53 protein-coding genes (1 of these 53 running past the window's edge) are annotated in these 57,671 nt (G+C 65.3%); 33 read left to right on the top strand and 20 right to left on the bottom strand.

All coding sequences use genetic code 11. The annotated features are described in order from the left end of the window. The 4 genes in view from VIQ49_RS24025 to VIQ49_RS24010 are tightly spaced (each overlapping or abutting the next) and all read left to right on the top strand, a layout consistent with a single transcriptional unit that may run on beyond the window. Nucleotides 1–292, top strand: partial view of a thiamine pyrophosphate-binding protein gene (locus VIQ49_RS24025; protein WP_331889104.1) — the 3' end only. 1,388 nt of this gene lie to the left of the window's left edge; 292 of the gene's 1,680 nt are visible here — the last part of the coding sequence; its start codon lies beyond the left edge, outside the window; it ends in the stop codon at nt 290–292. Further along, complete coding sequence (locus tag VIQ49_RS24020; RefSeq protein WP_331889103.1) at nt 289–954, top strand: SRPBCC family protein; 666 nt, start codon at nt 289–291, stop codon at nt 952–954. The genes VIQ49_RS24025 and VIQ49_RS24020 overlap by 4 nt, the downstream gene beginning before the upstream one ends. After that, nucleotides 951–1,967: a 3-oxoacyl-ACP synthase III family protein gene (locus VIQ49_RS24015; protein ID WP_331889102.1), complete on the top strand. Its 1,017-nt coding sequence runs from the start codon at nt 951–953 to the stop codon at nt 1,965–1,967. Before VIQ49_RS24020 ends, VIQ49_RS24015 begins: the two co-directional genes overlap by 4 nt. Beyond that, nucleotides 1,964–2,968 carry a pyridoxal phosphate-dependent aminotransferase gene (locus VIQ49_RS24010; protein WP_331889101.1) on the top strand — a complete coding sequence of 335 codons (1,005 nt, stop codon included), beginning with the start codon at nt 1,964–1,966 and terminating at the stop codon, nt 2,966–2,968. Before VIQ49_RS24015 ends, VIQ49_RS24010 begins: the two co-directional genes overlap by 4 nt. A 28-nt stretch (nt 2,969–2,996) precedes the next feature. Here VIQ49_RS24010 and VIQ49_RS24005 read toward each other — a convergent pair whose 3' ends face one another. The 3 genes from VIQ49_RS24005 to pgi all read right to left on the bottom strand — a co-directional run bounded on the left by VIQ49_RS24005 (nt 2,997) and on the right by pgi (nt 7,133). Beyond that, the gene (locus VIQ49_RS24005; RefSeq protein WP_331889100.1) at nt 2,997–3,983 is read right to left on the bottom strand and encodes a mechanosensitive ion channel family protein; all 987 of its coding nucleotides are present in this window, start codon (nt 3,981–3,983) and stop codon (nt 2,997–2,999) included. A gap of 62 nt (nt 3,984–4,045) precedes the next feature. Next, nucleotides 4,046–5,437, bottom strand: a complete 1,392-nt coding sequence (locus tag VIQ49_RS24000; protein WP_331889099.1) for a hypothetical protein — start codon at nt 5,435–5,437, stop codon at nt 4,046–4,048. 13 nt (nt 5,438–5,450) lie between these two features. Beyond that, on the bottom strand, nt 5,451–7,133 hold the full coding sequence (pgi, locus tag VIQ49_RS23995) for a glucose-6-phosphate isomerase (protein WP_331889120.1): 1,683 nt from the start codon (nt 7,131–7,133) through the stop codon (nt 5,451–5,453). Nucleotides 7,134–7,266: 133 nt separating this feature from the next. Here pgi and VIQ49_RS23990 point away from each other — a divergent pair, with 133 nt between their 5' ends. Then, a complete protein-coding gene (locus tag VIQ49_RS23990; RefSeq protein WP_331889098.1) occupies nt 7,267–8,223 on the top strand; it encodes a formylglycine-generating enzyme family protein in 957 nt (318 codons plus the stop codon). Here VIQ49_RS23990 and VIQ49_RS23985 read toward each other — a convergent pair. The 3 genes from VIQ49_RS23985 to VIQ49_RS23975 all read right to left on the bottom strand — a co-directional run bounded on the left by VIQ49_RS23985 (nt 8,205) and on the right by VIQ49_RS23975 (nt 10,129). Further along, the gene (locus tag VIQ49_RS23985) at nt 8,205–8,933 is read right to left on the bottom strand and encodes a hypothetical protein (RefSeq protein WP_331889097.1); all 729 of its coding nucleotides are present in this window, start codon (nt 8,931–8,933) and stop codon (nt 8,205–8,207) included. The genes VIQ49_RS23990 and VIQ49_RS23985 overlap by 19 nt on opposite strands. Nucleotides 8,934–9,113: 180 nt before the next feature. Further along, a complete protein-coding gene (locus VIQ49_RS23980) occupies nt 9,114–9,332 on the bottom strand; it encodes a hypothetical protein (RefSeq protein ID WP_331889096.1) in 219 nt (72 codons plus the stop codon). Between the two features lie 119 nt (nt 9,333–9,451). After that, a complete protein-coding gene (locus VIQ49_RS23975) occupies nt 9,452–10,129 on the bottom strand; it encodes a TetR/AcrR family transcriptional regulator (protein WP_331889095.1) in 678 nt (225 codons plus the stop codon). A gap of 98 nt (nt 10,130–10,227) precedes the next feature. Here VIQ49_RS23975 and VIQ49_RS23970 point away from each other — a divergent pair, with 98 nt between their 5' ends. Next, a complete protein-coding gene (locus tag VIQ49_RS23970) occupies nt 10,228–11,727 on the top strand; it encodes an MFS transporter (protein ID WP_331889094.1) in 1,500 nt (499 codons plus the stop codon). 9 nt (nt 11,728–11,736) lie between these two features. On the opposite strand, the gene VIQ49_RS23965 is transcribed toward VIQ49_RS23970, so the two are convergent. Both VIQ49_RS23965 and VIQ49_RS23960 read right to left on the bottom strand, forming a co-directional pair. After that, nucleotides 11,737–13,137, bottom strand: a complete 1,401-nt coding sequence (locus VIQ49_RS23965) for a sulfatase (protein WP_331889093.1) — start codon at nt 13,135–13,137, stop codon at nt 11,737–11,739. A 153-nt stretch (nt 13,138–13,290) separates the two neighbouring features. Then, nucleotides 13,291–13,596, bottom strand: coding sequence for a chorismate mutase (locus tag VIQ49_RS23960; RefSeq protein WP_331889092.1), 306 nt, complete (start codon nt 13,594–13,596; stop codon nt 13,291–13,293). 265 nt (nt 13,597–13,861) lie between these two features. Between VIQ49_RS23960 and VIQ49_RS23955 the strand changes: the two genes are divergently transcribed. Then, complete coding sequence (locus VIQ49_RS23955) at nt 13,862–15,574, top strand: hypothetical protein (RefSeq protein WP_331889091.1); 1,713 nt, start codon at nt 13,862–13,864, stop codon at nt 15,572–15,574. Nucleotides 15,575–15,592: 18 nt separating this feature from the next. Here the strand turns inward: VIQ49_RS23955 and VIQ49_RS23950 are convergent, their stop codons facing one another. Next, on the bottom strand, nt 15,593–17,134 hold the full coding sequence (locus VIQ49_RS23950) for a hypothetical protein (protein ID WP_331889090.1): 1,542 nt from the start codon (nt 17,132–17,134) through the stop codon (nt 15,593–15,595). A 100-nt stretch (nt 17,135–17,234) separates the two neighbouring features. Here VIQ49_RS23950 and VIQ49_RS23945 point away from each other — a divergent pair, with 100 nt between their 5' ends. Next, nucleotides 17,235–19,784 carry a UvrD-helicase domain-containing protein gene (locus VIQ49_RS23945; RefSeq protein ID WP_414731706.1) on the top strand — a complete coding sequence of 850 codons (2,550 nt, stop codon included), beginning with the start codon at nt 17,235–17,237 and terminating at the stop codon, nt 19,782–19,784. Between the two features lie 109 nt (nt 19,785–19,893). Here VIQ49_RS23945 and VIQ49_RS23940 read toward each other — a convergent pair whose 3' ends face one another. Continuing rightward, complete coding sequence (locus VIQ49_RS23940; protein ID WP_331889089.1) at nt 19,894–21,015, bottom strand: M23 family metallopeptidase; 1,122 nt, start codon at nt 21,013–21,015, stop codon at nt 19,894–19,896. Between the two features lie 367 nt (nt 21,016–21,382). Between VIQ49_RS23940 and sucC the strand changes: the two genes are divergently transcribed. The 6 genes from sucC to VIQ49_RS23910 all read left to right on the top strand — a co-directional run bounded on the left by sucC (nt 21,383) and on the right by VIQ49_RS23910 (nt 26,109). Further along, on the top strand, nt 21,383–22,546 hold the full coding sequence (gene sucC, locus VIQ49_RS23935) for an ADP-forming succinate--CoA ligase subunit beta (protein ID WP_331889088.1): 1,164 nt from the start codon (nt 21,383–21,385) through the stop codon (nt 22,544–22,546). A gap of 13 nt (nt 22,547–22,559) precedes the next feature. Beyond that, the gene (sucD, locus tag VIQ49_RS23930) at nt 22,560–23,450 is read left to right on the top strand and encodes a succinate--CoA ligase subunit alpha (RefSeq protein ID WP_020108503.1); all 891 of its coding nucleotides are present in this window, start codon (nt 22,560–22,562) and stop codon (nt 23,448–23,450) included. Between the two features lie 147 nt (nt 23,451–23,597). After that, nucleotides 23,598–23,954, top strand: coding sequence for a cupin domain-containing protein (locus VIQ49_RS23925; RefSeq protein ID WP_331889087.1), 357 nt, complete (start codon nt 23,598–23,600; stop codon nt 23,952–23,954). 133 nt (nt 23,955–24,087) lie between these two features. Beyond that, nucleotides 24,088–24,822: a hypothetical protein gene (locus VIQ49_RS23920; protein ID WP_331889086.1), complete on the top strand. Its 735-nt coding sequence runs from the start codon at nt 24,088–24,090 to the stop codon at nt 24,820–24,822. Next, nucleotides 24,819–25,301, top strand: a complete 483-nt coding sequence (locus VIQ49_RS23915; RefSeq protein WP_331889085.1) for an RDD family protein — start codon at nt 24,819–24,821, stop codon at nt 25,299–25,301. Before VIQ49_RS23920 ends, VIQ49_RS23915 begins: the two co-directional genes overlap by 4 nt. 190 nt (nt 25,302–25,491) lie before the next feature. Continuing rightward, nucleotides 25,492–26,109, top strand: coding sequence for a TetR/AcrR family transcriptional regulator (locus VIQ49_RS23910; protein ID WP_331889084.1), 618 nt, complete (start codon nt 25,492–25,494; stop codon nt 26,107–26,109). 115 nt (nt 26,110–26,224) lie between these two features. On the opposite strand, the gene VIQ49_RS23905 is transcribed toward VIQ49_RS23910, so the two are convergent. Together VIQ49_RS23905 and VIQ49_RS29040 are read right to left on the bottom strand one after the other, a co-directional pair. Then, nucleotides 26,225–29,782, bottom strand: coding sequence for an indolepyruvate ferredoxin oxidoreductase family protein (locus tag VIQ49_RS23905; protein ID WP_331889083.1), 3,558 nt, complete (start codon nt 29,780–29,782; stop codon nt 26,225–26,227). A 245-nt stretch (nt 29,783–30,027) separates the two neighbouring features. Beyond that, nucleotides 30,028–30,246, bottom strand: a complete 219-nt coding sequence (locus VIQ49_RS29040) for an alanine-zipper protein (RefSeq protein ID WP_414731705.1) — start codon at nt 30,244–30,246, stop codon at nt 30,028–30,030. A 158-nt stretch (nt 30,247–30,404) separates the two neighbouring features. Between VIQ49_RS29040 and VIQ49_RS23895 the strand changes: the two genes are divergently transcribed. The 11 genes from VIQ49_RS23895 to VIQ49_RS23845 all read left to right on the top strand — a co-directional run bounded on the left by VIQ49_RS23895 (nt 30,405) and on the right by VIQ49_RS23845 (nt 44,697). Further along, on the top strand, nt 30,405–31,928 hold the full coding sequence (locus VIQ49_RS23895) for a carboxyl transferase domain-containing protein (RefSeq protein ID WP_414731709.1): 1,524 nt from the start codon (nt 30,405–30,407) through the stop codon (nt 31,926–31,928). Nucleotides 31,929–31,939: 11 nt separating this feature from the next. Then, complete coding sequence (locus VIQ49_RS23890; RefSeq protein ID WP_331889080.1) at nt 31,940–33,955, top strand: acetyl/propionyl/methylcrotonyl-CoA carboxylase subunit alpha; 2,016 nt, start codon at nt 31,940–31,942, stop codon at nt 33,953–33,955. After that, the gene (locus tag VIQ49_RS23885) at nt 33,952–35,124 is read left to right on the top strand and encodes an acyl-CoA dehydrogenase family protein (RefSeq protein ID WP_331889079.1); all 1,173 of its coding nucleotides are present in this window, start codon (nt 33,952–33,954) and stop codon (nt 35,122–35,124) included. The genes VIQ49_RS23890 and VIQ49_RS23885 overlap by 4 nt, the downstream gene beginning before the upstream one ends. Then, complete coding sequence (locus VIQ49_RS23880) at nt 35,121–35,618, top strand: MaoC family dehydratase (RefSeq protein ID WP_331889078.1); 498 nt, start codon at nt 35,121–35,123, stop codon at nt 35,616–35,618. Before VIQ49_RS23885 ends, VIQ49_RS23880 begins: the two co-directional genes overlap by 4 nt. Continuing rightward, the gene (locus tag VIQ49_RS23875; RefSeq protein ID WP_331889077.1) at nt 35,615–36,484 is read left to right on the top strand and encodes a CoA ester lyase; all 870 of its coding nucleotides are present in this window, start codon (nt 35,615–35,617) and stop codon (nt 36,482–36,484) included. Before VIQ49_RS23880 ends, VIQ49_RS23875 begins: the two co-directional genes overlap by 4 nt. 27 nt (nt 36,485–36,511) lie before the next feature. Further along, nucleotides 36,512–38,164 carry an AMP-binding protein gene (locus tag VIQ49_RS23870; protein WP_331889076.1) on the top strand — a complete coding sequence of 551 codons (1,653 nt, stop codon included), beginning with the start codon at nt 36,512–36,514 and terminating at the stop codon, nt 38,162–38,164. Between the two features lie 501 nt (nt 38,165–38,665). Further along, the gene (locus tag VIQ49_RS23865; protein ID WP_331889075.1) at nt 38,666–39,859 is read left to right on the top strand and encodes a DUF5336 domain-containing protein; all 1,194 of its coding nucleotides are present in this window, start codon (nt 38,666–38,668) and stop codon (nt 39,857–39,859) included. Between the two features lie 164 nt (nt 39,860–40,023). Beyond that, nucleotides 40,024–41,541 carry a DUF6350 family protein gene (locus VIQ49_RS23860; protein ID WP_331889074.1) on the top strand — a complete coding sequence of 506 codons (1,518 nt, stop codon included), beginning with the start codon at nt 40,024–40,026 and terminating at the stop codon, nt 41,539–41,541. Between the two features lie 139 nt (nt 41,542–41,680). Further along, on the top strand, nt 41,681–42,289 hold the full coding sequence (gene purN, locus VIQ49_RS23855) for a phosphoribosylglycinamide formyltransferase (protein ID WP_331889073.1): 609 nt from the start codon (nt 41,681–41,683) through the stop codon (nt 42,287–42,289). Beyond that, the gene (gene purH, locus VIQ49_RS23850) at nt 42,286–43,851 is read left to right on the top strand and encodes a bifunctional phosphoribosylaminoimidazolecarboxamide formyltransferase/IMP cyclohydrolase (protein ID WP_331889072.1); all 1,566 of its coding nucleotides are present in this window, start codon (nt 42,286–42,288) and stop codon (nt 43,849–43,851) included. The genes purN and purH overlap by 4 nt, the downstream gene beginning before the upstream one ends. A gap of 99 nt (nt 43,852–43,950) precedes the next feature. Continuing rightward, on the top strand, nt 43,951–44,697 hold the full coding sequence (locus VIQ49_RS23845; RefSeq protein WP_331889071.1) for a sulfite exporter TauE/SafE family protein: 747 nt from the start codon (nt 43,951–43,953) through the stop codon (nt 44,695–44,697). Nucleotides 44,698–44,792: 95 nt separating this feature from the next. Here the strand turns inward: VIQ49_RS23845 and VIQ49_RS23840 are convergent, their stop codons facing one another. Beyond that, nucleotides 44,793–46,052, bottom strand: coding sequence for a CoA transferase (locus VIQ49_RS23840; protein WP_331889070.1), 1,260 nt, complete (start codon nt 46,050–46,052; stop codon nt 44,793–44,795). 132 nt (nt 46,053–46,184) lie between these two features. On the opposite strand from VIQ49_RS23840, the gene VIQ49_RS23835 reads away from it, so the two are divergent. Together VIQ49_RS23835 and VIQ49_RS23830 are read left to right on the top strand one after the other, a co-directional pair. Continuing rightward, on the top strand, nt 46,185–47,600 hold the full coding sequence (locus tag VIQ49_RS23835) for a sigma 54-interacting transcriptional regulator (RefSeq protein ID WP_331889069.1): 1,416 nt from the start codon (nt 46,185–46,187) through the stop codon (nt 47,598–47,600). Nucleotides 47,601–47,615: 15 nt separating this feature from the next. Beyond that, the gene (locus VIQ49_RS23830; protein WP_331889068.1) at nt 47,616–49,619 is read left to right on the top strand and encodes a VWA domain-containing protein; all 2,004 of its coding nucleotides are present in this window, start codon (nt 47,616–47,618) and stop codon (nt 49,617–49,619) included. A 31-nt stretch (nt 49,620–49,650) separates the two neighbouring features. On the opposite strand, the gene VIQ49_RS23825 is transcribed toward VIQ49_RS23830, so the two are convergent. From VIQ49_RS23825 to rpmB, 7 genes are all read right to left on the bottom strand, one after another. After that, a complete protein-coding gene (locus VIQ49_RS23825) occupies nt 49,651–50,316 on the bottom strand; it encodes a DUF1707 SHOCT-like domain-containing protein (protein WP_331889067.1) in 666 nt (221 codons plus the stop codon). Between the two features lie 29 nt (nt 50,317–50,345). Next, on the bottom strand, nt 50,346–51,296 hold the full coding sequence (locus tag VIQ49_RS23820; RefSeq protein ID WP_331889066.1) for an AEC family transporter: 951 nt from the start codon (nt 51,294–51,296) through the stop codon (nt 50,346–50,348). A gap of 9 nt (nt 51,297–51,305) precedes the next feature. Next, nucleotides 51,306–51,674 carry a hypothetical protein gene (locus VIQ49_RS23815; RefSeq protein ID WP_331889065.1) on the bottom strand — a complete coding sequence of 123 codons (369 nt, stop codon included), beginning with the start codon at nt 51,672–51,674 and terminating at the stop codon, nt 51,306–51,308. Between the two features lie 97 nt (nt 51,675–51,771). Beyond that, a complete protein-coding gene (gene rpsR, locus VIQ49_RS23810) occupies nt 51,772–52,011 on the bottom strand; it encodes a 30S ribosomal protein S18 (protein WP_331889064.1) in 240 nt (79 codons plus the stop codon). Between the two features lie 39 nt (nt 52,012–52,050). Continuing rightward, nucleotides 52,051–52,356 (bottom strand): 30S ribosomal protein S14, encoded by a 306-nt coding sequence (gene rpsN / locus VIQ49_RS23805; protein ID WP_331889063.1) that lies wholly within the window; start codon nt 52,354–52,356, stop codon nt 52,051–52,053. After that, on the bottom strand, nt 52,356–52,520 hold the full coding sequence (gene rpmG, locus VIQ49_RS23800; protein ID WP_331889062.1) for a 50S ribosomal protein L33: 165 nt from the start codon (nt 52,518–52,520) through the stop codon (nt 52,356–52,358). Before rpmG ends, rpsN begins: the two co-directional genes overlap by 1 nt. Then, the gene (gene rpmB, locus VIQ49_RS23795) at nt 52,521–52,757 is read right to left on the bottom strand and encodes a 50S ribosomal protein L28 (RefSeq protein WP_331889061.1); all 237 of its coding nucleotides are present in this window, start codon (nt 52,755–52,757) and stop codon (nt 52,521–52,523) included. Between the two features lie 113 nt (nt 52,758–52,870). Here rpmB and mrf point away from each other — a divergent pair, with 113 nt between their 5' ends. The 6 genes from mrf to VIQ49_RS23765 all read left to right on the top strand — a co-directional run bounded on the left by mrf (nt 52,871) and on the right by VIQ49_RS23765 (nt 57,636). Beyond that, a complete protein-coding gene (gene mrf / locus VIQ49_RS23790; RefSeq protein ID WP_414731704.1) occupies nt 52,871–54,202 on the top strand; it encodes a ribosome hibernation factor-recruiting GTPase MRF in 1,332 nt (443 codons plus the stop codon). Next, a complete protein-coding gene (locus tag VIQ49_RS23785; protein ID WP_331889059.1) occupies nt 54,199–54,465 on the top strand; it encodes a type B 50S ribosomal protein L31 in 267 nt (88 codons plus the stop codon). Before mrf ends, VIQ49_RS23785 begins: the two co-directional genes overlap by 4 nt. A 22-nt stretch (nt 54,466–54,487) precedes the next feature. Next, nucleotides 54,488–54,661 carry a 50S ribosomal protein L32 gene (rpmF, locus tag VIQ49_RS23780; protein WP_331889058.1) on the top strand — a complete coding sequence of 58 codons (174 nt, stop codon included), beginning with the start codon at nt 54,488–54,490 and terminating at the stop codon, nt 54,659–54,661. Nucleotides 54,662–54,752: 91 nt separating this feature from the next. Further along, nucleotides 54,753–55,367 (top strand): trimeric intracellular cation channel family protein, encoded by a 615-nt coding sequence (locus tag VIQ49_RS23775; protein WP_331889057.1) that lies wholly within the window; start codon nt 54,753–54,755, stop codon nt 55,365–55,367. A gap of 68 nt (nt 55,368–55,435) precedes the next feature. Continuing rightward, nucleotides 55,436–56,122: a response regulator transcription factor gene (locus VIQ49_RS23770; protein ID WP_331889056.1), complete on the top strand. Its 687-nt coding sequence runs from the start codon at nt 55,436–55,438 to the stop codon at nt 56,120–56,122. A 56-nt stretch (nt 56,123–56,178) separates the two neighbouring features. Next, a complete protein-coding gene (locus tag VIQ49_RS23765; RefSeq protein WP_331889118.1) occupies nt 56,179–57,636 on the top strand; it encodes a HAMP domain-containing sensor histidine kinase in 1,458 nt (485 codons plus the stop codon). Nucleotides 57,637–57,671 lie beyond the last annotated feature (35 nt).

Here is a 57,671-nt window from a genome sequence, read left to right as displayed (position 1 = left end):
CCTGTTCAACAACAACGCACACGGTATGTGTGTGACCCGCGAGCAACTCTTCTTCCCGGGTAGCCCGAGTATCAATCGGTTCCAGCCCACCGATTTCGAGGGCGGACTGTCGATGATGTTCCCCGGACTGGCCGTCAGCGGCGCAGGGACGCGGACCGCACTCGTTGCCGCCGCCGACCGGGCGTTCGACGGATACGGTCCGCATTGCCTTGTGGTGCAAACCGATCCGGATGAATTCCCGTCCTTTGGCCCATTCCTTACCGCCCGTACATCACTCGAGGAGAACCGATGACAGTCACCCTGCCCGCGCTGGAAGACCTCGGACACCGCGCCGACGACCTCCCGGGACTCGTCCGGATCGAGACCCACGATCGGAAGAAGGCGACACCGATCATCCTCGACATGCTGAGATCGGTGTATCCACACGACCAGGTGTTCGGCGAGTTCTGTCCGGTGCAGGCCTACGTGGATGCACCGCCGCGCGAGTTGTTCGACTGGTTGTCCGACACCAGATCCCTGGAGGAATGGACCTACAGTCTGCGTGGGTTCACCCCCACCGACGAACCCGGTCTGTGGGTCTCGAAGGATCGACTCGGCGACAACACCAAGTGCTTCACCCGCACGGTCTCCAACGCCGAGGCGATGACCGTCGACTATCACTGCGCCTGGGATCAGGGTAAGCACCTGTGGATGATCTACCTGATGCGGGTGGTGGACGCGCAGGTGGTGCTGAACAAGCCGGGGTCAGTGGTGTTGTGGAACAACTGTAAACACCCGTTCTACGACAACAATGGCTACCCCGAGACCGCACCACCGGAGCGTCCGGTGTGGGTGGGCGACTTCTGGGAGATGTTCTCGGCCGGCCATCAGCTCGAGATGGACAACCTCAAGGCAATTGCCGAATACCGCAGCCACCATGACCTGCCGATCAAACCAGAATGGATGACCCGATGAATGCGCCGACGATCTCCCTGGTCGATGTGGCCAGTTACCTGCCCGAGAACAGGGTTCCCGCATCCTATTTCGCTCAATTCGCCGAATCCGACGACCTGGCAGACAATCTCATGTTCCGGGCACCCGCATACCGTCACCATGCGGCGCCGGACGAGACGTCAGCCGAGATGATCGAACGTGCGATGTCCGGGATCCTGGACCGGCACGGCTCTGACGTTCTCGACGACGTCGACATCCTCATCACACACAGCCAACTACCGGAACTACCCGTGGTGGGGTGCGGTGGTGAGGTGTCGCACCGCCTCGGCATCAAGCCGGAGTGGGTGATCGACGTCCACAACGGCGGATGCGCATCCTTCATCCACATGATGAAGATGGCCCAGCAACTGATGATCGCATCGGGTGCGCGAAAGGCCTTGATAGCCAACGCACAGAACAGTGCCGGGCAGGTGTTCGTGCAGGACCAGGTGCGAGGCAAGCCGCAGGCCTCGATACCCGGCGACGGTTCGAGTGTGGGCCTGCTCGAAATGAGTGAGGCTTCACCGATCCTGGCCACCACGTGCCGGTCCTACGGTGAGTTCGCCGGCGACATGACGTCGGTGGCCTACCCGCAACGCAAATACTGGGAGGCCGGGCCAGGCCAGGTTCACGTCGGTTTCACAGAGGCGAAGATCTCGAAGGTGTTGGCGCGAGGCAATCGGCTCGTTCCCGAGGTCGCGTACGACGTGGCCGACAAGATCGGTGTCGCCGCCCGTGACATCGACTGGTTCATCACCAACCAGCCCAACCGGATCTTCCTTCGCAATTGGCGCGATGCGATGGAACTGCCGCCGGAGCGCCATCCGGACACATTCGAAGAATGCGGCAACCTGTTCGGCGTCGGTGTGCCCCTGACCCTCGACACCGCGATCACCGATGGGCGGGTCGGTGCCGGCGACATCGTGCTGATGGCGGCGTTCGCTCACGCCGGAGACTATGCGGGCGCCGCAGCGATCCGATGGGGTGGGCGATGACCGCGCTGATCCCGCTGAACCTCAACGAGAGTCCCTACCCGCCGCTCCCCGTCGTGGCAGCGGCCCTGCACGAGTGGGTTCGAAACGCCAACCGGTACCCGGAGTTCGTCCCCGACACCCTGCGCACCCGCGTCGCGGACCATCTGGGTGTGCCCGGCGAATGGGTCAGCATCGGTGCCGGTGCCACCGGGTTGGCATACCAGGTGTTGCAGGCGTTTTGCCCGCCGGGTGGCCGGATGCTCACCGCGGTGCCCACCTTCGACGGATATCCGATTCTCGCGGACCTGGCCGGCGTGCCCGTGGACGCGGTACCCCTGCGACCCGATGGCGGAGCAGACCTCGTCTCCATGGCTGCGGCCATCCGCACCGAGACCCGGGTGGTGGTGTTGTGTTCGCCGCACAACCCGACCGGGTCGGTCATCAACGAGCCTGATCTGCACCGCTTTCTGGCGCGGGTGCCCCGAGATGTGGTGGTGATCCTCGACCAGGCCTACTTCGAGTTCGCCGACTACACACCCGATTTGCATCTGCTGCTGTTGCATCATCCGAATCTCGTGGTCCTGCGCACCTTTTCGAAGGCGCATGGGCTGGCTGCGCTCCGCGTCGGCTATGCGGTCGGTGGGGTGCACGTGATCTCGAAGGTGCGCAGATTCGAGGTGCCGTTCGCGGTCGGGTCTGCCGCCTCCATCGCCGTCCCGGCGGCATTGGAGGCCACCGATGCGCTCCGCCAGCGGGTGCGGGCCGTCCGAGCTGAGCGGAATCGATTGCAGACGAACCTGGCCGACATCGGGATCACGAGCCTGCCCAGCCAGGCCAACCACGTGTTCGTTCCGACAGACCGGCCCGCGCAACTCGCCACCGACCTCGTCGACGGGGGTGTCGCGGCCAAGGTGTGCGCGGCGCCCGGTGCGCTACGAGGAGTCCGGATCACGGTCGGTGACACGGACGCCACGGACTCCGTCATCGCCGCGTTGATCGAGGACCAGTCGGTCAGTGCCTGAGGTCGGCGTAGTTCGGGTGACGGTGCCGTTATTCGGCAGTCTGTTGTCCGCCGCCGATCAGGGCGGATGAGGGGCCGAACTCTCTGCCGCTGGGGTAGGGCAGCCGAATGTTGTTGGCCTCATACGCTGCCAGGATCGCCTTCCGGATGCGCCGCTGGAGCGACCATTGGGCATTGGGACGGGTCTTCAGCAGAATCCGGAGAGTGACCATGTCGGCCGAGACGTCCTGCACGCCCAGCATTTCCGGGGCGCCGAGTACGTCGCCGGCGACCGAATCGTCGGAGACCACCGCTTGTGCAGCCTCCAAGGCGACTTCCTGCGCACGTTCGAGATCGACATTGTGCGCGACGGGGATCTCGATGCGCGCCACGGCGTAGTCCTGGCTCATGTTGCCGACGCGGATGATCTCACCGTTGCGGACGTACCAGAGGGTTCCGTCGATGTCTCGAACGGTGGTGACCCGCAGACCCACTGATTCGACCTCACCGATCGCCTCACCGAGGTCGACCACATCACCCACGCCGTACTGGTCCTCGAGCAGCATGAACACGCCGGACACGAAGTCCTTCACCAGGTTCTGGGCACCGAAACCGATGGCCAGGCCGACCAGTCCGGCGGAGGCCAGGAACGGCGCGATGTTCACCTGCAGAACGCTCAGACAGGTCAGAAGGACCCAGACGAGGATCAGGATCGAGACCGTCGACTTGAGCACGGAACCGATGGTCTCCGCGCGTTGCTGTCGTCGTTCGACCACTTTCGGATCACGCAGCGACTTCGGTGTCCGGTCGCGCAGGTGCTTGAGCAGTGCCGGTTGGGCACGCGCGTTGTCCGCGCCCGCCGGCGGACGCCGGGTGGCACGATCGATCATGCGGTGCAGAATCCATCGAGCGGTCAGTCCGGCCGCGACGTAGATCACAATCCGGATGGGGTTCTCGATGAGCCAAAGACTGTTGGTCTCAGTCCATTCGAATGCGGAGGCTGAACTCGCCAGAGTGCTCAGGGGTTGGGCAGTCATGATCCCGACCGTACGTACTTTGTGTCAGCTGTCCACCGCCGTGCCGCAAACGTCGAGGTCGCCTACCAGTGTCTTGCCGACAGATCCCAGTGGCCGAGAGTTTTGTTGATGAGTTCATGTAGATCTTCACTACTTGCAACTGCCGGATCGGGGATCGCGAGTGAGATGGTCATCACTCCGGCCGACTCGGCGGCCCAGGCTGCGACACTGGTGCGCGTCGCACCGGTATCCCGGGCCAACAGTCCCGGATGCACGGAACGGGCGGCGATCGCACTGCCGCGATGGCCGGCGAGGATCGACAGCACTCCGTCGAGTTCACCGAGGTTGGAGGCCAATCCGTCTCGCGAACCGGGGTCCGGGACCAGGGCGTGCGCGGCGCGGGGTCCGATGACCTGCAGGAGTTCCGCGGGCATGCCGGCCGGTGGCCCCAAACCGGAACCGGACCCTGCCTCGGCGTAGCCGTCGCGGGCGCGCTGCCGAAGCAACGACAGGTCCTGGCACTCGTCGACCGAGCCGATGCCGATCGCGGCGGCGGTCAGAGAGTTCGCCTCGTCACCGCCGCGGGCCACCGGAAGTGCGATCTCGACCGGCCCGGACCCGCGAATCTGCAGTACGAGCTCACTGACCAGCGACGTGAACAGCGTGTTCGACGTGCCGCCGTGCGCCGCGGCGGCGCTGGTCCAGTCTCCGGAGTCGACGGAGAAGATGGCGGTCGGCTCCCGCCACCCGTGCGGCCCGGAGGATTTGACCAACCCCGTTCCGGAATGCTGTGCCGCAGCGAACAACTCGGCGCGGTGCCCGCGATCGCGGCAACCCATCCACAAACTTCGGGCCACACCGCCGGCCACGATCCGGAGCTGTGACGCGGCATCCCGGAGATCGTCGACGAGCGTGGGCGGTCCGGTGGTCACCTCGGGAGTCCTTGCCTGCGCACTCTTTTCGCTTGCGGCCAATCCGGCGGCCACCACCAGGGCGCGGGCATCGGCAACGACGTGCGAGCAGACCAGCGACACCACGCTGCCGCCACCCTCGAGCCGGGCCAGCGACAGTTCCCACACGGGACCGGAATCGATGTCGAGGTGGCGGGCGCCGCGGGTGTCGGCCCAGGCGGTGATGGTTCCGGGGCCGAGTGGTTCCGGCTCGACATGGATCGGTGCCACCGCGGCGTCGGATGCAAAAGCGTTGCGGGCCGGCCAGATCCGGCGGCGGACCACCCGGCGGGTGAGCGGACCGAGTGTCAGCGCGCGATGAGCCGGTTCGAGGTCGGCGACGGTGAGGGTGGCGTCGAACCGCCAGAGTCCTTGCATGGAGAGGGGAAGGCCCATGCCCTGGTGACTTCTCCAGAACATGTCATCGGTGACTCCGAGTCGCTCGCTCCGGACACCGAGTCGCTCGCTCCGGACACCGAGTCGCCGGGCGCGGACCGTTCCGCGCGGCCTTCCCCTCCGCTTCATGCGTTCGGCCCGCCTACGCTTCGCGGCCGCGGTGGGTCCGGTACCAGCGCAGGAGGGAATCGGTGGACGAATCGTCCTGAGTCTGTGGTGATCCGGATTCGGTGATCACCTTCAACAGCTCGGAGGCCTGCGTCTTGCCGAGCTCCACGCCCCACTGGTCGAAGCTGTTGATGTCCCAGATCGCGCCCTCGACGAACACCTGATGTTCGTACAGGGCGATCAGCTGACCCACCACCGACGGTGTCAGCTTGGGGGCCAGAATGGACGTCGACGGGCGGTTGCCCGGCATCACCTTGTGCGCGACCACATGTGGGTCGACACCCTCCGCGGCAACCTCGTCCGCGGTCTTACCGAACGCCAGCACCTTGGTCTGCGCGAAGAGGTTGCTCATCAGTAGGTCATGCATGCTGCCCGTACCGTTGGCCGTGGGTAGGTCATCGGTCGGCTCGGCGAACCCGATGAAGTCGGCCGGAACCATCCGGGTGCCCTGGTGCAGCAATTGGTAGAAGGCGTGCTGACCGTTGGTTCCGGGCTCACCCCAGAAGATCTCACCGGTATCGGTCGAGACGTGGTGGCCATCGACGTCGACGGATTTGCCGTTCGACTCCATCGTCAGCTGTTGCAGGTAGGCGGGGAACCGCGACAGGTCATTGGAATACGGCAGGACCACGCGCGAAGCGGTATCCCAGAAGTTCGAGTACCACAGCCCGATCAGGGCGAGGATGACCGGCGCGTTCTGATGCAGTGGGGCGGTGAGGAAGTGGTGATCGACGACGTTGAATCCGTGCAGGAACTCGGCGAAGGACTCCTTTCCGATCGCGGCCATCACGGAGAGTCCGATGGCCGAATCCACGGAGTAGCGGCCTCCCACCCAGTCCCAGAAGCCGAACATGTTGGCGGTGTCGATCCCGAAGTCGGAGACCTTCTCCGCGTTGGTGCTCACCGCGACAAAGTGTTTGGCAACGGCCTCGGGTCCGGCGCCGAGCTCCTCGAGCAGCCACGCCCGCGCGGCCGACGCATTGGTCAGCGTCTCGAGGGTGGTGAACGTCTTCGAGGCGATGATGAACAGTGTTGTCTCGGCGTCGAGCCCGTCGAGGGCCGCCACCAGATCGGCGGGGTCCACATTCGACACGAACTCACAGCGGATGTCGGTGTCGACGTAGTGACGCAGTGCCTTGTAGACCATCACCGGTCCGAGGTCGGAGCCGCCGATTCCGATGTTCACCACGGTCTTGATGGGCATGCCGGTGTGGCCTTTCCATTCACCCGACCGCAACTTGTCGGTGAACTCGCCCATCGCGTCGAGCACCGCGTGGACATCGGCCACCACATCTTGACCGTCGACCTTCAGGGTCGCATCGCGGGGAAGTCTCAGCGCGGTGTGCAGGACGGCGCGGTCCTCGGAGGTGTTGATGTGCTCGCCCCAGAACATCGCATCACGTTTCTCGGTGACACCGGTCTGGCGGGCGAGATCCAACAACAGGTCCAGGGTTTCGCGCAGCACTCGATGCTTCGAGTAGTCGATGTGCAGGTCGCCGACGTCGATGGTGAGATCGCGTCCTCGGGTGGGATCGACGGCGAAGACCTCGCGCAGGTGCATTGCGTACACGTGGGGCTGATGCGCAGACAGCTCTTGCCAGGCCTGTGACCCGGTCAGATCGAACTTTCGGTTTGGCTCAGTCGGAACGCTGGTCATCGTGGACAGCCCTTCATCGGTGGTGCGAATCGTCATACTTCACTGCCGTACCTCGACTATCAGCCTAGTCAGACTGTTCTTCTGGCTCACGGCGAGAGCACAGACTCCTCACGCCGGACTAGCATCGGCTCCCATGACCTGCTGCACTCCCGCTGCCGGATCCGGTGATGATTTCGCAGCGCCTGCGATCGAGGTCCGGGGCCGCCACCGGGCGCCACAGGCCACCATTCCGGCTGGCAGTTTTGTGATGGGGGACCACACCGGAGACGGATTCGCCCCCGATGGCGAACTTCCGTTGCACGAGGTGTCGATGAGTGCGTTCACCATGGACGCCCACGCGGTCACCACCGCTGCCTTCGCGGAGTTCGTGGCCGCCACCGGATACCGGACCGTCGCCGAGCAGCAGGGATTCTCGGCGGTGTTCCATCTGCTGGTGGCCGATCCCGGCGACGTGATCGAGCCGTACCCCGACGCGCACTGGTGGTTCGCCGTGTCGGGCGCGGACTGGCAGCACCCGTTCGGACGGGCGTCGACCGCGGACGGTGTCGGTGATCATCCCGCGGTGCACATCAGTTGGATTGACGCGCAGGCCTATTGCGACTGGTCGGGGCGCGCCCTGCCCACCGAGGCGCAATGGGAATACGCGGCCCGGGGCGGCCTGTCCGGTGCGCGGTATCCATGGGGTGATGAACTGACGGCTGCCGACGGCACCTGGCTGTGCAACATCTGGCAAGGGGAGTTCCCGGCCCACAACACCGCCGACGACGGGTACGTCGGGACTGCTCCGGTACGCAGTTATGCGCCCAACGGCCACGGACTGTGGCAGATGGCCGGCAACGTCTGGGAATGGTGCGCCGATCGATTCGATCCCCGGTACTACCGCGCGTCAGAGCGTCACGACCCGCGAGGACCCGTCCGGGGCCGGGCGCGGGTTCTGCGGGGCGGTTCCTACTTGTGTCACGACTCGTACTGCAACCGCTACCGCAACTCCGCCCGCTCGCACAACACGCCGGTCTCATCGATGGGCAATGCCGGCTTTCGCACGGTGGGGATCTCCGAGGACGGACGCGGTCAGGCCGCGGACACGTGATCGGAGGTCGGCCAGGCGCCGACGGTGGTGGTCGCGTGGCGAGGACCGTCGAGTCGCGCACCCCGGACGTGTTCGCGGAGCCATTCGGACGCGATGTCGGGATGCCGATGGGCGAACATCGCCGCGGTGAACGCCAGGTCGGCGGTGTCGGCGACGACACTGACGCAGTCGAAGGTGGTCGCCGCCGCCGGGGCGGCTGTTGCCCGCAGGTCCGCTGACGTCACCCGGGCCACCGCACCACCAGGCGATGTTGTCACCGGTCCGGCCTGCACCGTCACTCCGCACCCGAGGGTGTCGGTGAGAAGCCGGCAGGCGTGGTCGGTGAGAAACGCGCGTGCGGTCGGCATCAATTCGAGTCGGACGTCGGATGGAACGGTCACGGTTCCCCGACCGAGCTGTACGCGATGCCAGGGCGGGATGGGTGACCCTGATTCGCGGCCATGCGTCACTCCGGAGGCGTCGTCGGTGAGATCGGCAAAGTAGAGGGCTTCGATGATCAGCTGGTCGAGCAGTGAGGAGACCAGGACGGGCTGCCCGCCGGCCAAGTCGACGGCTTCGATCTCCGCGTTCTCGCAGTCCCGGTTGACGGTGGCATCGAGTCGGGCGGATACGGCCCGGATGTGTTCGACGGCGAGGTCGAGTAGGGCTGGATCGTCCACCGACACGGTGATGTCGGTTGCGAGTCCTGCGATGGTGGCCGTGGCCCTCATGGGGTACACCTCGATGTGTCCGGGCTGTCTGCTGGTGAGACCTATTTTCGTCTCCGAACCTGGCAGGCGCCTGTGAGGAGGCGATGATCACCCTGACGAAATTCCGGCGCAACGCCAGATCGCCGGACACCCAGTGGGGGCCGGCGAACTGACGGGGTGAGGTGTTCTGGCGGGGAACGATCAGGCGGCGACCACCACGTCGTAATAGCCGTCGTAATCGGTGTCGGAGGCGTACTCGTCCACATAGCCGTCGTAGTTGTAGTCGATTTCGGCTTCGTCGGCGACCCCGTCACCGTTGGTGTCCCACTCGCAGACGTCGATGTAGCCGTCGCCATTGGTGTCGGAGACGATCGTGTCGACGATGCCGTCGGCGTTGGTGTCGAAGTACTGGGTTTCCATGGTGTCTCTTTTCTCCGGGCCGATTGTGTTGGGTCGCAGCTCGTTTGCTGCAGTCGGAGATAGGAGGGCGGCGCGAGCGGGATTGTTCCCGGGATCGTGACATTGCATATCGGTGGCCGTCAGTGCCGGTCGGGAAGGAGGGCGGCGCAGAGGGTCTCCCGGACCCAGTCCTCGAACTCGTCGTAGGTGAATCCGGCCGTCGCGACCAGTTGCTGATGGGTCTGCGGGCTCGCGATCACCCAGGCGGTGTCGCCGGCGGCCTCGGGGGTCAGGCCGGGCCGAAGTCGCGCCGGGTCGATGTTGGTGAGGAGGTTGCGAATACTCATCCGCCGGACCTCCATCAGCGCCTGCCAGTCCTCGGCGGCCTCCGGGTCGACCGCGGCTGCCTGCGCATAGGTCTTGAAGCCGACGGCGGCACGCTCGGCGAGGAGCCGGAACTGATGGGTCAGATGCGCGATCAGGTCACGGGGGTCGGCGGTGGTCGGATCGAAGGTCCCCAGGATGGCCAGGGGCATGTCGTCAGGGTTGACCGATCCGGGGTTGTCGCCGATCACCTGCGACTCCATCATTCCGCGCAGCAGGCCGCGTTTGCTGCCCCACGACGAGTAGAGGCTCTGCACCGACACGTCGGCACGTTCGGCGATCTTCGTGACAGTCGCAGCGGCGTAACCACTTTCGCCGAAGACCTCGATGGCCGCCGCCAGGATCCGACGGCGGGTCTCGGCTCGGGTGACGGCGCCGGCCTCCCGCTGCCGGCTGGTTCTCCGGGTTCTCGACTCTGTTTCGCTCTTGCTCATGGAACCAGTATATGCCATGCTTTAGAAGGTCGTTCTAAAACTTTGGAATGAAACTCCAAAGCACCCCCACCCGGCATTCATCCCGAGAGATCCGACGCATGACAACCACATCTCGCTCCACGCAGAAGCCGATCAACACGCGCGCCATCATGATCGTGGTGTGCATCGCCCTGGCGGCGGTCGTCGCCGCCATGTCGTCACTCAACGTCGCCCTTCCGGACATCGCCCGTGCGACCCACGCCAGTCAGACGCAGCTGTCCTGGATCATCGACGCCTATTCGCTGATCTTCGCGTCGTTCCTCCTGCTGGCCGGCGCGATCGGGGACCGTTACGGCAGGCGCAAGACCCTCATCGCCGGACTGGCGATCTTCGGCATCGGTTCGGTGGTCGCGATGACGGCCACCTCCGCCGAAGAGCTGATCATCCTGCGCGGAATCCTGGGATTCGGCGCGGCGCTGGTGATGCCGGCGACATTGTCGACGATCACGGGAACATTCCCCGCCGACAAGCGGACCCAGGCCGTCGGTGTCTGGGCCGGTGTGGCCGGGGGCAGCGCGATCCTGGGCCTGTTGTGTTCCGGTGTTCTGCTCGAATTCTGGTCGTGGCGTTCAGTTTTCGGCCTCAACGTGGCGCTGGCAGCCGCTGCCCTCATCGCGGCCTGGCGCATCGTGCCAGAGTCTGCCGACACTGATGCACCCCGCCTCGACATCGGTGGGGCGGTGTTGTCGATCGCCGGCCTCGTGGTCCTGGTGTACTCGATCATCGAAGCTCCCGAAGCCGGCTGGGCATCGGCCCGCACCCTGATCGGCATCGTCGGTGGCCTGGTGATCCTGGCCCTGTTCATCCTCTTCGAACTGCGCGTCAAAGCGCCGATGCTCGATCCGCGGATCTTTGCTCACCGGGGCCTGAGCGCCGGCAGCCTGTCGATCTTCATGCAGTTCTTCGCATTCTTCGGATTCATCTTTGTCGTGTTGCAGTACCTGCAGCTGGTGCGCGGCGGATCAGCGTTGATGTCAGCGATACAGATGCTCCCGATGGCCGCGGTGATGATGCCGTCGGCGCGTCTGTCCCCGAAGCTCGTCGACAAGTTCGGCGCCCGTCGCGTGTGCGTGACCGGGCTCGTGCTGGTCGCCGTGGGGCTGTTCGTCCTGTCCCAACTCGATGTCGGCACGTCGTACTGGCTGATGCTCGCCGGCCTCATCCCGCTGGGTATCGGAATGGGAACCGCGATGACACCGGCGACCAGCGCGATCACCGGCGCACTGCCGGCATCGCAGCAGGGTGTGGCCTCGGCGATGAACGACCTGTCCAGGGAAGTCGGCGGCGCGCTCGGAATTGCCGTGCTCGGCAGCCTGCTGACCCAGGGCTACCGCAATCATCTGGAGCTTCCCGGCCTACCCGCAGAGATCGTGGGCAGGGCCAAGGACTCGTTCGCCGGCGCGACCCACGCCGGTGGCCAGATCGCCGCTCATGCCGACACCGCATTTGTCAGTGGTCTGCAGATGGCGCTGGTCGCGGGGTCGCTGGCGGTGCTCATCGCCGCGGTGGCCGTGGGGGTGCTGCTGCCGCGCGGTGGCGTCGTCGTCGCCGCCGAGTGATCGCCGAACTCAGTGATGGTCGGCGATGGTCGACTCGATGCGGAGTTCGCGTTCGCTGGCTCGGGTTCGCCGGGACGGCAGCGACCGCTCGGCGTGTTCCTCATCGATCTTGTCGAGCTGGAGGCGGTGACGGGCCATGAACTCCAGCGCGATCCGGTTGCCGTCGGACTCCGACGGCAACTCGTCGCCGGTGTCGGAACGCCACCGGCGCAGTCGCCCACGCAGATCGGCGACCACCTCGGACAGATCGGGGTCGTCGATCAGATTGTTCAACTCGAGTGGATCTGCGTGCAGGTCGTACAGCTCCTGGGCCGCGCGCGGCAGATCTTCTGATCCGTCCAGCGCGCGAGCCGACGGGCTGTCCCGGATGTCCAGCGGCAGACTCAGCGCAGGCCGGTCTGCGTAATTCTCGATATAGCTGTACCGGTTGGTGCGAATGGCGCGGATCGGATCGAAGTTGTCGTGGTAGTTCTTTTCGGTGAACACCTCGTCGCGCACCGGGTCTGACGTTCTCCGGGTGATCGTCTCGGCGTGTGAAAAGCCCTCCACCGCATCGGGAATCTCGATACCCAGCAGATCCAGCACGGTCGGGGTGAGGTCGACGCCGCTGAACAGTTCGTCGTAGACGAACGGCGCGATGGTGCGGTCGGTGGGCGGCCGCACGATCAACGCGACGCCGGTGCCCTCCGAATACAGTGTGGATTTGGCACGGGGGAAGGCCAGACCGTGGTCGGTGATGAAAACGACCCAGGTGGAGCGGTCGAGGCCGAGGTCGGCGAGGGTGCCGAGCAGGCGTCCAACCGCGGCATCGGCCTTGGTGATCGAACCGAGTAGCCCGGCCAGGTCCTCTCGTACCGGACGTGCGTCGGGCAGAAATGCCGGGACGACAACCTTTTTCGGGTCGGCATGCACGTACTCGTCGGCCGGATATGGCCGATGGGTCTCGAAAAAACCGGCCGTCAAGAGGAAGGGCTGTTTCCGGCGTTGCGGATCGCTTCCGAGTTCACGCAACCACTCCTGCGAGCGTTCGACGACGTGGTCGCACTCCGAATCGGAGATGTCGAACTCGTCGAAGCCCAGACGATTCGGGTCGCTCGACTCGTGCTGCATCCCGAAAAGTGCGCTGTGCCAGCCGTTCTTGCCGAGCACCTGGGGCAGGGTCAGAACGTCGTCGTGGTACTCGAAGCCGTGGTGGGCCAGACCGGTCAACCCGTTCGAATGCGGGTACCGTCCGGTGAACAGCGAACCGCGGGCAGGGGAGCACAACGGTGCGGTGGCGTGGGCGTTGCTGAACCGGATGCCCGCGGCCGCGAGGGCGTCCATGGTCGGGCTGTCGACGCCGTCGGCGCCGTAACACGCGAGGTGGCGGCCCAGGTCATGCCAATGGATCAGCAGAACATTCTCAGCCATTCACCACTCCTGGGTCGGGGTTCGGGTGACCACCGGGCGACCGATCCGGTTGCGCCCGAGTCGACCAATCCTGCAGCCAATGCACCGGCGGAACCACACTTACGCTCATCGTGAGCCGAACACGCCGGTGCCCGGCGGGGGTTCGTTGCCGGGCTAGCGACCGAGTGGTCCCCGGCCCAGTCGCAGCAGCAGCATGGCAAGCGTGTGGCCTTCTTGACCGAGCTCACTGAAGCGGTTGAGGACCTTCATCTCACGGCTGTGGACAAGTCGGGTGCCACCGGATGCCATCCGGGTCTGCCCGATGCGCTTGGAGACCGCGGTGCGGCGTTTGATCGCGGCGAGGATTATCGCGTCGACACGGTCGATTTCGCGGCGCAGGTCGTCGATGTCCTCGGGGAGATCGCCCACGTCAGACCCGAGATCGAGGCCTGACAGATCAATAGGCTGGTCAGCAGTCACGGGCCCAAGTGTGCCACGCACGGTGAGGGCACTGGTAAGAGTGGTCGTTGTGCCCCACTCCGCAGCGACCGATCAGTCGACTGGTCGAACTCTGCCGTCGGCTTCGTCTCGGTCCGATGGTCGAGTTCCGCCTTCGGCTTCATCTCCGTCGAAGGATCGAGTTCCGCGGTCGGGCCCTGCGGGCGGTGTCAGGTCGCCGGGCCGGATCGCTCTGTGGATTGCCGCAGCCCTGATCCTCGGGCAACTTGCCGCGCGGATCGCGCTCGTGGCGGGGGCAGATTTCTATTGGGATGATCTGGTCTTCATCGGCCGAGCCACCGAGCGATCGACTTTTTCGTGGGACTTCCTCATGGCCGGCCACGACGGTCATCTGATGCCGGGTGCATTTCTGGTGGCGGGCCTCAGTACCGACCTGGCGCCGTTGAACTGGGCAGTCCCGGCGGTCACCCTGGTGGTGGGACAGCTGCTGGCATCGATCGCCGTGCTCAGGATGCTGATCGTCATCACGGGCCGGATGCGTCCGGCACTGCTGATCCCGCTCGCGTTCTACCTCTTCACGCCGCTGACCGTGCCGGCATACACATGGTGGGCGGCGGGCCTCAACACCCTTCCGATGCAGATCGCGATGGCGGTTGTCGTGGCCGAGGCCGTCCAATTGTGTCGTGGTCGGGCGACGAACCGCAGGAGGGTGATCGCCCGCGCGCTGATCGTGTTCGTCATCGGTCTGGCGTTCTTCGAGAAGTCGATCCTGATCGTGCCGGTGGCGATGACGGCCGCGATGTTCTGGTGCCTGATGTCGGGTCGCGGCGCCACCATCGGGCAAGCAGCGCGCACGGCCTGGACCTCGGCGCGCGAATTGTGGATCGGGCTGTGCTCGATCGCAGCGGTCTGGGTGGCGTTGTATCTGATCGTCGTTCCCCCCGACACCGAGGAACACTCGGTCGGCCAGACTCTGAAGATCGCCTGGCGTTCGGTCAACGCAGGCATCATCCCCGGGATGCTCGGCGGGCCGTGGGACTGGGAACGCTGGTTGCCGAGCCCACCGTTCGGCTCGACGTGCTGGCAGGTGAAAGTGCTCGGCTGGCTGCTGGTGTTGGGGGCCGCCGGTTACGCCCTGTACGCCCGCCGGCATGCCGGATGGGTCCTCGCCGTCGTGGCCGGGTATGTGTACTTGCTGCAGATGCCGATCATCTGGAACCGCACTGGGGCACACACCACCATCGAACTGGCACAGACGCTGCGCTACCTACCCGACACCGCACTGGTCATCACCATCGCGATGACGCTGATCCTGATGGCCCCGACCCGGAGGCGAGGTATCGGGCACAGCCACCCGCGGTGGGTGCGTCCCGTCGCGGTGGTGGCCGTGGCCGGATTCGTCGTCAGCTCACTGATCGCCACCCACAACTTCTCCAAGGAATGGCGGATCGACCCGACCGGTGAGTACCTCGCGAACGCGCGGGCGTCCCTGGCGGCGTCCCGGGACACCCCGATGTTCGACCATCAGCTCCCGATCCACGTCCTGTTGCCACTGGTCAAGCCCTACAACACGGTGAGCAAGGTGTTCGGCAGCCTGTCCGACCGTCCGGAGTTCGATGCGCCGACAGACGAGTTGCACGTGCTCGACGACTCCGGCAGATTGGTCCCCGCGGACATCACGGCGCTTCGCAGCACCAGCGCCGGTCTCGGTGACTGCGGCAACCCCGAGGTCACCGCTCCGACCGATCTCGAACTCGACGGCCCGCTGATCGTCTGGTCATGGAAGGTGGCGTTGCCGTATTGCGCCACCACCGACGGAGAGATCGAGATCGGTCTCGCCGACGGCGACCCGGTGACAGCTCCGGTCAAAGCTGGACTGAACGCCGTCTATGTCCAGGTACACGGCGGCGGGACCCAGATCAGGGTCCGACCGCTGACCCCGGGACTCGGACTCCACATCGGGCAGGTCCGGGTCGGTGAACTCGTGCGGGTGCCGTGATCCGGTCTCCGGCAACCCTCACACCGGGACGACGGTGACCACCTCGATGCCGCTGACCCCGGCATCGGCGAGTGTCTTCTCCGTTGCATCGGCGGCATCGGCCTCGGCGAACACCCACCGAACCGGTGTCTTCCCGGCGGCGCCGGTCTGCGCCTTGGCGGCGGCGATCAGGGCCTCCGTGCCATCCCGGGTGCTGCTCAATGTGCCGCCGGTGCCGATGTTCTCCGAGTAGCCGGGGCCGAATGCGCTCAGCAGGGTGCCATCGGGCGCCCGGCCGTCGAACGCCTGACCCCCGACGACGTAGGTGTACGTGGAGTTGATCCCGGTGATCTGCAGGTTGTAGTCGCGGCTCTCGGCGCTGCCCTTGAATCCGGTCCGCGTCCAGGCACCGGTCGGCTCGGCGGTCGACACCTGTTCGTTGGCGGCGAGAGCCTTGGTGAGTGCTGTCGGATCCTGGTCGAGGTACGCGGTGAACACATAGGACACGTCCCCTTTGAGGGACCCGTCCTCGTTGGGGACATTGAACGGACACCGGGTTTCACCGCGACCGTTGAGCGGGATGACCACGGTGTGGGTGCAGGTCGCGCCGACCGGTCGGTCGTTGAGGGCGAGGGTCATGTCGCCGACGATGGTGATGGAACCGGGGGAGGCCGTCCCGGGGGTGGTTGCGACATACGTGACGATGTACTCGCAGACCGGAGGACTGCAGGGCGCCGGCGCCACTGTGAGGCGGAAGCCGCTGGCGTCGAAGTTCGGGTTCAGATATGGCGCCGGGATGTGTGCGAGGGTGACGGCCTGCTCATCGATCGCGCCATAGATCCCGCCGATCTCACCCGGCTCCAGGGGCTCGACCGACAAGTCGACGTCGACCACCGAGCCGCCGGGCTGATCCAGAGGCCCGACAACGGTCGCGAGGGTGTCGGTGCCGTCGACCGTGGTGGTGCGCAATGTGCCACCGGCGACGATGGTTCCGTCGTTCTCGGCGACGATGTCGGGTGGTGCCGCCGGACCGAACCGCTCGTCGGGCGTTCCGATCAGTCCGGTGACGGTCCCCATTGCGTCCATGTCCAGCGACGAGTTGTCGTTGCCCAGCGCCAGGCCCAGTGCCGGTGGGGCCAGGAGAATGCCCAGATCGGGGAATGTCGCCGGGTCGAGAGCAGCCCAGTCGGCCGCGACCGCCTCGTAGTTCATCTTGGGCTTTTCCAGATGGCTTTTCCAGAAGCTGGCCGAGCCCTTGGCGTACGTCTGACCATTCACGCCGATGATGTCGGCGGTCTCCCCGCCGATCTTGATCGAGCCGCGCAAGTCACCGCCGGCCGTCACCTCGACCTCATCGAGGTTGATCTTGTCGGTCCCGGAGGTGACGGTGCCCGAGTACGTGGCGCCGCGCTGGTTCGCGAAGTCCAGCGCGACCGCGGTGAGCTGCTTCTGGGCCAGGATCGACGGGGGTGCCACGGCGGTCCCGTCAGCGCTGCGCGGGAGGAACATGGCCACCACGACCGCGATCAGCGCCACGACGGCGACTCCCAGTGCGATTTTTGGGATTGTGTTGCTCTTCAACGTGATGCCCCCACCCTTGAGTGGCGATGATGTTACCGAACGCGTGTGAGCGGCGGTGCAGTCGTGAGGTGTCGGTGCGAGCGGGTAACTTTGGAGGACGATGAAAAGCGCTGCTCCCCACCCGTCGTTGCCGGGCATGGCCACTGGAAACCTGCATGAGCACTCCCGCACGGAGTCGAGGCGTGCCCAAGAGTTGCTCGATGGGCTCAATCTGCAGCAGCGGGCAGCGGTCCTGCACGCCGGTTCGCCGTTGCTGATCGTTGCCGGTGCCGGTTCGGGCAAGACCGCGGTGCTGACCCGACGGATCGCCTATCTGCTTGCCGAGCGGGATGTCAGTCCAGGTCAGATCCTGGCGATCACGTTCACCAACAAGGCGGCCGCGGAGATGCGGGAACGGGTGGTCGATCTGGTGGGCCCGCGCGGGCATCGCATGTGGGTCAGTACGTTCCACTCCACCTGTGTCCGCATCTTGCGGGCCCAGGCATCTCTGCTGAGTGGGATGAACTCGAACTTCTCGATCTACGACGCCGACGACTCGCGCCGGTTGCTGGGCATGATCGTGCGTGACCTGGATCTGGATCCGAAGAAGTTCAGTCCGCGTGGTGTGGGTATCTCGATCTCCAACTTCAAGAACGAACTCGTCGATCCCGATGCGGCGACGGTCGCTGCCGAGGAGGCCGGGGAGCCTGCGGGGAAGACGATCGCGCAGATATACCGGCAGTATCAGCAGCGCCTGCGCTCGGCGAACGCGTTCGACTTCGACGACCTCATCGGCGAGACCGTGGGTCTGCTGCAGGCCTTTCCCGAGGTCGCGGAGTACTACCGGCGCCGGTTCCGGCACGTGCTGGTGGACGAATACCAGGACACGAACCACGCGCAATACGTACTCGTCCGGGAGTTGGTCGGCACCGGTGCCGTCGGCAACGTGACGCCGGCGGAACTGTGTGTTGTCGGTGACGCAGACCAGTCGATCTACGCCTTCCGCGGGGCGACGATTCGCAACATCGAGGAGTTCGAGAGAGACTTCCCGAACACCGAAACCATTCTCCTGGAACAGAATTACCGTTCCACCCAGACGATCTTGTCGGCCGCGAACGCGGTGATCTCGCGCAACGTCGGGCGTCGTGAGAAGAAGCTCTGGACCGACTCCGGTGACGGTGAACTGATCGTCGGTTACGTCGCCGACAACGAACACGACGAGGCGCAGTTCATCGCCCGGGAAATCGACGCCCTCACCGACACCGGCGACTTCACCTATTCGCAGATCGCCGCGTTCTACCGCACCAACACCGCTTCGCGAGCACTCGAAGAGGTGTTCATCCGCCTCGGCATCCCGTACAAGGTTGTCGGCGGAGTCCGCTTCTACGAGCGCAAAGAGGTCCGGGACGTCGTCGCCTATCTGCGCACGGTGGCCAATCCCGATGACACCGTGAGTTTGCGACGCATCCTGAACACGCCCCGGCGGGGCATCGGCGACCGTGCCGAGGCCTGTGTCGCGGTGCATTCGGAGAACACCGGAGCCAGCTTCTACCAGGCGTTGATCGACGGTTCCGAAGGCAAGGTCCCGCTGTTGGGAACCCGTGCGGTCAAACAGATCTCGGCCTTCGTCGAACTTATCGAAGGGCTACGCAAAGATTTTCTGTCGAGCTTTGGTGAGGCCGGATCGGATGCCGCCGACATCGCCGAGATGGACGCCGGGAACGAGGCCGGCGACATCGGTGAGCTGGTGGATGCGATCGTCGAACGCACCGGATACCGCTACGAACTCGAGGGCTCGTCTGATCCGCAAGACGGTGCTCGTCTCGACAACATCAACGAATTGATATCGGTGGCAAGGGAATTCAGTGCCGAAGCCGCGGACGCGGTGGCGACGCAGATACCGGAGACGCAGATCGACGGTGCCGGCGACGGCGTCTTGGCGCAGCCCGAGGATCCCGATCTCGAACCTGATCCGGGTGAGCCCGAACCGGGTTCGCTGGCGGCGTTTTTGGAGCGCGTGGCGTTGGTGGCGGATGCCGACCAGGTGCCTGACGACGAAGACGGTGTCGTGACGCTGATGACTCTGCACACCGCGAAGGGCCTCGAGTTCCCCGTTGTATTCGTGACCGGCTGGGAGGACGGCCAGTTCCCGCACATGCGTGCACTCGGTGATCCGGCCGAGTTGTCGGAAGAGCGCCGGCTGGCCTATGTGGGCATCACACGTGCTCGCAATCGGCTGTACCTCAGCCGCGCGATGGTCCGGTCCGCGTGGGGAACACCCATGCAGAATCCGGAATCCCGCTTCCTGCAAGAGATTCCGCAGCACCTCATCGACTGGCGCCGCACTGAACCGAAGCGCAGCATGGGCCGGGGTCTGAGCGATGGCACCCGTGACTATGGCGACAACGGCCGCGGGTTCGGCGGCGACCGCTTCGGTGGTTCGTCCCGACCGGGGACGCAGCGGCGAGAATCGTTCGGCTCACCCACCCGTGGTCGCAACAAGCAGGTCCACGTCGAGGTGGGCGATCGTGTCACCCACGCCAAGTACGGGATGGGGAAGGTGGTTGCCAAGGAAGGCGCCGGACCCACCGAACGGGTCAAGTTCGACTTCGGAAGCGCCGGACAGATCACGCTGATGTCGCTGGGTGGACTGCCCGTGGAGAAGCTCTGAGCTACTGACACGAGAAAGCCGGCACCTCATCGATGCAGGCTTTCTTGTCGTGCGGAAATCGACTTGCGGGTGCGGACGTGAGACGCTCCCCGCGGGCAGGTAGCTCGGATCAGCTGGTGTATCCGGAGAGCTGCACACCGTGTGAGGCGAGCCATGGTGTCGGGTCGGTTTTGGTGGTGCCGTTCTTCCAGACCTCGAAATGCAGGTGGGGCCCGGTGGAGAAGCCTTCGTTGCCGACCTCGGCGATCACGTCGCCTGCCGTGACGGTCTGACCCTTCTGAACGTGCACGCCACTGGACGACATGTGGCCGTACATGGTGACGGTGCCGTCGGGTGCCTGGATCTGGACCCAGTGCCCGTATCCGGACGCCGGGCCGGCCTCGATCACAACACCGTCGGTGACGGCGTGGATGGGGGTGCCCAGCGGAGCTGCCATGTCGATGCCACCGTGGAACGAACCCCACCGGCTGGCGTACGCCGAGGTGAAGTCATAGGCACCGAGAGCGATCGGGGAGGCGATCGTCGGTTTGAGGGCGGCGACGGCTTCAGCCTTCTTGGCATCTGCGATCGCCTGCCCGGTTGCGAGCTGGGCCGTGAAGGCGTCCATGTTGGCCGGTGCGGGTGCGGCGGCCAGTCCGGCGGCCGGTGCGTCGATGTTGCCGGGATAGGCCACCGGGGTGGGCGCTGCGGTCTGTGCGGGCTCGTCGGACTGCTGGGCGAATGAACCTGTTGCGGCTGCCACGGCGGCTCCGGCGGCGACCGCGAGGAGTGCGGCGCGACCTTTCAGTGCCTGCGGCGGCGCGGCGATGCGATGTTTACCGCCACTGCGGACCGGGGAACGCTGTTTCCGTGGGGACCATTCAGGAGCATCGTCGTTCGGGGCGAAGTCGTCGAACTCGGCGCCGCGGACGTCAAACGGATGTTCGTGGACGATCTCGTCGAACTCGATCTCCGCGACCACGATGTCTTGGGTGATCTCGGCGGGCCGGGGCTTGTCGTATGCGTCTCGGTCGAATCGACGGGTGCCGGTCGATCGGCGGGTTTCGGCATCCGACTCGTTACGCCACTGACTCAGTGGGCCGTCTGCGTACTGCTCCAGACCGAAGTCGTCGATGGGGATGATGCTGGTGATCTCATCGTCACGGACGCCGTCGGGGCGCTGCTCGTCCAGGGTTCCGGCCGAAGCGCGCGAACGTGCGCTGCCTCCGGTAGTCGTTCCGCGAGCGTCCAACTTTGAGCCTTCCTAGCGTGTACAGAAGCAGTTCGAGGTAGTTCCACCGACCTGCACGGGCGATTTGCTGTGACAAACCCGTTACCTTCTGACTCAGCGACGGTAACGAAATGATTGCGACGCCCGCAACCGCACATGGATTTAAGGCCCCGATTGTGAGCTGGATCACCAGATTGCGTACGCTTTGTCCGGATGCCGCGCCGCTGGTCGAGCGCGTCGAATCGCAACTGGTCGGCCGAGCGGACAGACAGCGAGTGATCTGAGGCACAAGCGGCGGTAGCAGTGGTAGGCGTCGTTTCTGACGGCGTTACAGTCGTCGTGGTTCGCAGGCACCAACTGCGGACAAACCTACGAGATGGTGAGCTGAATGGATCTCTTCGAATACCAGGCGAAGGAACTCTTCGCCAAGCACGAGGTGCCGACCTCGGCAGGACGTGTTACCGACACGGTTGCCGGCGCACGTGAAATCGCCGAAGAAATCGGCAAGCCCGTGATGGTCAAGGCCCAGGTGAAGGTCGGCGGCCGCGGCAAAGCGGGTGGCGTGAAGTACTCCGCCGATGTCGATGCCGCAGTGGCGAACGCAGAGGCCATCCTCGGCCTCGACATCAAGGGCCACGTTGTCAAGAAGCTGCTGGTCGCAGAGGCGAGTGACATCGCTGAGGAGTACTACATCTCCTTCCTGCTCGACCGCACCAACCGCACTTACCTGGCCATGTGCTCGGTGGAGGGTGGCGTCGAGATCGAAGTCACCGCCGAAGAGAACCCTGACGCACTGGCCAAGATCCCCGTCGACGCCGTCAAGGGTGTCGACCTCGCATTTGCCCGCAGCATCGCCGAAGCCGGCAAGCTGCCCGCCGAGGTGCTCGATGCCGCGGCCGTCACGATCCAGAAGCTCTGGGAGGTCTTCATCAACGAAGACGCCATCCTGGTCGAGGTCAACCCCCTCGTGCGTACGCCGACCGATGAGATCCTCGCCCTCGACGGCAAGGTCACGTTGGACGAGAACGCCGCATTCCGTCAGCCCGGCCACGAGGCCTTCGAGGACCGGGACGCGACTGACCCGCTCGAGCTCAAGGCCAAGGAGAACGACCTCAACTACGTCAAGCTCGACGGTGAGGTCGGAATCATCGGTAACGGTGCCGGTCTGGTCATGTCGACCCTGGACGTCGTTGCCTACGCAGGCGAGAAGCACGGCAACGTCAAGCCCGCCAACTTCCTCGACATCGGCGGCGGCGCCTCGGCTGCAGTCATGGCTGCCGGCCTGGACGTCATCCTGAACGATGAGCAGGTCAAGAGCGTGTTCGTGAACGTCTTCGGCGGTATCACCGCATGTGACGCGGTTGCCAACGGCATTGTCGGCGCACTGAAGACCCTGGGCGACGAGGCCAACAAGCCGCTCGTCGTTCGCCTGGACGGAAACAACGTCGACGAGGGTCGCCGCATCCTCGCAGAGGCCAACCACCCGTTGGTGACGGTCGTCGGAACCATGGATGAGGCCGCCGACAAGGCCGCCGAACTGGCGAGCAAGTAGGAGCTGTAGATCAATGTCGATTTTTCTGAACAAAGATTCCAAGGTCATCGTCCAGGGCATCACCGGCGGCGAGGGCACCAAGCACACCGCTCTGATGCTCAAGGCCGGCACCCAGGTCGTCGGCGGCGTCAACGCACGTAAGGCCGGCACCACCGTCAGCCATGACGGCGGAGTCGAGCTCCCCGTGTTCGGCACCGTTGCCGAGGCCATCGAGAAGACCGGCGCCGACGTGTCGATCGCATTCGTGCCGCCGAAGTTCGCCAAGGACGCGATCATCGAGGCCATCGACGCCGAGATCCCGCTCCTCGTTGTCATCACCGAGGGCATCCCGGTGCAGGACAGCGCATACGCGTGGGCCTACAACGTGTCCAAGGGCAACAAGACCCGCATCATCGGCCCGAACTGTCCCGGCATCATCACCCCGGGTGAGTCGCTGGTCGGCATCACCCCGGCCAACATCGCCGGCTCGGGCCCGATCGGCCTCGTGTCGAAGTCGGGCACGTTGACCTACCAGATGATGTTCGAGCTGCGTGAGATCGGCTTCTCGACCGCCATCGGCATCGGCGGCGACCCGGTCATCGGAACCACCCACATCGACGCCATCGAGGCGTTCGAGAAGGATCCCGACACCAAGATCATCGTCATGATCGGTGAGATCGGTGGAGACGCGGAAGAGCGCGCCGCCGATTACATCAAGGCCAACGTGACCAAGCCTGTTGTCGGCTACGTCGCCGGCTTCACCGCTCCCGAGGGCAAGACGATGGGCCACGCCGGCGCCATCGTGTCCGGCAGCCTGGGTACCGCGCAGGCCAAGAAGGATGCGCTCGAGGCTGCAGGTGTGAAGGTCGGCAAAACGCCGTCCGAGACCGCCGCACTGGCTCGCGAGCTGTACAAGAATCTGTAACCAGCTCACCTGAGTTGCTTCGCCGATGGCGCCTAACCCTGTGCGGGGTCGGCGCCATCGGTCGTTTGAGGACTCGGCCGATGGCGCCAGGTCTGACGAAGTAATGTTCCCGGGAGACTGCCACAATCGGGTGCGGAAGGCTGATAGATGACTGATGTGCCAGCGGAAGAACCAACGGAGCCAGCGGAATTCACCGTGATCACCGGCCTCGACGAGGTCATCGATTCCGGGACCGAGCGGCCGAAGATCGATGTGGTGGCCCGGGTTGCCGGAGCAAATGTGGTGCACCTGTCGTTGCGGGCAGGCCAGGTGATGGCCGACCATCGATCGGCGATGCCCATTCTGGTGATCGGCCAGCGGGGCCTGATCGAGTTCTCGGTGGGCGGTGAGCGCGTGGAACTCTCACCGGGAACCGCGGTCAACGTCGCTGCCGGCGTGACCCACAAACTCGTCGCAGTGGAGGACTCGGCTGCCACGCTGTTGGTTCTCAAAGATGCGCGTTGATCACCGCCCGGTGACGGGAGAACTGTCATCGCAACCGATTCTGTCGCCACAACACGGTGGTCGAGTATCGTTCAATGAGCGATAGCGGATACAAGACACCGGCTTTCAGAGCGGCGAAGAGAGCGGTAGGCCAATGGTCACTGGTGCGACGTTGACGTCGGGCGTGGTTCGCCGCGCGCGCGGCCTCTATGGTGTCGCGGTTCGTATTCCTGTTGCCGGCCCGCTGATCGAGCGGGGAGCGACCGAGGCGACCGCGTTGGGTGAGCAGGCCATCGAGACCGCGGTTGCACTGACCCGGTCCGCGCTGAAGGTCATCATCGGCGAAGTCATCACCGCCCTCGTCGAAGAGGTCGATCTGACCGAACTGGTCTTGAATCATGTCGACCTGGACAAGATCGCCACCGAGATCGATCTGGACGGAATCGCCGCGCGCATCGACATCGATGCGATCCTGGGCCGCGTCGACATCGACGGGGTGATCGAGACGGTGGATCTCAATCGTGCGGTGGGCGGTGTCGACATCGATGCGATCGCGGGCCGGATCAACATCGACGCCATTCTCGCCCGCGTCGATTTGATCGGCCTGGCCAATGAGGTCATCGACGGTGTCGACCTGGAGGCGATCGTCCGCCAGTCCACGACGACGCTCACCAACGGGGTCCTCGACGACGTCCGCGTGCAAGGTGCCCACGCCGACGACGTGGTCGCGGGCGTGTTCGGGAAACTGTTGGGCCGCAAGCCCGCTCCGCACAACGGCGGAAGGGTCATCAACGGCGTGATCGACGGGCCTTCGACCACCTCGATCACGGAAGTGGTCGTCGATGTCCACCGCCGCGAGCCCGATGAGCCACCGGCAGGTAAGCCATGACAGATGCGACACCCTTGCCGCATCACACCAACGAGCCGCGTCACACGAGCAAGGATGCCCTCGACACCAGGGCGGCAGGTATCGTGAGCCGAGGTGTGGCGGCGGCGATCGACGTGGTGGTCGTGATCGTGATCGTCGGCTCGATATATCTCTTCTTCTATCTGCTCGGATTGCTGTTCAGCACCGGAACATTCGACGCTCCGAACCCGAACATCGTGCTTTCCAGCATCGCGTCGTATTCGATCGCGGTGATCTACATGACCACGTGCTGGATGGTCTCGGGCCGGACAGTCGGCTCGGTGGCGATGGGGCTCGAAGTGGTCAGCCGCGACGGAAGTCGGCTCGGTCCCTCGCGTTCGCTGTTGCGGGCACTCTTCTACGCCTTCTTCCCGATCGGGTTGGCGTGGGTGGCAGTTCACCGTCGGCGCCTGTCGGTGCAGGACATGGTGCTGCGGAGCCGGGTCGTCTACGCCTGGTGAGCCTTCGGGGCTCGCTCGCCGGCGGTGGCCATCCGCGAATTCAACGGGGTGACAATCGATGTGGGGTGGCAGCGGCGGTCCGGTGGGGCGGTAGTGGGGGTGGTGGGTGCCGCCGAAGAATCGAACACATCACACCTACTGCGCGATTGGTTGGAGTGTTCGTGGTGGGCCTCGGTATTCTCGACAGACAATGACATCTGCAACCGAGGGTTCCCCGTCGCCGGCACCGGTGACCCGCCGTGGTCTGGCGAAGGCTGCCCGGCGGCGTGAACTGCTGGCAGCGGCGGCCCGGTTGATGGCAGAACGGGGTTTTGCCGGTGTGCGACTGGAAGACATCGGAGCCGCGGTCGGGGTCAGTGGTCCGGCGATGTATCGACATTTCACCGGCAAAGACGCAGTTCTCGCCGAAATGCTCATCACCATCTCGCAACGCCTGCATGGCGGTGGCGAGGCAGTGGTCGCCGCGTCGACCGACGATGCCGATGCACTGGAACGGCTGATCGAATTCCACGTCGACTTCGCCACCACCGAACCCGAACTGATCCGCGTACAGGACCGCGACCTGTCCTCACTGACTCCGGAAGCCAGTCGTGAGGTCCGCAGGCTGCAGCGTCAATACGTCGAATTGTGGACGGACGTACTGGTCCGGGTGGACCCGTCGATACCCAGGCAGGAGGGCCGCACCCGCGTCCACGCGGCGTTCGGCCTGATCAACTCGTCACCGCGGCTGCCGGAACTCGAGATCGACCGCCAGCAGAAGTTGTTGGCGCAGATGGCCCGGGCCGCGCTGACCGCCGCCCGCAGCTAGCTCCCACCGCCGTCCGGCCCACCACCCACCGCAAGCGCTCCGCTTGTACGAAGACGCTCCACAAATATGTGGAGCGTCTTCGTATTTCTGGAGCGTTTGCGGCGGTGGGTGGAGGTCAGATGCCGAGCGCGGCGGTCTGGTCGGTGACAGCCTCCCGGTAGCGGGCCACGTTGGCCATCTTGATGTCTTCGTACCCACGGACCATGTCGGGCAACTCGGCGACGGCAACAACGCCGTGCCGGCGGTCCGGGGTGATGGTTCCGTTCGCCAAACCGGTCAGCGCCCGCTCGATGACCTCACGGTATTCACCGATCAGCGCCCGCTCGGTGGTACGGACCTCGGCCCGTGCGAAGGGGTCGAACCGGGTGCCGCGCAGACGTTTTCCCTTCGCCAATGCAGCGAGCGCCGGTGCTGCCCGGCGGCCGAGGGCGATCTTGTTCTTCATACCCATGGCCCGCAGCGTCGGCGGATGCAGCCGGACGGCAACCTTGGCGTCATCGCCGAACTGATCGGCCACCTCGGCCGCGAACGCGGCATCGTGGGTGAGCCGGGCCACCTCGTACTCGTCCTTGTACGCCATGAGCTTGAACAGGTTGCGCGCCACCGCGTCGGTCAGGTCGTCCATTCCGCTGCGCTGTGCAACGTGGGTGACAAATGCGACGTATTCGCCTGCGTACGCGATGTTCTGGTACGCGATCAGCTCGTCGACCCGATACTGGACGACCTGCAGGACGGCGGGGCGCAGTGCGGTCAACTCGCTGGTCAGCCGCACCGCGTCGGCGCTCGGTTGCCAGGGCGTGGGCGCCGGGTGGGCCGCGGCGATGGCTGCGGTCACCTCGCCGCGATTCGCAACCACCTGACGTCCACGACGGAACGCCTGCAGGTTGCGTTCTACCGCAACACCGTTCAGTTCGACGGCGCGTTCGATCGACGCGGCCGAGATGGGCATCGCACCGGACTGATAGGCGGCACCCACCATGAGCATGTTCGCGTACTGCTCGTCGCCGAACAGGTCGAGGGTCAGCGCACCGGGATCGAGGTAGATCGCGCGTGCCACCGAGTGATTGATCGAGTCCGCGATCGCGGTGTTGTCGGGATAGGAGACCGACGTGTCGATGACCATGGCACCGGTCGGGATCTTGGTGGTGGACACCACCGCGGTGGTCTTGTCGGGAGAGGCGACCTTGAGGTTGGCCGGATCGACGCCGACCAGTCCGTCGCACGACAGATACATGTCGCAGTCGCCGGTGGCGACCTTGGCGGCCTGCTCGACGACGCCCGCGCTGACCTTCACGTCGCTGACGACGGCGCCGCCCTTCTGTGCCAGTCCGGTCATGTCGACGGTCCGGGCGACATGACCGTCGAGGACGGCGGCGGTGGCGATCACCTGGGAGACCGTCACCACGCCGGTGCCGCCGATCCCGGTGACCCGCAGCGTGAAACCGTCGTCGATGGACTTGGACGAGAACGGTTCGGGCAGCACAGCGTTGTCGATGTCGGCCACGGTGTGCCGGACCCGTTCCTTGTCCGACGGGATCACGGTGACAAAGGAGGGGCAGTCGCCCTTCAGGCAGGAGAAGTCGAGGTTGCACGAACTCTGATCGATCTTGGTCTTGCGTCCGAACTCGGTGTCCACCGGATGCACCGACAGGCAATTCGACTTCTCACCGCAGTCGCCGCAACCCTCGCAGATCCGCTCGTTGATCATCACGCGCTGCTTCGGTGGGGTTGCCTTGCCGCGCTTGCGCTTACGGCGTGTCTCGGCCGCGCATGCCTGATCGTGGATGAGCACCGTGACACCGGCGGTCGCGGCCAGTTCTTGCTGGGCGGCCAGCATCTCATCGCGGGGACGAACCTCGACGCCCGCCGGCAGATGCAGTGCCCGCGTGCGGATCGGATCGTCGGAGGTGACGATGATGCGGTTCACCCGTTCGGCCTGCAGCAGACTCACGATCTGGGGCAGCGTCATCTGGCCGACCGGATCCTGGCCGCCGGTCATCGCGACTGTGCCGTTGAACAGCAGTTTGTAGGTGATGTTGGCACCCGAGGCGACAGCTGATCGCAGCGCGAGTGACCCCGAGTGCATGAACGTCCCGTCGCCGATGTTCTGCACGAAGTGCTGTTCCGAGACGAACGGTGCCATGCCCAGCCATTGGGCGCCTTCGCCGCCCATCTGGGTCACCCCGGCGATCTCACCGACCTGGTGCGGATCCATCAGGAGAACCATTGCGTGACAGCCGATCCCGGCGCCGACGAGGGTTCCTTCGGCAACCTTGGTGGAACTGTTGTGGGGGCAGCCGGAGCAGAAGTAGGGGCTGCGGACCGCAAGTGGGAGTTCGATGCGTCCTCGACTGCGCCCCTTGGTGTCGAGCCAGTTCTGTGCTGCCGGGATCTCGTGATGACGAGCGAGCCGACCGGCGAGTCCGCGCGTGACGGAATCGATGTCGAGTTCGCCGAAGCGCGAGAACAGGGTTGAACCGTCCTCATGTGTCTTGCCGACGATGGCGGGGACGTCGGGACGGCGGAAGAGGATGTCGCGCATCATCGTCTCGATGAAATCGCGCTTCTCCTCGACGACGATCACCTCGTCGAGGCCCTTGATGAACTCGTCCAAGATCTCGCGTTCGAACGGGTAGACCATACCCATCTTCAGGATGCGGATGCCCAGGAGCGACAGGTCGGCATCGGTGATACCGATGAGCCGCAACGCTTCCCGGACGTCCATGTACGTCTTGCCGGCAGCGACGATCCCGATGCGGTCGCCGGTGGTGCGTTGCACGATCCGATTGAGCCGGTTGATGCGGGCGTACTCGGTGGCGCGGGGCAACCGGATGGTGAGCTGATTCTGTTCGAGCTCCATCAGGTTGGCACCCAACAGCTTTCCGCTCGGCACGTGGGGGCTGGTGCCGAGGTCGCCATACACCGGCAGGATGCGGTCGGGGTGGACATCGGCCGTGGAGGCACCGTCGGCGACGTGTGCGGAGATCTTGAACGATGTCCACAAGCCGGAGACCCTCGACATGATGGCGGCATGGACGCCGAGATCGAGGATGTCCTGGGAGTCTGCGGGGTAGAGGATGGGCATGTAGAGGTCGGCCAGTGCCATCTCCGACGCGCAGGGGACCGTGGAGCTCTTCGCTCCGGGGTCGTCGCCGACGAGGGCAACGGCGCCGCCGGCGGAGTGCGTTCCGATGATGTTGGCGTGGCGCAGTGCGTCGGTGGCCCGGTCGAGGCCGGGGGCCTTGCCGTACCAGTAGCCGACAACCCCGTCCCGGACGATGCCGTTGGTGCCCGCGGCGAGTGTGCCGACCTGGGCAGCCACCTGCGACCCCATCACGGACGTCGCGGCCAGGTCTTCGTTGAGACCGGGGCGGTGGACGATGTCGAACGGGTCGAGGTACTTCGCGCGGCGGGCGATCTCGAGGTCGTATCCGGCCAGCGGTGAACCCTCGTATCCGGAGATGAACGAGGAGGTGTTCAGGTTCTGACGGCGGTCGAGGCGGGCGCGGTCGCGGACCATGCGCACCAGGGCCTGGATGCCGGTGAGGTAGACGGTCCCGGTCTCCCGGGTATAGCGATCATCGAGCGAAAAGGATTCAACACCCGCGGAACTTCCGCCGAGTGGATCGCGATCGTGATCGCCTTCGTTGGGGTGGTGCTGGACGAGGGTCATGGCTGTTTACCTGGCTCTCTATCTATTTGGTTTGTATCCGCCCCGGGGGTGGTGGGGCGAAGACGTGCGTTTTCGGTAAGCCGATCGTACTGCACCACTGTGACTGAGCCCACATCCGCCGAGCGTGCCCATATCCCCGCCGAGCGTGCCCATATCCCCGTCGAGCGTGCCGAACGCGCAGCGTCGGCGACGGGTCGGTGTATCCCAGCCGTAGCGTCGGCCCGGTTGGCCGCCGACCAGGCACGCTATGCGGTCGGATCGGCACGGTCGGCGGCAACGAGGGCACGGTCGGCGGTAACGAGGGCCCGCTCGGCGGTAGCGATGGCACGGTCGGCGGTAACGAGGGCCCGGTCGGCGGTAACGAGGGCACAGTCGGCGGTAACGAGGGCCCGGTCGGCGGCGCGTTGGGCACGCTCGACGGGGATATGGGCCCGCTCGGCGGGTTGGGTGGTGTAGGCGGGCAATCGGCGAATCGATGACCGGATCGGCGTGACAATTGGTGCGTGATGCGCGTAACGTTCAAACTCAGTTAATCGCTCCTAACTGAAAGGGGTGGGCATTGACGTCCACAACCGCAGTCGCCGGCCAGTGGCGGCAGGCGCACGAATCCAATGTCGCCGAACTGCGCGAACGGCTCGGCCGCGTCGCCGGTGGTGGCGGCGAGAAGGCGCGTGAGCGCCACCTGTCCAGGGGAAAGTTGCTCCCCCGGGACCGCATCGACACGCTCCTCGATGCCGGGAGCCCATTCCTCGAAGTGGCCCCTTTGGCCGCGGAGGACATGTACGGCGGCAAGGCTCCGGCCGCCGGTGTGATCGCCGGTATCGGCCGCGTGGCCGGGCGGGAATGCCTGATCATCGCCAATGACGCCACCGTCTCGGGCGGCACCTACTACCCGGTGACCGTCAAGAAGCACCTGCGGGCGCAGGAGATCGCCGCCGCGAACCGCCTGCCCTGCATCTACCTCGTCGACTCCGGTGGCGCGATGCTGCTGGAACAGGACGAAGTGTTTCCCGACCGCGACCACTTCGGCCGCATCTTCTACAACCAGGCCAACATGAGCGCCGCCGGAATCGCACAGATCTCGGCAGTCCTCGGTTCGTCGACCGCCGGCGGCGCGTATGTGCCGGCGATGAGCGACGAGACGGTGATCGTGCGGGATCAGGGCACCATCTTCCTGGCCGGTCCGCCGCTGGTGAAAGCGGCCACCGGAGAAGACGTCAGCGCCGAAGACCTCGGTGGCGGACTGATGCACTCGACAGTGTCCGGTGTCACCGACCACCTCGCCGTCAACGACGAAGATGCCCTCGAGCGCGTCCGTCGCATCGTGGCGACCCTCGGCCCGCAGGAGGCCCCGCAGTGGGACGTCCAGCCGGTTCGGGAACCGAAGGCCGCGCAGACGGACCTCTACGACATCGTCCCCACCGATGCCCGCACCCCGTACGACGTGCGCGCTGTCATCGAAACGGTTGTCGACGGCGGTGAGTACAACGAGTTCAAGGCGGGTTACGGCACCACGCTGGTGACCGCGTTCGCCCACATCCACGGACATCCGGTGGGCATCATCGCCAACAACGGTGTGCTGTTCAGTGAAAGTGCCCTCAAGGGAGCACATTTCATCGAACTGTGCGACAAACGCAAGATCCCGCTCGTGTTCCTGCAGAACATCACCGGGTTCATGGTCGGACGTGAATACGAGCAGGGTGGTATCGCCAAGAACGGTGCCAAGATGGTCACCGCCGTGGCGTGCGCCCGCGTACCGAAGTTCACCGTGATCATCGGCGGCTCCTTCGGTGCCGGCAACTACTCGATGTGTGGCCGCGCGTACTCGCCCCGTTTCCTGTGGATGTGGCCCAACGCCCGGATCTCGGTCATGGGTGGCCCGCAGGCCGCCGACACCCTGGGGACGGTGCGCCGCAACCAGATCGAACGCGGTGGTGACCAGTGGGATCCCGCCGACGAAGAGGCGTTCAAGGCCCCGATCCGCGAGCAGTTCGAAAAGCAGTCCGGCGCTTACTACTCGACAGCTCGCCTGTGGGACGACGGCGTCATCGACCCGGCCGATACCCGCACCGTGCTCGGGCTGGCACTGGCTTCCGCACGCCGAGCGCCGTTGGCGCCGGTGTCCTACGGCGTCTTCCGGATGTGAGAGGCACCAACATGGCCACCAAGACAATCAAGACAGTTCTCATCGCGAACCGTGGCGAGATAGCCTGCCGCGTCATCCGCACCCTTCGGGCTCAGGGAATCCGCAGTGTTGCGGTGTATTCCGATGCCGACGCCGATTCGCTGCACGTGCGGCTCGCCGACGAGGCAGTCCACATCGGTCCCGCGGCAGCCACCGCGAGCTACCTCGACATCGCCAAGGTGATCGACGCCGCACAACGGGTCGGTGCCGATGCGGTCCATCCGGGCTACGGATTCCTGTCGGAGAACGCGGCTTTCGCCCGCGCGCTGCAGGAGGCGTCGATCCTGTTCCTCGGTCCGCCCACCCAGGCAATCGAGGTCATGGGTGACAAGATCGCCGCTCGCGCCGCGGTCTCCGAGCGCGATGTCCCGGTTGTCCCGGGTATTTCCCGTCCGGGACTCACCAACGACGAATTGATCGCGGCAGCAAGCGATATCGGATTCCCGGTGCTGATCAAACCGAGTGCCGGCGGTGGTGGCAAGGGCATGCACCGGGTGGAAGACCCCGCCGACCTCGCCGCCGCACTGAACACCGCTCGTCGCGAGGCCGGTGCCGCGTTCGGCGACGATACCCTGTTCCTGGAGCGGTTTGTCGACACCCCGCGCCACATCGAGGTGCAGGTTCTCGCCGACACCCACGGCAACGTTGTGCATCTCGGGGAACGTGAATGTTCCCTGCAGCGACGACATCAGAAGGTCATCGAAGAGGCCCCGTCGGCTCTGCTCGATGCCGCGACCCGGGCCCGGATCGGTGCGGCGGCCTGTGACGCCGCCCGCTCGGTGGGGTACACCGGCGCCGGAACCGTCGAGTTCATCGTCTCCGCCCACCGTCCCGACGAGTTCTTCTTCATGGAGATGAACACCCGTCTGCAGGTGGAACATCCGGTCACCGAACTCGTCACCGGCATCGATCTGGTGGAGTGGCAACTCCGGGTGGCGGCCGGCGAGAAACTCGACTTCGGCCAGGACGACGTGACCATGACCGGTCACGCCATCGAGGCCCGTGTCTACGCGGAGGATCCGGCTGCCGGGTTCCTGCCGACCGGCGGCGAACTGCTGCTGGTCGACGAGCCGAGCGGGCCCGGGATCCGGGTCGACTCCGGCATCGTCACCGGCGGGGTGGTCGGCAGCGACTACGACCCCATGCTGGCGAAGGTCATCGTCCACGGCGAGGACCGCGCCGATGCCATTGCCCGACTGCGCGCCGCGCTGGCCGACACCCATGTCCTCGGTGTGCGCACCAACATCGACTTCTGCCGATTTGTGCTCGACGAGCCACGGGTTCGTGACGGCGACCTCGATACCGAGCTGCTCGATCGCCTCATCGTCGACTACACGCCGCCGGCTGTGCCGCCGGAGGCCCTGGCGCTGGTCGGTCTGCACCGGACCCGGCGGGCCCGCCACGGCGGCACCCCCTGGACGTCGGAGGTGGGCTGGCGCATCGGTGGACCGGCGGCCACGCGTACCCGGCTGAAGGTCGGTGACGAGCGGGTCACGGTGTCGGTGACCGGATCCGAGAACGACGCCGACGTGGCGGTCGGAGAATGGACTGCGTCGGCATCGCTGCACGGTGAGCGGTTCACGATCGATGGCGCCGGATCGCGGTGGCTCATCGCCGAATCCAATCCCGATGCCGAACTCGGTCATGAACATCACCAGGAATACTGGATCAGCGGACCCGATGGGATCTGGGAAGTTGCCACCGCGCACATCCTGAAATCGTCGGACGCGGACGAAGCCCTCAGTGAGATCACCAGCCCGATGCCGGGAACCGTTGTGGCGGTGCTCAATCCCGGTGGCGAAGCAGTCGAGGCCGGCGCGCCGGTACTCGTGGTCGAAGCGATGAAGATGGAACACACCCTGACTGCTCCCCGCGCCGGTGATCTCACCGTCTCGGTGAAAGTCGGCGACAAGGTCACCGCCGGTCAGAAGCTGGCCGTGATCGTCGACCAGGCAGCACAAGAACACTCGGAAGGAACCCCCGCATGACCGTCACGGATGACCTGACAGCCGAATACGACGAGCTCCGCAAAACCGTTGCCGACTTCGCGCAGCAGGTGGTGGCGCCGGTCTCGGCGAAACATGATGCCGAGCACAGCTTTCCGTACGACGTGGTTCGGCAGATGGGGGAGATGGGGCTGTTCGGCCTGCCATTCCCCGAAGAATACGGCGGCATGGGCGGCGACTACTTCGCCCTCGCCCTGGCCCTGGAAGAACTCGGCAAGGTCGACCAGTCCGTGGCCATCACCCTCGAGGCCGGCGTCGGCCTCGGTGCCATGCCGATCTATCGATTCGGCAACGAAGAGCAGAAGCAGAAGTGGTTGCCCGACCTGACCGCCGGAAAGAACTTGGCCGGCTTCGGGCTCACCGAACCCGGAGCGGGTTCGGACGCCGGGGCCACGGCCACCACGGCGAAACAGGACGGCGACTCGTGGGTGATCAACGGCTCCAAGCAGTTCATCACCAACTCCGGCACCGACATCACCTCTCTGGTCACGGTCACCGCCGTTACCGGCACACGCGCACCGGGCGCCGACGGGCGTCCCCGTAAGGAGATCTCCACCATCATCGTGCCCAGTGGCACACCGGGATTCACTGCAGAGCCGGCGTACAACAAGGTGGGCTGGAATGCGTCGGACACCCATCCGCTGAGCTTCGACGACGCGCGGGTACCCACGGAGAACCTGCTCGGTGAACGTGGCCGGGGCTATGCCAATTTCCTTTCGATTCTCGACGAGGGCCGGATTGCGATCGCCGCGTTGGCCACCGGCGTCGCCCAGGGCTGTGTGGACGAGAGTGTGAAGTACGCCAAGGAGCGGCAGTCGTTCGGCCGGCCCATCGGCGACTACCAGTCGGTGTCGTTCGCGATTGCCCGGATGGAGGCGAGGGCCCACACGGCCCGCACCGCCTACTACCACGCAGCGTCGAAGATGCTGGCCGGCAAGCCGTTCAAGAAGGAAGCCGCGATCGCCAAGCTCGTCTCCAGCGAGGCTGCAATGGACAACGCGCGCATGGCAACTCAGATCCACGGCGGATACGGCTTCATGAACGAGTACCCGGTGGCACGTCACTACCGCGACTCGAAGATCCTCGAGATCGGCGAGGGTACCACCGAGGTCCAGCTGATGCTCATCGCACGAGAGTTGGGATTCGCATGAGCAACAACACCCCTGAGGCCGAACCCAGGCGCGTCACGCAGCGCGGCCTGTATTTTGACGAGTTCGAGATCGACACCGTGTACGAACACCGTCCGGGACGGACGGTCACCGAGGCCGACAACGTTCTGTTCACGACCCTCACGATGAACACCCAGGCCCTGCACCTCGACGCCGCATTCGCCGCCGAACAGCCGGGTTTCGGGGGCGAACGTCTGGTCAACTCGATGTTCACGCTGTCGACCATCGTGGGGCTTTCGGTGAGTCAGCTGACCCAGGGCACCCTGGTGGCCAACCTGGGCTTCTCGGAGATCGCGTTCCCTAAACCGCTCTTTCACGGTGACACGCTCTACGCCGAGACCGTGTGCACGGGAAAACGGGAAAGCAGATCCCGGCCCGGTGAAGGCGTGGTGTCATTGCGTCATATAGGAAAGAATCAGCACGGCGACGTGGTGGCCGTTGCGCAACGCTCGACATTGGTTCGGAAGAGACCATGACAATCGAGGTAGAACGCACAGGAGGAGAATCGGTGACGAACTGGAGTCCACCGGGACCGGCGATCTTGTTCGTACCGGCCGACCGGCCGGAGCGATATGCCAAGGCGGCCGAACGTGCCGATGCCGTGATCATCGATCTCGAGGACGCGGTCCGTCCCGAAAACCGCGATGCTGCACGTGAGGCGTTGATCAACAACCCGATCGACCCCAACATCACGATGGTCCGGATCAATCCGGCCGGCACCGGTGATCACCTGAAGGATCTCAAAGCGCTGGCGCAGACCGACTACCGCGTGGTGATGCTGGCGAAGGCAGAAAGCGCTGAGCAGCTGCTGCCGGTCGGATATCAGGTCGTCGCGCTGGTGGAGACCCCGCTGGGGGCCACCAAGGCCGATCAGATCGCGGCTGCCCCCAACTGCATCGGACTGATGTGGGGCGCCGAGGATCTGATTGCCGCGATGGGTGGCCGGTCCAGCCGGTTCACCGCGGGTGAGGAGAACACCGGCCGGTACCGCGACGTGGCCCTGCAGGTTCGCGGCATGGTCCGCCTGGCCTGTGCCGGCCACGGGCGATTTGCCGTCGACTCGGTCCACATCGACATCGCCGACACCGAGGGTTTGCGGTTGGAGGCCCTCGACGCGGTGAACCTGGGATACGAGGCAACAGCCTGCATCCATCCGTCCCAGGTCGACATCGTGCGGGCGGCTTACAGTCCCACCGATGACGAGATCAGTTGGGCCCGTGAGGTCCTCGACGCCGCTGCAGCCAACGTTGGCGGTGTGTTCCGGGTGAAGGGCCAGATGATCGATTCGCCGCTGCTCGGACAGGCAGAGGCCATCATGCGACGGGCTCCGCAAGCAGATTGACCCGGTGCGACCTGTGAGGAGACAACGATGTCTGACCGCTCGTCAACAAGGGGTGCCGAAGGCGCACCGCTCTCGTACGCAAAAGGCGAAGAAGAACCGCCGCTGCTGACGCTCACCATCGGCGAATCGCTCCGCGACACCACCGAGCGATTCGCGGACTCGGACGCGTTGGTCGACGTTCCGACCGGGCGTCGGTGGACGTACGGAGAGTTCCGCAGGCAGGTGCGCGCGCTTGCTGCCGGACTCTCGCGCAGCGGCCTCGGGCCCGGTGATCGCCTGGGGCTGTGGGCACCGAACTGTGCCGAATGGGTGTTGACGCAGTACGCCACCGCAGAACTCGGTGTCATCCTGGTGAACCTCAACCCCGCCTACCGGCAGACCGAGATCGAGTTCGCCCTGACCCAGTCGGGTGCCCGCACCGTCATCGCCGCCCGCGAGTTCCGCGGCGCCGATTACGCCGGAATGCTGTCCGCCGCGCTCGACAAATGCGATGCGCTGCAATCGGTGGTCCTGCTCGACAGCCCCGTCTGGGACGAATTGTGCGCCACGCCAACCGAAGCCGAGCTCAGCGCGCTGGACAAGGTCGCCGAGTCACTCACCCCGGACGATCCGATCAACATCCAGTACACGTCGGGTACCACGGGGAATCCCAAGGGCGCCACACTGTCTCACCGGAACATCCTCAACAACGGCTATCTGGTCGGGGAGCTGTGCCGTTACACCGAAGCGGACCGGATCTGCGTCCCGGTGCCGTTCTATCACTGCTTCGGCATGGTGATGGGTAATCTGGCCGCGACCACGCACGGCGCTGCGATCGTCATCCCCGCGCCCGGATTCGATCCGTCGCTGTCACTGAAAGCCGTTGAGGCCGAGAAGTGCACAAGCCTCTACGGCGTCCCGACGATGTTCATCGCCGAACTGGCGCTTGCCGATTTCGACAGCTACGACCTGAGCACCCTGCGAACCGGCATCATGGCCGGATCACCGTGTCCGGCCGAAGTGATGCGGCAGGTCATCGACAAGATGCACATGGCGGAGGTGTCGATTTGCTACGGGATGACCGAGACGGCGCCGGTATCGACCCAGACACGGACCGACGACACGTTCGAGCGCCGGGTCGGGACGGTCGGCCGGGTCGGCCCGAATCTCGAGATCAAGATCGTCGATCCGGGCACCGGCGAGGTCGTCGCGCGCGGTGACACCGGCGAGTTCTGCACTCGCGGTTACAGCGTGATGGTGGGCTACTGGAACCAGCCCGACAAGACTGCCGAAGCACTCGATACCGACGGGTGGATGCACACCGGTGACCTCGCGGTCATGGACGTGCACGGCTATGTGCAGATCACCGGCCGCATCAAGGACATGGTGATCCGCGGGGGCGAGAACATCTATCCGCGGGAGATCGAGGAGTTCCTGTACACGCACCCGGACATCCTCGATGCCCAGGTCATCGGCGTACCCGACGAGAAGTACGGCGAAGAGTTGATGGCGTGGATCCAATTGCGAGATGGTGCAGGCGCTTTCACCGCCGATGACCTCAGGGCCTTTGCGGACGGCAAGATCGCCCGTCACAAGATCCCCAAGTACGTGCATGTGGTCGACGAGTTCCCGATGACGGTGACCGGGAAGGTTCGCAAGGTCCAGATGCGGCAGGAGGCATTGGGGATCCTTGATCTCTGACGAAATGTCGCGGGTCAAATCTATTTGTGTGCAACGGCATTCAGCGCGTTGATATTTGCCGGCGGTTGTCGGTTCAATTGATTTGGCGCCTATCTCGAATTGTCTGGATGTATTGGTTGCGCGAACAAACGGATATGTATCGAATTCGAAAAGCCTGCCCACCCGATTTTGGTTTTCGAGTGGTCGGTGTGGCTTCTTCGCGTCGATGTCGGGGTGCCTCGGGGGCTCGCGTGGCCGGCGTGGGGCGTCGCCCGTCACGGCTGTGCGGCCGTGGGCGCGGTGAGTTCGGACCAGTTTGATCGGTATCGGCAGAAGCCGATTCACCCGGCATACACTGAGAATGCCGCTGGTCTGAGCACCACGACCAGCAAGTTCGGTACTGCTTCGCACACTGACCGTAGTTCGTGGATAGGACAACCCGGCCAAATCGGCCGTTGTGGGCGCAGACGGATGTACTAGCGTGGTTCGCGACACCCAAGTCCTCAAACGCAGGAGTGGAAAATGAGCTATCAACCCGGGGGGTCCGGCTACGGCTCGCAGCAGCCGTACCAGGGCTCCCAGTACCCCGGCGCGGGACAGCCCGAAGCCGGAGGACAGCAATACGGCCAGGGATACGGCCAGCAGCCGGCCCAGGGATATGGCCAACAACCGCCCGCCGGGCAACAGGGTTACGGTCAGCAGCCGGCCCAGGGTTACGGCCAGCAGGCCGCCGGACAGCAGGGTTACGGCCAGCAGCCGGCCCAGGGCTACGGCCAGCAAGGCTATGGACAGCAGGGCTACGGACAACAAGGCTACGGTCAGCAGGGCTACGCACAGCCGGCTCCGCGCAGTGGTCTGCCCGCCGCGTTCGGGACCTACCTGATCTACGCGCTCGGTGCCCTCGGTCTGATCAACTTCTTCCTCGGCTTCGCCCCTGTGATCGACGCGCAGGATCTGGACGTGGGCGGCAACCACGTCTACCAGGATTCCGGTGCCATCGCGCTGGCGCTGCTGTTTGTCGCCGGACTCGTAGCACTGTCGACTCTGCTGCTCAAGCAGCAGGTGAAGTTCAGTGGGATCGTCGCAGGACTTTCTGTCGCAGGCGGTTTGCTCGTTCTGTTCCAGTTCTTCACCAAGGCCGACTACGACGCCGGTATCGGAACCATTCTCCTGATCGTCTTCGGGATCATCCAGGCTGCGGTTGCCGTGGTCTGGCTGCTCGTCGAGGCCGGAATCATCAAGACCGCCGGCGACACCGGGGCAGCGGCTGCCGCCTCCACGCCGGCCACGTCGACCGGATCGCAGTCGGCCGCGGAGTCGACGCCGAGCTATGGGCAGAGCGGCTCGTACGGTCAGTCCAGCGGCTACGCCGCGGGCTACGGTCAGGGCGCGCAGAGTTCAGGCAGCCATCAGGCCGCGCCTGCCTCGCCGAGCAACCCGTACGCGCAGACCAGCTACGGCCAAAGTGCTTCGGCCACGCAGGACTCGGTGGGGCTGAGCAAGTCGAGCAGTTCCGAGGCGACCACAGCTGTTCCGTCTGCGAACCCGTCGGCTCCCGCCGCGGCACCGCAGCCGAGCAGCCCGTCGTCACAGCCGAGCGCCCCGAGCGCGCATCCGGGAGCCTCGTCGTACCAGGCACCGGGAGCGGCGAGCCCTGAAGAGCGTCCGGGACAGGGCAGCGATCAGACGACGCAGTTCAAGTCGCCGGAACGGTAAAGAATCTGCTGAATACGGTGCGGAAACAATTCCCGCACCGAATTGCACCGGACAGTTGTGGCACACGCGCCGCAGCTGTCCGGTGCTTTATTTCATAACGAGCGTCTCATTTATCGTCGGCGCGCCTGACCAAGTGTTTGCAAGGCGAATGACAGTCTGGGACGGTGGTCAGCTCTACAGCGGAAAACCTCGCCGCGCGTCTGCGCGAGATACGCCGCTCGCGCCGCGCCGATGAGGTGGGTGCCGCGGATTCGACACGCGCCCTGGTTCGTCTTGCCTTCGGAACCACTGCGGCGACGCTGGCGCTGCTGACGGTTGTCGCGACCGTCACGCTCCTGAGCGTCGGCGATGGCCTCGGCAGTCTGGCCGTGGCAGTGGCATCCATGTGGTTGGGGATTCACCAGGTACCGATGACCGTGGGTGATGTGACCGTCGGCGTGATGCCGATGGCCCCCACGTTGCTGATGATCTTTGTGGTGGGACGGTCCACGGCCCGCGCGACCGATGTCGATCGCCCACATTCGGAAGTCGCCGCAGTGGTACTCGCCGCTGTCGGCGGTCCACTACTGGCGACCGTTCTGTCGCTGGCCGTCGTGATGGACGCGTCGACGGTGATGACCGTGCAGAGCCCCAACGCACTGCTGGCGTTCGTCTGCACGTTTGCGGTGCAGGCCGTGGGCGCGGTCGGCGGTGTGGCCTACAAATGGTGGCCGACGGTCGTGGTGCGGACCGGACTGGCCGACTGGGTGATCAAGGGGCTGCGCTGCGGCCTGATCGCGGTGGTCGGGATGCTCACGCTGGGCGCATTGGCGGTGGCATTCCGGTTGATCATCAACTGGTCGGTCGCCGGTGAACTGATGTCGGCGGGCAACGGACTGGTCGGGGTGCTGGGCCTGTTCCTGCTCTCGGTGCTGTATCTGCCCAACATGGTGATCGGTGCGGCAGCCGCGCTGGTCGGTGCGCAGGTCCAGGTGGGCGGCGCGACCGTCGACGTGTTCGGATCCAGCGGTGGACGCGTGCCGCCCCTGCCGATCCTGGCGGTGCTCCCCGACGGGGGTGGTGGACGGTGGGGTCTGATCCTGTTGATCGGAACCCTCATCGTGGCGTTGTTCGTGGCCCGTCTGTGCGTCGATCTGTCGCTGCTGCGCAACATCCGCACGGTGGTCGTCGCCGCGGGCCTGACGTCGGTGCTGCTCGTCGTGGCCTCGGCGGTCTCGGGTGGTGAACTCGGCGTCCTCGGTGATGTCGGCGCGAATCTGCCGGTGGTCGGGGTGTTCGCGTTCGGCTGGATCGCCGTTGTCGGATCGGTGGTGGCAGTCATCCACAGCGCGCTCCCGTCGACCCGGCGGGCTCGGGCGCAGGCCACCAACCTGATCTACGACGACTACGCCGACGAAGAGTTCGACGGATTCGACGACACCGACCCCGACGACGACACCGATGACCCCGCACCGGCCGTCCCCGCCGAGCCGGAGATCGAATATCGCGAACCGGCGGAGATCCCGATCCTCGATCGCGACGCGGGCATCGAAACCGAGATCGCGCCGGCCATCGACGGCTGGGATGTCGACGATTGGGTCACCGAGACAGACTGGGACGATCCCGACTCGGACATCATCGAGGCGGTGGGCGGCGAGGAACTGGTCTCGACCGACGAGTTCGGTACCCGACGACGTCGCTGAAACACCGGCGATTAGGCTCTGAACCGCGAGATGCGGCATCTGCGGATGATCATCGTGGTGTCCGGTGCCCCCTCGTCATCAGGTTCCAACGGAAGATTTCAGTTCCGACCAGAGTTCGAGGAGTTCCACACTGGACGCCATGCCGCCAGCCACCCCGGTGTCCGTTGTGATCCTCGCGTCGGGCGCGGGTTCGCTGGCATCGGCGCTGCTCGACGCGGCGGAGGACGACAACTACCCGGGCAACGTCGTCGCGATGGTGACCGACCGGGAGTGTGCCGCCGAGCAGTCAGCGCGCCGCCGTGGCGTGGAGACCGCGATCGTCCCGATGATGGCCGATCGTGCCGAATGGGATCGCACCCTCGCAGACACCGTTGCCGCGTACAAGCCGGACCTGGTGGTCGCCGCGGGTTTCATGAAGATCCTCGGCCCCGAGTTCATCAACCGGTTCGGTGGCCGCATCATCAATGCCCACCCCGCGCTGCTTCCGGCGTTCCCGGGGGCGCACGCGGTGGCCGACGCCTTGGCACACGGCGTCAAGGTGACCGGCTCGACCATTCACCTGGTCGACGCGGGTGTGGACACCGGGCCGATCCTCGCGCAGGCCCCGGTCGCTGTGCAGTCCAGCGACGACGAAATCACGTTGCATGAGCGAATCAAGATGGTCGAACGCGTGCTGCTTGTTGCGGTGGTGCGTTCGATCGCCACCAAAGGTGTTGTCATCGAAGGACGAAAGGCCCACATCCCGTGAGTAATGACCTGCAGCGCAAGCCCTTCCGCCGGGCATTGGTCAGCGTGTACGACAAATCCGGGCTGGCCGAGCTGGCCAAGGGTTTGCACGCCGGAGGCGTCGAGATCGTCTCGACCGGTTCGACGGCCAAGAAGATCGCCGAGGCCGGTGTCCCGGTCATCGAGGTCTCCGACCTGACCGGTTTCCCCGAGTGCCTCGAAGGCCGGGTCAAGACCCTGCATCCGATCGTGCACGCCGGGATCCTCGCCGACACCCGTAAAGACGCACACGTCGAGAAGCTCGCGGAACTCGGGATCGCCGCGTTCGAGCTGGTCATCGTCAACCTCTACCCGTTCACCGACACCGTTGCCTCGGGTGCCGGCCCCGACGAGTGCGTTGAGCAGATCGACATCGGCGGACCGTCGATGGTGCGTGGCGCCGCGAAGAACCATCCATCCGTCGGCGTGGTGGTCGATCCCACCGACTACACCCGGGTCCTGACCGCGGTCGAGGCCGGCGGCTTCACCCTGGCCGAGCGGAAGTCGCTGGCCGCAAAGGCATTCCGCCACACCGCTGACTACGACATCGCGGTCGCGTCGTGGATGGGTTCGGTGGTCGCACCCGATCCGGAGAGCGAATTCCCGGTCTGGGCGGGCCATAGCTGGGAGCGCTCGTCGGTGCTCCGCTACGGCGAGAACCCGCATCAGCCTGCCGCGCTGTACGTCAACACCACCGGGGCTCCGGGCCTGGCGCAGGCGGAACAGCTGCACGGCAAGGAGATGAGCTACAACAACTACACCGACGCCGACGCCGCGTGGCGCGCCGCCTTTGACTTCACCGTCCCTGCGGTGGCGATCATCAAGCACGCCAACCCTTGTGGTATCGCAACGTCGGAGAATGTCGCCGACGCCCATCGCAAGGCCCACGCCTGCGACCCCGTCAGTGCCTATGGCGGTGTGATCGCCGCGAACCGGCCGGTGAGCCTGGAGATGGCCGAGCAGGTCGCGGAGATCTTCACCGAGGTCATCGTCGCCCCCGGGTTCGAAGACGGTGCGCTCTCGGTGCTGACCCGGAAGAAGAACGTTCGGGTGCTGCTCGCGCAGCCGCCGCGCCGCGACGCCATCGAACTGAAGCCGGTCAGCGGCGGAATACTCGTCCAGCACCGCGACATCCTCGACGCCGAGGGTGATTCGCCGGAGAACTGGCAGCTCGCAGCGGGTGAGTCGGCCGACGCCGCCACCCTCGCGGACCTCGAGTTCGCGTGGCGGGCCTGCCGCGCGGTGAAGTCGAATGCGATTCTGCTGGCATCGGACGGGGCGTCGGTGGGTGTCGGTATGGGACAGGTGAACCGTGTCGACTCCGCACATCTCGCGGTGACGCGTGCCGGTGATCGGGCCCGCGGCAGCGTCGGTGCGTCGGACGCGTTCTTCCCGTTTCCGGACGGACTGCAGGTTCTCATCGACGGCGGCGTGAAAGCCGTTGTGCAGCCGGGTGGTTCGATTCGTGACAACGAGGTGATCGCGGCCGCGAACGAGGCCGGCGTCACCTTGTACCTGACCGGGGCCCGGCACTTCGCCCACTGACCCCGCGACGCTCCGCAAACGCTCCACAAATACGAAGACGCTCCACAAATATGTGGAGCGTCTTCGTATTCCCGGAGCGTTTGCGGGCCGGCGAGGCGCATGAGGTACGTTGCGGCGGTGGCAGAACTGGCGTTCTTGATGGCCGCCGGGTTTCTCGCCGGCGTGGTGGGTTACGTGACCGGGCTCGCCTCACTCGTCAGCTATCCGGCCCTGCTGCTGGCCGGGCTGCCGCCCATCACCGCCAACGTCACCAACACCGTCGCGCTGATCCCGGTGGGAATCGGGAGCGCAACTCAGGCCCGGGCGTCACTGACCTATGATCGACGGCTCGTCGGCCTGCTCGTTGCCGCCGGTGCCGGTGGACTTCTCGGTGCCGTGGTCCTGTTGCTGACGTCGGCGAGCACGTTCGAGGCGGTGGTCCCGTACCTGGTGGCGGTCGCTTCCCTCCTGTTGTTGTGTCAGCCGTTGATCCGCCGGATGTCCGGGCATCGTGACATCCCCGGAATCCTGCCCATCGCGGTGTTCGTCATCGCCATCTACGGCGGATACTTCGGCGCCGGTGCCGGGATCATTTTTCTCGCCGTATCACTGATCGCCACGAGCCAGACGCTGTGGCAGGCAACGCTGTTCAAGTCGGTGTTGCTGGCCGCGTCGAATGCCGTTGCGGCCGTGGTGTTTGTGATCTTCGGTTCCATCGACTGGACGGCCGCAGCCGTGATGGGGGTGGGTTGCCTCGCGGGCGGCTGGGTCGGACCACCACTGGTGGCGAAGCTGCCGGCAACACCTCTGCGAATTGCCATCGCGTTTGCCGGCTTCGGGCTCGCGATCTGGTTGGCCTTCCGCTGACCGGCCACCACCAACACGCAAACGCTCCGGCTTTACGAAGACGCTCCGCAAGTATGTGGAGCGTCTTCGCAGAACCGGAGCGTTTACGGAGGAGGTCAGAGGACGCCGTCGGCCTTCAATACCGCTATCGCGGTGTCGTCGAGGTGTAGGAGTTCGCTCAGGACTTCGGTGTTGTGCCGTCCAGGGACAGATGGGCCGGCATTGCGGACCCGGCCCGGGGTGCCCACCAGTTTGGGGACGATGCCCGGTCCGAGGACGTTTTCGCCGATGCGTTCGTCGAAGTGCGGGGTGATCATGTCGCGGGCCAGCAACTGCGGATCGGTGACGACGTCGGCGACGGTGTTGATCGGCCCGACCACCACCCCGGCCTCGGTGAGCAGCTCGATGAGCTGACCGCGTGACTGCTGCGAGGTCCACCGGGCGATGATGTCGTCGATCTCGTCCTGGTTGATGCCGCGCGCGGCGTGGTCGACGAAGCGGGGATCGGTGGCCAGCTCGGGTTGTCCCATCGCAGCGCACAGCCGCCGGAAGACGGTGTCCTGGTTGGCGCCGATGACAACCATGCTGCCGTCGCCGGTGGGGTAGATGTTCGACGGCGCGATGCCCGCGAGGCGGGTGCCCGACGGTCCGCGGATCACGCCACCCTGGTCGTAGTCGGGGATGGTTGATTCCTGGATGGCCAGGCAGGCCTCGTTCAATGCCACGTCGACGATCTGACCCTCGCCGGTGACGGTGCGCCGGTACAGCGCCGCGAGTGCCCCGTGAACCGCGAACATCCCCGCGAGGGTGTCGCCGAGGGACAGCGCGATACGTGGCGGCGGCTGGTCAGGGTAGCCGTTGAGATGTCGCAGACCACTCTCGGCCTCCGCGACCGATGCGTATCCGGCGCGGCCCGCATCGGGACCTGTCTGGCCGTATCCCGAGACCCGCACGAGGATGATCCCCCGATTGCGTTCGCGGAGAACGTCGTAGCCGATGTCCAGCTTCTCGAGGGTGCCGGGACGGAAGTTCTCGACGATCAGGTCGGCCTGCTCGACCAACTCGAGAAATATCTCGCGACCACGATCACTGCGCAGATTCAGTGTGATCGCCCGCTTGTTGCGCGCGTACACGGTCCACAGGAATCGGTGTCCGTCGCGCTCGGCCTGGCCCCAACCGCGCAGTGGGTCGGGCGAGTTCGGCGACTCGATCTTGATCACGTCGGCGCCGAGATCGCCGAGCAGGCGGGCGCCGAAAGGCCCGGCGATCAGCGAACCGAGTTCGAGTACCCGGATTCCGTCGAGGGCACCGGTGGGCGCCGCAGGCTCGGATGCCGCGGAGCTTGATGGGGACGAGGTCGGGTTCGCGCGCGTCATCGTCTCAGTTTGTCGAATCACCGCCGACAGGCTGTCGGCGGGCTCGCTCGACGGGGTTCTGAGCGGTCGCCCCGAGTTTCGCTACGGGGGTAACAAGTGCGCATCGCGGCCCGGACTCGTAGCGTAGAAGAGGTGAGCACACCCCACACCACGACAACCCGCTCTGCACACCCCTCTCCACGGACCCTTGGCGAACTGCGTGCCTCGGGCCATGTGCAGCGAAGTGTGAAGGACGAGATCCGCAACAACCTGCTGACCGCGCTGCGGTCGGGCGTCGACCCGTGGCCCGGCATCCTGGGTTTCGAGACCACCGTGATCCCGCATCTCGAGCGTGCGTTGCTCGCCGGCCATGACGTGGTGATGCTGGGTGAACGGGGTCAGGGCAAGACGCGTCTGCTGCGGACCATCGTCGGCCTGCTCGACGAATGGACCCCGGTCATCGAGGGTTCGGAACTCGACGAGCACCCGTTCGAGCCGATCACCCCGGCATCGATCCGCAAGGCCGCCAACCTGCTCGACGACCTGCCGATCTCGTGGCGGCACCGCAGTGAGCGGTACGCGGAGAAACTCGCCACGCCCGACACCTCGGTGGGTGACCTCGTCGGTGACGTCGACCCGATGAAGGTGGCCGAAGGCCGCAGCCTGGGCGATCCGGAGACCATCCACTTCGGGCTCATCCCGCGCGCCCACCGCGGCATCATCGCGATCAACGAACTGCCCGACCTCGCCGAACGCATCCAGGTCGCCATGCTCAACGTGATGGAGGAGCGCGACATCCAGGTCCGCGGTTACAGCCTGCGGCTGCCGCTCGACGTCGTGCTGATGGCCAGCGCCAACCCCGAGGACTACACCAACCGCGGGCGGATCATCTCGCCACTCAAGGACCGGTTCGGTGCGGAGATCCGCACGCACTATCCGATTGAACTCGAGGACGAGATCGCGGTCATCGAGCAGGAAGCCGACCTCACGGCAACCGTCCCGACGTTCCTGATCGAGATCATCGCGCGGTTCACCCGGTACGTCCGCGACAATCCGGCGATCGACCAGCGGTCCGGTGTGTCGGCCCGATTTGCCATCGCGGGCGCAGAAACGGTTGCCGCGGCGGCCCTGCACCGCGCGGCGGTACTCGGTGAAGACCTCGCGGTGGCACGGGTTGTCGACCTGTCGTCGGTGATCGAGGTGCTGCGCGGCAAGGTCGAGTTCGAGTCGGGCGAAGAAGGCCGCGAGATCGAGATCCTCGAGCACCTGCTGCGCAAGTCGACCGCCGACACCGTGCGTGAGCACCTCGGTGGCGTGGATCTGGCCACGCTGGTCACCGCACTCGAGGCCAGTGAGCCGGTGGTGACGGGTGATCGGGTCTCTGCCGCCGACCTGCTGACGTCGATGCCCGAAGGCACCGAACCGGTGGTCAACAAGATCGCCGAGCGGCTCGATGTGGTCGCTCCCGGTGAACGTGCCAGCGCCCTCGAGCTGGCCCTCGAAGGCTTGTTCCTGGCCCGCCGGATCGGCAAAGAAGCCGACGGCTCCGGCCAGACCGTGTACGGCTGAACCGAGAGAAATCACATGCCCCGCAATAATTTTCACCGGGCTCGCTACCTGAAGTACACCGGTGGTCCCGACCCGTTGGCGCCTCCGGTGGACTTGCGGGAAGCACTCGACGCCATCGGCGACGACGTGATGGCCGGTGGATCGCCGCAGTCGGCGATGCGGGAGTATCTGCGTCGCGGCAACCAGAACATGCGGGGGCTCGACGAACTGCGGGAGATGGTCAACAAGCGGCGCGAGCAGATCCTCAAGTCGCGCAACCTGAACGGGACCTTCGAGGAGATCCGCAAGCTGCTCGACGAAGCCGTCCTCGACGAACGCAAGCAACTCGCCCGCGACCTCGACGACGACGCGCGGTTTGCCGAGATGCAGATCGAGAACCTGCCGCCGTCGACGGCGCAGGCGGTGCAGGATCTCTCGGAATACAACTGGCGCAGTCCGCAGGCCCAGGAGAAGTACAACCAGATCAAGGATCTGCTCGGTCGAGAACTGCTCGATCAGCGGTTCGCGGGGATGAAGGAAGCCCTGGAAGGGGCGACCGAGGAAGACCGTCAGCGCATCACCGACATGCTCAAGGACCTCAACGAGCTTCTCGCGGCGCACAACCGGGGCGAGGACACCACCGAACAGTTCGGTGAGTTCATGGACAAGCACGGAGATTTCTTCCCCGAGAATCCCCAGAACACCGATGAGTTGATCGATTCACTGGCGGCCCGTAGCGCGGCTGCTCAGCAGTTCTACAACTCGTTGTCGCCGGAGCAGCGGGCCGAACTGGACCAGTTGTCACAGCAGGCCTTTGGATCACCGGACCTGATGGGGCAGCTCTCTGCGATGGATTCGCAACTGCGGCAGGCCCGCCCGGGGATGGGCTGGGACCAGGGACAGGATTTCGAAGGGCAGCAGGGGATGGGCATGGGTGAGGGCGCCGGTGCGCTCCAGGACCTCGCCGAACTCGAGTCCTTGTCGGATCAACTCTCCCAGCAGTATTCGGGTGCACAACTCGATGACGTCGACCTCGATGCCCTCGCCCGTCAGCTCGGTGAAGACGCGGCGGTCGATGCCCGGACACTGGCCGAACTCGAACGCGCGCTGAAAGAAGACGGCCTGCTCGAACGAGGCAGCGATGGTCAGCTGAAACTGTCACCCAAGGCGATGCGGCAACTGGGGCAGTCGATCTTCCGGGATGTGGCAGAGCAACTGTCGGGGCGCCGCGGTGACCGTCAGACCCGTCGTTCCGGTTTGGCCGGAGAGCCGATCGGTTCGTCGCGGGAATGGGAGTTCGGTGATACCGAACCCTGGGACGTCACCCGCACGGTGTCGAATGCGGTGCTGCGCACCATGACCGAGGATCGGGACAAGCGCCATGCCGGCAACGCGATGATCCGCGACGGTGTGCGGATCGACGTCCGCGACGTGGAGGTGGCCGAGACCGAGGCCCGCAGTCAGGCCGCGGTCGCGTTGCTGGTCGACACGTCGTTCTCGATGTGGCTCGAGAATCGCTGGACGCCGATGAAGCGGACCGCGATGGCGCTCAACCACCTGATCTCCACGCGGTTCCGCAGCGACGAACTGCAGTTGATCTCGTTCGGACACTACGCCCGCACGCTGGAGATGAGTGAACTCATCGGCCTCGATGGCATGCGTCAGCAGGGAACGAACCTGCATCACGCGCTCCTGCTGGCGCAGCGGCACTTTCGTCGCCACCCCAATGCCCAGCCGGTGGTCTTGATCGTCACCGACGGTGAACCGACCGCGCATCTGCTGCCTGGTGGAGAACCGTTCTTCTATTACCCGCCGCATCCGGCGACCCTCGGCGCGACCGTTCGTGAACTCGACAACGTCGGCCGGCTCGGTGCCCAGGTCAGCTTCTTCCGGCTCGGCGACGATCCCGGTCTGGTGCATTTTGTGGATCAGATGGCGCGGCGTGTAGGTGGCCGGGTGGTGGCACCCGACCTCGACGGTCTCGGTGCAGCCGTGGTCGGTGACTACCTCGGCGGCAAGCGCCGTCGCAACACCCGCTGACCGAGCGCGCATCGGTTGCAGGGCCTGGCGGCTACGACTTCTTCAGCGACGGTTTCTCGTCTTTCGGTGGGCGGCGGGCCACACTGACGCCGCCCATCAATGCCATGCCGCCGACGATGATCGTCGGTGCGCCGGGAGCTCCGGGGCCGTCAGTGTTCTGTTCGCCGCCGAAGCCGCCCATGAACCCGAAGCCGTTGACCCGGACCGTCGCGTCCTCGGGGACCACGATCTCGATCCCGCCCATGATGGCGTTGGCCCGGATGGTCAGCGTCGGGGCCGTGAAAATGGCGTCGCGCAGGTCGATCTCGACGCCACCCATGAGGGCGAAGGCATTGAGATGCTCGCCGACCGCCGCCCGGCCTTTGAGCTCGGAGCCACTCATCACGGCGATCCGGTTGAGGATCACTTCGGCATCGGACGCCGGGGATGCCGGAGAGGCGGACGGTGTGGCCGGCGCCGATGGCGGTTTCAGCTGTGACGGCAGATCGTCGGTGAGGGCGTCGAGTTCACCGAAGGTCTTTGCCGCGACCGCCTTGTCGGCCCGGTCCTCGTACTCGGTCGGGCTCAGATGTCCCTGTGTCATCGCCAGCGACAGGATGTCGAGCGCCAGCCGGCGATCGAGGTCGCCGGCACGCACCTTGCTGAGGTGGGTGTCGGGGGTCGGTTCGGAATCGCCGGTTGGGGTCAGATCGCTCACCCGACTCACGGTAGTGGGCTCAGGCCCTCTCAAGCCAGAAGCAGGGCGATCAGAGCGATTCCCGGAACCGCGAGAAGCGTCGTCACCAAGGCCGAATCACGGGCGAGAACGACGCCGCGCTGGTATCGGGTGGCGTAGACGAGCACGCTCTGCGCGGTCGGCAGCGCGGCGATGACCACCAACGCGAACAGCTCGTGCCCTTCGGCATCAAAGACAAACCGGGCCATGACATATACGAGGGCCGGCTGCACGATCATCTTGAGCACGGTGGCGAGGGCGATGTCGAGGCGGGGACTCTCGCCCTTCTGCAACACCGCGACGCCGGTCAGGGACAGTCCGAACACCAGGAGGGCACCGGGTACGGAGGCATTGCCCAGCATGTCGAAGGGTTCCATCAGGGCCTGCGGGGGAGTGACACCGCTGATGGCGATGGCCAATCCGGCCGCGCCCCCGAGGACAATCGGATTGGTCAGCGGCGCGACAATCGTGTCGCGCAGAGAAATCCGGCGCTTGTTTCCGTCGGCATCGAGGCGGTCGAGTGCGGTCAGGTCCAGCGTGGTCAACGCCAGCGGCGAATACACCATGATTTGGAACAGCAGCAGTGGCGCCACGAAAGAGGCGTCGTCGAGGACGAAGATGGCAATCGGGATACCGAGGTTCGCGGAATTGACGTACGACGCGGACAGCGCCCCGATGGTGGCCTCCGGTATCGCACGCCGCATCAGCAGTCGTGCGATCGCGAAGTACAGGGCGCCGACGATGAACGCGCTGCCGCCCGCGACCACCAGTGTGGTCGAGAACACATCGGCGAGATCGGCTGTGGCCAGCGACGAGAACAGCAGGGCCGGTGTGCAGACGAAGAACACCAGCCGCGACAACACCATCGTCGCGCCGGGTCCGAGCAGGTCGGTGCGTCCGAGGACGAATCCGACGGCGATCACGATGAAGATGACCGTGAACCCCTGGATTACGCCTGACACCCGAGCAGTCTAGGGACCGCGGTGATGTGCTGTTTTGGCGGGGTCCACCTGGGCTTTTCTTCGCCCAAAGGGCACATCATCGGGGTTTGGGAGCGCCTTCGAGCAGGGCTTGGAGTGCCGCCCGGTGCGCCCCATAGGCCTTTTTGCCGGCACTGCTGCGGCGGCATGGTTGTAGCGCCGTTCGTTGATCAGCAGCCCGCCGGTGATCAACACAAACGTGACCGCTGCGGCCGCCGGGATTCCCACCCGCCACCAGGTGAGTGTGACGACGCTGGCGACCACCGGCAACGCCAGGAAGTAGCGGTTCCATTCCACCCGGATCTCTGCCGGAGGTGTGCCCTTGCCCGGCATCGGAAATGCGCCGTGGCGCTTGCTCATCCAGCTGAAGAACGCGAACTCGATGACGATCAGCGCGAACAGGGTGCCGAAGAAGGATCACTTTCCACTTTTGCAAGTGGAAAGTGATCGGCGGGTGTCATCGTGAGTCGGGATAGGGCAGCAGTGCCATCTCGCGGGCGTTCCGGATGGCGGTGGCGACCTGTCGCTGCTGCTGGGGATCGAGGCCCGTGACGGAGCGGCTCCTGATCTTTCCTCGGTCGGACAGGAACTGCCGGAGCAGGGCGGTGTCCTTGTAGTCGACGGCACTCACGCCGACGGTGGTGAGCAGGTTCTTCTTGCGTTTGGGTGGCGGCGTCGGTCGGGGGCGGCGGGCCATCATGGTTCTCCTTGTACACGGGGGTCTGGGAAGGGATTGTCACCAGCTTGATTTGGTGACTCCGGGAAGTTCTCCGTTGTGGGCCATCGAACGCAGTCGGACGCGGGACACCCCGAACTTGCCGAGATAGCCACGCGGCCTGCCGTCCACGGCGTCCCTGTTGCGGATCCGGACCGGACTGGCATCGCGTGGAAGGCGTTGCAGCGCAGCCTGTGCGGCCATCCGCTCGCTGTCGGTGGAGGACGGTGTGCGGATCGTCTCCTTCAGTTCGGCGCGTCTCTCGGCGTAGCGGGCGACGATCACCTTGCGCTGTTCGTTCTTTGCGATCTTCGACTTCTTGGCCATCAGCGTTCCTCTCGAAAGTCGACGTGCCGGCGGACGCGTGGGTCGTATTTGCGGAGGACCATCCGGTCGGGGTCGTTGCGGCGGTTCTTGCGGGTGACGTAGGTGTAACCGGTGCCGGCGGTGGACTTGAGCTTGATGATGGGTCGAATATCGGTGCGGGCCATTTAGATTCGTTCTCCTCGAGTACGCGCCGCGGCGACCGCGGCCTCGATGCCGATGCGGTCGATGGTCTTGATTCCCTTGGTGCTCACGCGAAGTGTGACCATGCGGCGCTCGCTGGGCAGGTGGTACTTGCGACGCTGGATGTTCGGGTTCCAGCGTCGCGATGTGCGTACATGTGAATGTGACACCTGTTTGCCGAATCCGGGTGTGCGTCCGGTGATCTGGCAGCGGTTGGACATCCTCGCCTCCTTGGCTCGTGGGGAAATGATCGGGCTCTGGTGGGATCGAGCCGAGCTAATGGGAATGATTGTCGACAAGACGTGATCGAGACTGTACATTCAAAACCACACAAATGAAAACAATTACCGATAAGGAGTTGTCAGTGCGCCGTTCGACCAGCAAGACGCCACTGGTGATCGTCACCGGCTTCGACCGATCCGCGTCGGCGCGTACCGCACACGCACTTGCTGTTCCCGGTACGGCCGTGGTGCAGCACGACCTGTCGCTCATCGGCGAGGGAACCATCGTGCGGACGGTCTCGACCATCGGCGCCGACGGTGAATTGGATTCGCGCACAACGCAGAACATGCTCGATCACGGATGTCTGTCCTGCGCGATGAGGGAAGATGTTCTGCCTCTACTGCGGATGTTGCATCGACGGAGCAATGTAGACCGGATCGTGCTCGCGTTGGATCCGGCCCTCGAATCCGAGCCGATGTCGGCCGCGATCGCCACCGTCGTCGTCTCGGGAGTCCCCGGCCAGGTCGATGGTCCGGCCGGGCGCGATGTCGAGATCGAGGCGGTGATCGGCTGCGTCGACGAAGGCACCTGGCTCGACGACGCCACCGGAGATGTCGCGCTCGCCGAGGTCGGTCGCGGCACGGCGGATGACGAACGGACGGTGGCCCAGTTGGCTGTCGGGCACGTCGAGTTCGCCGATGCCCTGGTCGTGCACGGGAGGGCCGAGGACGGCTGGGCCGGTGCGCGGTTGTTCGCCGTGCTCAAACGGCTCAATCCGGAGGTCCCGATCATCATGGACCTTGCCCAGCGACCCCTGACCCCGCACATCATGGGCGGACTGATCGCCGCGATCGGGCCGGGTGCTCGGCGCGGTCGCATCACCGGACCCCATGACCCGCTGCTGCGGGGCCAGCCTCCGCTGGCGACGGACTGCGGCGTCACTGTGGTCGAGTTCGAATCCGATCGTCCGTTTCACCCGGAACGGCTACACGAGGCGATTGATGTCCTGCTCGACGGCGTGGTCGCTGCTCGCGGACGCCTCTGGCTCGCCACGCAGCCCGATGAGGCGCTATGGCTCGAGAGCGCCGGCGGCGGACTGCGGATCGCAACCGGCGGTGCCTGGCTGGCCGCGATGAGTGATGACCAGGTGGCACTCGTCGACCCGGAACGGCTGGCGATGGCGTCGTTGCGGTGGCATCCGCTGTACGGCGACCGCAACAGCTCGATCGTGGCGATATCGCACCACGCCGATCCCGCGGTGATCCGGCGGGAACTCGGTGCCGCCCTGCTCACCGACGACGAACTCGCCGACGGGCAGAGCGGATGGGACCGGTTCTCCGACCCGTTCGGTCGCGCTCACGCGGACCCGTGCATCGACCTGCTCGACGAACGAGCACTTCTGGATACCCCGGGCTCGGATCCGGGAAGAGAGGGCAACAGATGAAACCGAACATCCATCCCGACTACCACCCGGTGATCTTCAAGGATTCGTCCACGGGCACCATGTTCCTGACCCGTTCGACGATGACTTCAGGCGTCACTTTGGAATGGGAGGGGGGTAACCGGTACCCTCTAGTGGTTGTCGATGTCACGTCCGACTCGCACCCATTCTGGACCGGTGCGCATCGGGTAACGGACACCGCAGGACGAGTGCAGAAGTTCGAGCGCCGATATGGCAAGCGAACACGCACAAACCCCGATACGTAACGAAGAAATGAAGGGCTGAATCATGGCTGTACCGAAGCGCCGGATGTCGCGGTCGAATACTCGTAGCCGCCGCTCGCAGTGGAAGGCCGACAACCCGGCACTGCAGGAGGTCAAGGTCGGCGGTGTCGCGCATCGCGTGCCCCGTCGCCTGGTCAAGGCAGTGAAGCTGGGTCTCGTCGATCTCGATCGTCGCTGACTAGCTCGTAAGGCTCAACACTGAGGCTGGCCGTCGCACGACGGTCAGCCTTTTGTTGTGTCCGGAGCATGATCTCGGAGGGTGATCAGCGGTGCTGCAAGAAGTTCTGAACTGCGCGGGTATCGCGGTGTTCGCCTGTTCGGGCGCACTGGTCGGTATCCGCAAAGACTTCGACCTCTTCGGAATCCTGTCGATGGGTGCGGCCACCGGCGTGGGCGGCGGAGTGATCCGCGACCTCCTGCTGGGCATCACCCCGCCCACGTCGGTGCAGCATTGGCCGAATCTGACCATCGCGTTGGTGTCCGGGCTGATCACGTTCTTCTTCCACCCGGCCTTCAAGCGGCTGTTTCCGGCGATCCTGATCCTCGACGCGATCGGGATGGGTGTGTTCGCGGTCTCGGGCGCGTTGCTGGCCCTCGAGCACGCCGCGAGCGCGATGGCAGCGGTGTTGATCGGCATCACCACGGCGGTCGGGGGTGGTGTGCTGCGCGATGTCCTCGCCGGCGAGGTGCCGTTGCTGTTGCGCCCGACCGATCTCTACGCCGTCCCGGCGATGTGTGGTGCGCTGGCGGTGGTGATCGTCGACGGAATCGGCTGGCCGGAATGGACCGGTCTTGTTGGCGGCGCGGTGGTGGCGACCCTGTTACGTATCGCGAGCCTGCAGTTCAAATGGCACCTGCCGATGGCCCCGCAACGTCGATCCTGAGCAATAACTCCGGGGCGCGCCGGAGGATTACTCAGCGGTCTCTCAGCAGGTCACGTAAGACTGTTGTCATGCGCATTCTTGTTGTGGACGACGATCGCGCCGTTCGCGAATCTCTGCGCCGGTCCCTGACGTTCAACGGGTACACGGTGATCACTGCCGGAGACGGCGTCGAAGCTCTGGAAAAAATCACGAGCGAGCGCCCTGACGCAGTAGTGCTCGACGTCATGATGCCGCGGCTGGACGGTCTGGAAGTCTGCCGTCGACTCCGCAGCACCGGTGACGACCTGCCGATCCTGGTGCTCACCGCTCGCGACTCGGTGTCCGAGCGTGTGGCCGGTCTCGATGCCGGTGCCGATGACTATCTTCCCAAGCCTTTTGCCCTCGAAGAGCTTCTGGCCCGGATGCGGGCGTTGATGCGCCGGGCCACCACCGAACCCCTGCCCGACTCCGAGGCGATGACCTTCGAGGACCTCACGATGGACCCGGTCACACGAGACGTCACCCGTGGTGAGCGGTCGATCAGCCTGACACGCACAGAGTTTGCGCTTCTGGAGATGTTGATGGCCAACCCGAGGCGCGTCCTGACGCGGAGCCGGATCCTGGAAGAGGTGTGGGGCTACGACTTTCCCACGTCGGGCAACGCTCTCGAGGTCTACGTCGGTTACCTGCGTCGTAAGACCGAGGCCGAGGGCGAGAGCCGACTCATCCACACCGTGCGGGGCGTCGGGTACGTCCTGCGGGAGACCCCGCCGTAGATCGTGAGCACTGCACCGTGAGTTCTTTTCACCGGCATTCGACTCAGACGGAGTCGATCACGCCGCAACGTCCGACGCTTCTCATCCCCGACAACGAATTGCCGCGGCAGATGCGTGAGCCGATGCCGCTGACCCGCACCATCTCGCTGCGGTGGCGCATCACCATCCTGGCCGCCACCGTGGTCGGTATCGCGGTGGCCGTGATGGCCGCTGCCGCATTCGCGGTGGTGTACCGGGCCATGTACGCGGACGTCGATTCGCAGCTGACCAACCGGGCCAACGGGATGACCGAACTGGCCCGCATCGGTGTACTCGACGATTCACCGTCGGCCCTGGTCGCGGGCACCGTGTACTCGACGGATATGTCAGTGGCGCTGGTGATGCCCGGCGGACGGGGATTTCAGATCGGGAGCGTGCCGTACGGCGATCCCGAGCAAGCGGTGGTCGACGGCAAAGCCGAGTCGTCGCTGCGGACCTCGAAGAACCAGCGGGTGCTGGCGCGCAAGCTCGTCGACGGCAACACCCTGATCATCTCGCAGAGCCTCGGTGAAACCGACGAGGTGCTCGGACGGTTGGCGTGGGTGCTGGGGGTGATCGGTGGCTGCGGCATCATCTTGGCGGCGGTGGCCGGAACAACCGTTGCCAGAGCGGGTTTGCGTCCGGTCGCACGTCTGACGAGAGCCGCGGAGCGGGTGGCGAGAACCGACGACCTGACACCGATCCCGGTGGTCGGCAATGACGAGTTGGCAAGGCTCACCGAGAGTTTCAACCTGATGCTGCGGGCATTGGCAGAGTCACGGGACCGTCAGTCGCGTCTGGTCGCCGATGCCGGCCACGAGCTGCGGACGCCACTGACATCGCTGCGGACCAACCTCGAGTTGATGATCGCCTCGTCCGAACCCGGTGCCCGGGCGGTTCCGGACTCGGACATGGCCGAGCTGCGCGCCGACCTGATGGCGCAGATCGAGGAGCTGTCCACGTTGGTCGGCGACCTCGTCGACCTCGCCAGGGAAGACGCCCCGGAGGTGGTCCACGAGGAGATCGACCTGTCCGAGGTCATCGACCGGTCGCTGGAACGGGTGCGCCGCCGCCGTACCGACGTGGACTTCTCCGTACAGGTCAGCCCGTGGTTTGTATTCGGTGAGAGTGCCGGACTCTCGCGTGCGGTCCTCAACGTTCTGGACAACGCGGCCAAGTGGAGCCCACCCGGATGCCCGGTGGTGGTGAAGCTGACCCAGGTCGAGCCCCGGCGGGCCGAGCTGACCGTTGCCGATGCCGGCCCGGGTATACCCCCCGAGGACCGGGAGCTGATCTTCGAACGCTTCTACCGGTCGACGGCTGCGAGGTCGATGCCCGGCTCCGGCCTCGGACTCGCCATCGTCCGTCAGGTGGTCGTGCGCCACGGGGGCGCGGTGGTCGCCGGCGAATCCGAATCCGGCGGTGCGCTGCTGACCATCAGCCTGCCCGGATTGCCGACCGCCGCCGAGATCGCACCGCGCGTCGTTCAGCAGTAGGTATCCGCGCCGCGGTTCAGGCTTCGGGCGTAGGA

Origin of the sequence: Williamsia sp. (genome assembly GCF_036566845.1) — a bacterium.
In the GTDB taxonomy this organism is placed as follows: domain Bacteria; phylum Actinomycetota; class Actinomycetes; order Mycobacteriales; family Mycobacteriaceae; genus Williamsia.
The sequence above is the reverse complement of the archived record's forward strand: the minus strand, read 5'-3'. Positions and strand labels throughout refer to the sequence as shown.

Coding starts and splice junctions, on each gene's coding strand:
- VIQ49_RS24020 (WP_331889103.1), top strand. CDS start 289: ATGACAGTCACCCTGCCCGCGCTGGAAGACCTCGGACACCGCGCCGAC.
- VIQ49_RS24015 (WP_331889102.1), top strand. CDS start 951: ATGAATGCGCCGACGATCTCCCTGGTCGATGTGGCCAGTTACCTGCCC.
- VIQ49_RS24010 (WP_331889101.1), top strand. CDS start 1,964: ATGACCGCGCTGATCCCGCTGAACCTCAACGAGAGTCCCTACCCGCCG.
- VIQ49_RS24005 (WP_331889100.1), bottom strand. CDS start 3,983: ATGACTGCCCAACCCCTGAGCACTCTGGCGAGTTCAGCCTCCGCATTC.
- VIQ49_RS24000 (WP_331889099.1), bottom strand. CDS start 5,437: ATGAAGCGGAGGGGAAGGCCGCGCGGAACGGTCCGCGCCCGGCGACTC.
- pgi (WP_331889120.1), bottom strand. CDS start 7,133: ATGACCAGCGTTCCGACTGAGCCAAACCGAAAGTTCGATCTGACCGGG.
- VIQ49_RS23990 (WP_331889098.1), top strand. CDS start 7,267: ATGACCTGCTGCACTCCCGCTGCCGGATCCGGTGATGATTTCGCAGCG.
- VIQ49_RS23985 (WP_331889097.1), bottom strand. CDS start 8,933: ATGAGGGCCACGGCCACCATCGCAGGACTCGCAACCGACATCACCGTG.
- VIQ49_RS23980 (WP_331889096.1), bottom strand. CDS start 9,332: ATGGAAACCCAGTACTTCGACACCAACGCCGACGGCATCGTCGACACG.
- VIQ49_RS23975 (WP_331889095.1), bottom strand. CDS start 10,129: ATGAGCAAGAGCGAAACAGAGTCGAGAACCCGGAGAACCAGCCGGCAG.
- VIQ49_RS23970 (WP_331889094.1), top strand. CDS start 10,228: ATGACAACCACATCTCGCTCCACGCAGAAGCCGATCAACACGCGCGCC.
- VIQ49_RS23965 (WP_331889093.1), bottom strand. CDS start 13,137: ATGGCTGAGAATGTTCTGCTGATCCATTGGCATGACCTGGGCCGCCAC.
- VIQ49_RS23945 (WP_414731706.1), top strand. CDS start 17,235: ATGAAAAGCGCTGCTCCCCACCCGTCGTTGCCGGGCATGGCCACTGGA.
- sucC (WP_331889088.1), top strand. CDS start 21,383: ATGGATCTCTTCGAATACCAGGCGAAGGAACTCTTCGCCAAGCACGAG.
- sucD (WP_020108503.1), top strand. CDS start 22,560: ATGTCGATTTTTCTGAACAAAGATTCCAAGGTCATCGTCCAGGGCATC.
- VIQ49_RS23925 (WP_331889087.1), top strand. CDS start 23,598: ATGACTGATGTGCCAGCGGAAGAACCAACGGAGCCAGCGGAATTCACC.
- VIQ49_RS23920 (WP_331889086.1), top strand. CDS start 24,088: ATGGTCACTGGTGCGACGTTGACGTCGGGCGTGGTTCGCCGCGCGCGC.
- VIQ49_RS23915 (WP_331889085.1), top strand. CDS start 24,819: ATGACAGATGCGACACCCTTGCCGCATCACACCAACGAGCCGCGTCAC.
- VIQ49_RS23910 (WP_331889084.1), top strand. CDS start 25,492: ATGACATCTGCAACCGAGGGTTCCCCGTCGCCGGCACCGGTGACCCGC.
- VIQ49_RS23905 (WP_331889083.1), bottom strand. CDS start 29,782: ATGACCCTCGTCCAGCACCACCCCAACGAAGGCGATCACGATCGCGAT.
- VIQ49_RS23890 (WP_331889080.1), top strand. CDS start 31,940: ATGGCCACCAAGACAATCAAGACAGTTCTCATCGCGAACCGTGGCGAG.
- VIQ49_RS23885 (WP_331889079.1), top strand. CDS start 33,952: ATGACCGTCACGGATGACCTGACAGCCGAATACGACGAGCTCCGCAAA.
- VIQ49_RS23880 (WP_331889078.1), top strand. CDS start 35,121: ATGAGCAACAACACCCCTGAGGCCGAACCCAGGCGCGTCACGCAGCGC.
- VIQ49_RS23875 (WP_331889077.1), top strand. CDS start 35,615: ATGACAATCGAGGTAGAACGCACAGGAGGAGAATCGGTGACGAACTGG.
- VIQ49_RS23870 (WP_331889076.1), top strand. CDS start 36,512: ATGTCTGACCGCTCGTCAACAAGGGGTGCCGAAGGCGCACCGCTCTCG.
- VIQ49_RS23865 (WP_331889075.1), top strand. CDS start 38,666: ATGAGCTATCAACCCGGGGGGTCCGGCTACGGCTCGCAGCAGCCGTAC.
- purN (WP_331889073.1), top strand. CDS start 41,681: ATGCCGCCAGCCACCCCGGTGTCCGTTGTGATCCTCGCGTCGGGCGCG.
- VIQ49_RS23845 (WP_331889071.1), top strand. CDS start 43,951: ATGAGGTACGTTGCGGCGGTGGCAGAACTGGCGTTCTTGATGGCCGCC.
- VIQ49_RS23840 (WP_331889070.1), bottom strand. CDS start 46,052: ATGACGCGCGCGAACCCGACCTCGTCCCCATCAAGCTCCGCGGCATCC.
- VIQ49_RS23830 (WP_331889068.1), top strand. CDS start 47,616: ATGCCCCGCAATAATTTTCACCGGGCTCGCTACCTGAAGTACACCGGT.
- VIQ49_RS23815 (WP_331889065.1), bottom strand. CDS start 51,674: ATGAGCAAGCGCCACGGCGCATTTCCGATGCCGGGCAAGGGCACACCT.
- rpsR (WP_331889064.1), bottom strand. CDS start 52,011: ATGGCCCGCCGCCCCCGACCGACGCCGCCACCCAAACGCAAGAAGAAC.
- rpsN (WP_331889063.1), bottom strand. CDS start 52,356: ATGGCCAAGAAGTCGAAGATCGCAAAGAACGAACAGCGCAAGGTGATC.
- rpmG (WP_331889062.1), bottom strand. CDS start 52,520: ATGGCCCGCACCGATATTCGACCCATCATCAAGCTCAAGTCCACCGCC.
- rpmB (WP_331889061.1), bottom strand. CDS start 52,757: ATGTCCAACCGCTGCCAGATCACCGGACGCACACCCGGATTCGGCAAA.
- mrf (WP_414731704.1), top strand. CDS start 52,871: ATGAAAACAATTACCGATAAGGAGTTGTCAGTGCGCCGTTCGACCAGC.
- VIQ49_RS23785 (WP_331889059.1), top strand. CDS start 54,199: ATGAAACCGAACATCCATCCCGACTACCACCCGGTGATCTTCAAGGAT.
- rpmF (WP_331889058.1), top strand. CDS start 54,488: ATGGCTGTACCGAAGCGCCGGATGTCGCGGTCGAATACTCGTAGCCGC.
- VIQ49_RS23770 (WP_331889056.1), top strand. CDS start 55,436: ATGCGCATTCTTGTTGTGGACGACGATCGCGCCGTTCGCGAATCTCTG.